We start from the raw sequence: 57,671 nt of genomic DNA, 5'->3' as shown, positions 1-57,671 counted from the left end.
CGGGTGCCGAAGGCGCTGTTGCGGCGGATGAAGAGTCCGTCGTGGGGGAGGGGCCGCCCGGTGCGGCGGAACAGGGGCGGGCGACGGCCGGCGGGCTGGGCGTCGTGGCTGATGGTGCGCCGTTGTGCGGCGGCACCGAGGTAGTCGACCCCCGCCGATTCGGGGACCCCGAAGGGGCCGGGACGGTGGACGCACGTGTGGTCCTCGTCGCCGGACGGCGGTGGCCCGGCGGGCCCGCGGGAGCCTGGGGGAGGTTGCGCGGCGCGCTGCCCGGGTGCCCGGATCTCCGCGTCGAGGGAGGCGGGGAAGAGCCAGTCGTCCGCGTCCGGAGGCGGAGCGCTCAGACGGCCGAGGTGGGTGCTGCCGGGTTCCCGGTCGGACGCCGCCCCCGACCGCCGCAGGGAGAACCGCCCGTCGAGCGGGGCGAACGCCGACCGGATCTCCCGACCCGCCCGCAGCCATCCCCACAGCAGGGCGTCCGGGCCGTCCGGGGCGGGCGGGGCGATCCCGGGGTGCACGACCGCCGTCAGGGTCAGGTTCCTGCGCACGGCCCGTCGTAGCTCCACCGCCCAGTCCTCGGCGCTCTCCCCGAGCACCGGCCCGGCCGGCAGTCCGACGCGGGCCGCGAAGTCCCGGCACAGCGGCGCGCGCTCGGCGCGTACCGCCCGCCCGGCCGCGGCCGGAGCACCCTCCCGGGGCAGCTCCACCACCAGCAGCGCCAGCCGGTCCTCGTCGTCGGGGCCCATGGGTCCCGGCGCGGCCGAGCCGCCCGGAAGCGGGGCATCCGGTGGGAGCGACGACTCCTCCGAGGACGACGCCCCCGCCGCCGACGAGGCACCCTCCACGCGAGAGGCCCCCTCCGGGCGCAACGAGCCTTCCGGTAATGAGGCCTCCGCCACCGTGGCCGGTTCGCACAGCCGAAGTCCTGCTCCGCAGCGCAGGAGTTGCCACAGCGCGCCGCCCGGCCGGGGGCGCGCGGCGCGCGGGATCCGACCGCCGGGGTGGATCAGGAGCACCGCGTCCGGGTGCCGGGCGAGGAGTGCGTCGGCCTCCTCCGCCGAGCGGGCCGGCGGAGCAACCGGGAGCAGGTCCGCCCCGGCCGCGGCGGTCAGGGCCTCCCTCAGCGCCTCCTCCGGTTCCTGGTACGACCCGTACGACCCACCGCCGGGGCCCCCGCCGGCGGCGGTGGCCGGCGGGAGGAAGAGGACCGCCTTCCGCCGCTCCCCGTGCCTGCTCCGCTCACTCCGCATGGGCATCCTCCGTGGTACGGGTGGGAAGCGGGCACCGCGCCTCGAGCTCCGTGCGGGTGCGCACCCCACCGCCGAACATTCCCTCGGCCCGCAACTGACGCAGCCACGCGTCGAGTTCGCGGCTCAATCCGGTGCTCTCCACCGACAGCCGCGCGGCCCGGTCACGCCGGTCGGGGTCGCCCGCCAGCAGAAGCAGCTCTATCTTCAGCGCGATGCAGTACGGGTCCCGCCCGTCCAGCTTCAGCGCCTCCTCGACATAGCCGTACGCCACGTCGAGGTTGGACCGGACCAGCGCGATCCTGGCCTTCCAGTACCAGAACACGGACGACTCGCGGTCCAGCCGGGACGCCTCCAGGGCGCGCTCCGCCTGGTCGGCCTCCCCGCTCTCGACGTGCCGGCGCACCGTGGTGAGCCTGCGCTCCGCACCGCTGCCGCCGCCGGCCTTCGCGCGGGCGGCGGGGCCGGTGACCAGGCGCACCGCGAGGAACAGCACCGCCAGCAGGAACAGCAGCAGCATGCCCACGAGGACCAGGAACTGCCGGACACCCGTGCTTTCGGCGAGGGTGGCGAAGATCCCCAGGATCGCCACGGCGAAGGCCAGCACGACCACGGCCCCGAACAGGGCGGTCGCCTGCGCCGACGTGAGCGTCCGGAACATCCGCCTGCGGATGATGTCGCGCACGAGGTCCCGGTAGAGCAGGTACAGGACACCGAGAGCGATCCCACCAAATCCCGCGATTCCCCCGAGGACTTGGAAGAGTTCGACCATGAAACGGACTGTAGGGCCTACCCCCGCCGTCCGGCAGGCGATTCACACACCTTCTCCGGCAGGTCGCGGCCCGCTCGGTGGTTGTGCGCGGCGCGGATGTGATCGGATGGCGGTTACGGAATCCCGGCAACGGGAACCCTGGCGAAAGGTATGGAACCAACCGTGGCAACCACGCGCACCGCTCACACCGTCTGGGAAGGCAACCTGCTCGAGGGCAACGGCGTCGTCACCTTCGACTCCTCCGGCATCGGCCAGCAGCCGGTGTCCTGGCCGTCGCGCGCCGAGCAGGCGAACGGGAAGACCAGTCCCGAGGAGCTGATCGCAGCCGCCCACTCCAGCTGCTTCTCCATGGCGCTGTCGCACGGCCTCGCCGGCGCCGGCACCCCGCCCACCACCCTGCGGACGAAGGCGGACGTCACCTTCCAGCCGGGCGAGGGCATCACGGGCATTCACCTCAGCGTCGAGGGCACGGTCCCCGGCATCGACAACGACGCGTTCGTCGCCGCGGCCGAGGAAGCCAAGAAGAACTGCCCGGTCAGCCAGGCCCTGACCGGTACGACGATCACCCTGGACGCGAAGCTCGCCTGAGGCGAGACCCACGTCCGACGGTGCCGCGCCCCTCGTCCCGGGCGCGGCACCGGCGTTCCCGGGTAGAGCGGCAGCCGGCGGGTACGCGGCATTGACAACGGCGCACTCAAGTTTTGTGCTGGAGAGCAGGAGGCGCCCGGAAGGGGACGAAGATGGCACGTGCGGTCGGGATCGATCTCGGGACGACGAACTCGGTGGTGGCCCTGCTGGAAGGCGGCGACCCCACCGTCGTCGCCAACGCCGAGGGCGCGCGCACCACGCCGTCGGTCGTGGCGTTCGCCAAGAACGGCGAGGTACTCGTCGGCGAGGTGGCCAAGCGGCAGGCGGTGACGAACGTGGAGCGCACCGCACGCTCGGTCAAGCGCCACATGGGGGACGCGAACTGGCGCTTCCCGGATCAGGGCTCCGTCGACGGCACCCGCTACCGGGCGCAGGAGCTGTCCGCGCGCGTCCTGCAGAAGCTGAAGCGGGACGCGGAGGCCTACCTCGGCGAGGACGTCACGGACGCGGTGATCACCGTGCCGGCGTACTTCGACGACGCCCAGCGGCAGGCGACGAAGGAGGCCGGGGAGATCGCGGGGCTGAAGGTCCTGAGGATCATCAACGAGCCGACGGCCGCCGCGCTCGCCTACGGCCTGGACCGGGGCGAGGAGCAGACCGTGCTCGTCTTCGACCTCGGCGGCGGCACCTTCGACGTCTCCCTGCTGGAGATCGGCGACGGCGTCATCGAGGTCAAGGCCACCAACGGCGACACCCACCTCGGCGGCGACGACTGGGACCAGCGGGTCGTCGAGCACCTGGTCAAGCGGTTCAAGGGCCAGTACGGCGTCGACCTCGGCAACGACAAGATGGCGGTGCAGCGGCTGCGTGAGGCCGCCGAGAAGGCCAAGATCGAGCTGTCGTCGTCCTCCGAGACGACGATCAACCTGCCCTACATCACGGCCTCCGCCGAGGGCCCGCTGCACCTGGACGAGAAGCTGACCCGGGCCCAGTTCCAGGAGCTCACCGCCGATCTGCTGGAGCGCTGCCGCAAGCCCTTCCACCAGGCCGTCAAGGACGCGGGCATCAAGCTCTCGGCCGTCGACCACGTGATCCTCGTCGGTGGCTCCACCCGGATGCCGGCCGTGACCGACCTGGTGCGGGAGCTGACCGGCAAGGACCCGCACAAGGGCGTCAACCCCGACGAGGTGGTGGCCGTGGGCGCCGCCCTCCAGGCGGGCGTGATCCGCGGCGACGTCAAGGACGTCCTCCTCCTCGACGTCACCCCGCTGTCCCTCGGCATCGAGACCAAGGGCGGCATCATGACCAAGCTCATCGAGCGCAACACCACGATCCCGACCCGGCGTTCGGAGATCTTCACCACCGCCACCGACAACCAGCCCTCGGTCGGCATCCAGGTCTACCAGGGCGAACGTGAGATCGCCGCGTACAACAAGAAGCTCGGCGTCTTCGACCTCACCGGTCTGCCGCCCGCTCCGCGCGGGGTGCCGCAGATCGAGGTCGCCTTCGACATCGACGCCAATGGGATCATGCACGTCTCGGCCAAGGACCTCGCCACCGGCCGCGAGCAGAAGATGACCGTGACCGGCGGATCGGCGCTGCCCAAGGACGACATCGACCGCATGATGCGGGAGGCCGAGCAGTACGCCGAGGAGGACCGCAAGCGCCGGGAGAGCGCCGAGACCCGCAACCAGGCCGAGCAGCTCGTCTACCAGACGGAGAACTTCCTCCGCGACAACGGCGACCGCGTGCCCGCCGACACCAAGTCGGAGGTCGAGGCCGCCGCCGCCGAGGTGAAGGCCCTCCTGGAGCAGCAGGCGGAGACCCCCGCGCTGCGCACGGCCATCGACAAACTGGCCTCCGTCAGCCAGCGGATGGGCCAGGCGATGTACGCCCAGGCCCAGCAGAGCGGCACGGAGAGCACCGGACAGCAGACGGCACCGCCCGACGAGGACACGGTGGTGGACGCGGAGATCGTCGACGACGAACGCGACACCAGGGGCGGAGCCGCCTAGCTGGTGCTGCGACCGGGAAGGTTCACCGGCTCGCCGCACCCTTCCGGTCGCAGCACCAGGAACACAGGTCGCCGGCGGCGCGGTTCACAGGTTCTCGCGGTACTTCCGCAGCAGCTCGCGGGTCTGCTCGGCGGTGGCGGCGGCGGCCGTCATGCGGTCCAGGACCTCCAGGTGCGCGGAGACCTCGGTGCGGGAGTCCAGGTACAGGGCACCGGTCAGGTACTCGGTGTAGACCAGGTCGGGCAGTTCCGGCTCGGCGAAGCGGAACAGCGAGAACGGCGCGTACGTCCCAGCGTGCGGTCCCCGCGCGAACTCGGCGACCTGCACCGTCACCCGGTCCCGCTCGGTGTAGTGGAGCAGCTTGTCGAGCTGCTCGCGCATCACCTCGGGGCGGTCGCTCACCGGCCGCCGCAGCACCGTCTCGTCGATGATCACCCACAGGTGCGGCGGATCGGCCCGCTCCAGCAGCTGCTGCCGGGCCATCCGCAGGGACACGTGCCGCTCGACCGCGTCCGGCCTGCGCTGCCCGACCGTCCCCGCCTCCAGCACCGCCCGCGCGTAGCCCTCCGTCTGGAGCAGCCCCGGCACGAAATGCGGCTCGTAGGAGCGGATCAGCCGGGCGGCGCCCTCCAGGCTCACGTACAGGCTGAACCACTCCGGCAGCACGTCGTGGAACCGCTGCCACCAGCCCGGTGCGTTGGCCTCCTCGGCCAGCGCGACGAACGCGGCGGCCGCCTCGTCGCCCACTCCGTAGGCGCTCAGCAGCATCTGCACGTACGGGATCTTCAGGGCGACCTCGGCCGTCTCCATCCGCCGTACCGTCGCGGGGGCCACCCGCAGGACGCGCGCGGCCGCCTCGCGTCCCAGCCCGGCCTTCTCCCGCAGTTCCTGAAGCCGTCTGCCGAGCACCACCTGGCCCACGGTGGGCGCCGCCCGCCGCTCACTCACGCCACGCCTCCCGGCTCTTTCCCGCCCACGACGAGTGAAGGTACTCGACGGTGTCCGGATCGGCGGGCAGGAACGTCTCGATCGCCAGTTCCGCCACCGTCACGTCCATGGGCGTGTTGAAGGTGGAGATGGAGGAGACGAACGACAGTACCCGCCCGTCGTGCTCGATCCGCATCGGCAGCGCGAAGTACGGCGCCTGCCCGGACGGCTCCGCCGTCTCCGGAGCGCTCCGCGGCACCGGGTAGGCCGCCACCTCGTCGTACAGTTCGCACAGCGCGGCCGAGCGGTGCAGCGCGACCTGCCGCTCCATCTGGGCGAGCAGATGCCCGCGCCACTCGCGCAGATTGCGGATGCGCGGCGCCAGACCGTCCGGGTGCAGGGTCAGCCGCATCGCGTTCAGCGGCGCGGCCAGCAGCCGCTCCGGGATGCCCTCCAGCAGCATCGTGATGCCCCGGTTCGCGCTCACCACGTCGTAGGCCGCGTCGACCACCAGCGCCGGATACGGCTCGTATCCCCGGATCAGCCGCTCCAGGCCCTCGCGCAGCGGGCCGAGCGCCGGGTCGTCCAGCGGGGTCTGCCGGTACCTCGGGGCGTAACCGGCGGCCAGCAGCAGGGCGTTGCGCTCCCGCACCGGCACCTCCAGGTGCTCCGCCAGCCGCAGCACCATCTCCTCGCTCGGCCGGGACCGTCCGGTCTCGACGAAGCTGATGTGCCGGGCCGAGGAGTCGGCGCGCAGCGCCAGTTCGAGCTGGCTGATCCGCCGCCGCTCCCGCCAGGACCGCAGCAACGGGCCCACGCCCTGGGCCGCGGGGGCGATGGGGGACACGGTGGTGCCGGACGCGACAATGGCCATACGCACGACCGTAGTCGAGGAGGGGGCGTATGACCGAGCCGTGGAAGCCGTCCTGGGAGGCGACGGCGGTGTACCGCGCCAGAGTGCGCGGCTGCCTGCTGGGCGGCGCCGTCGGGGACGCCCTCGGCTATCCGGTGGAGTTCGACTCCCTGGACCGGATCCGCGCCGTGCACGGCCCGCGCGGCGTGACCGGCCTGGTGCCCGACGGGGACGGCGTGGTGGGCCGTATCACCGACGACACCCAGATGACCCTGTTCACCGTGGAGGGCCTGCGCCAGGCCCACGAGCGCGAGCGGCTGCGGGGCATCGGCGGCGGCTGGCCCCGCCTGGTGCGCTGGGCCTACGAACGCTGGCTGGAGACCCAGCGCAGGCAGGGCCCCGAGGACAGTGAGATGGCCGGGCCCTCCGGGGGCTCCTACGAGGGTCCGCGCGGCGGACTGATCACCGAACGGTGGCTGTACGCCCGCCGCGCCCCCGGAAACGCCTGCCTGTCCGGGCTCGCCCAGGACTTCGTGCCCGATCCGGCGGCCGGACTCGGCCCGCCCGGCCCGGTCAACTCCGACTCCAAGGGCTGCGGCGCCGTGATGCGCTCGGCGCCCTTCGGGCTGACCCGCACCGACCCCGCCACCGCCTTCGGCATGGCCGCCCGCTGCGCCCAGACGACCCACGGCCACCCCACCGGTTACTACGCGGCCGGCGCGCTCGCCGCGATCGTCGCGTACCTCGTGTCCGGGGACTCCGTCGAGGGCGCGGTCCTGCGCGCGCTGCGGCTGCTCGCCCGCCCCGAAGCTCACGGCTCCGCTCGAACACGGGGGACCCCCTACCCCGGGCACGAGGAGACCAGTGCCGCCCTGGAGCAGGCCCTCGACCTGGCCGCACAGGGCACTGCGACGCCCGAGAGGCTTCAGCGGCTCGGCGCCGGATGGGTCGCCGAGGAGGCCCTCGCCATCGGCGTCTACAGCGCCCTGGCCGCCCCGACCGTCGAGGACGCCCTGCTGCTCGCCGTCAACCACTCGGGTGACAGCGACTCCACCGGCTCCATCTGCGGAAACATCCTCGGCGCCCGGCACGGCGACCACGGCCTGCCGCACACCTGGGTGGAACACGTCGAGGGCCGCGCCAGGATCGCCGCCCTGGCGGACGACCTCGCGGCCGAGTGCGTGGCCGGCTGAGCCCAGGGCCTCTCGTTCGGATCACGCCGGGCTCGCGGGGTCCGGCCTGATCCGAACGAAAGACCCTACGGCCCGTTCCGGCCCGGGACGCGGCGGCCCTCCTGTGGCAGTCTGAACGGGAAGGCGAGGTCCAGGAGAGGTCCAGGAAGGGAGCCGGTCCCATGCCCGTCGCACCGCTGTCGCCCAAGGAGATCGAGGACCGGCTGGCCGAACTGCCCGGCTGGTCCGTCGACGGGGACCGCCTCGCCCGTTCCTTCCGGCTCGGTTCGCACTTCGCGGCGACGGCGATGGTCGTGCACATCGCCCAGGTGCAGGAGGAGCTCAACCACCACTCCGACCTGACCCTGGGCTACAACACGGTCTCGCTCAGCGTGAACACCCACAGCGCGGGCGGCGTCGTCACCGAGAAGGACTTCGAACTCGCCCGCATGGTGCAGGACCTCGCACCGGGACACGGGGCGAGCTGAGCGGCCGCCGGGGCGGGGTGGGGGGATCCGCGTGCTGGACTACGACGAGGAAGCCGAGCGCTACGACGCCTCGCGCGGCGGCGAACCGAGAGCGGAGGCCGCGGCGGAGGCCGTCCTCGGCTTCGTGCCGCGGCAGACGCGCGAACTGCTCGACGCGGGCTGCGGCACCGGCATCGTGACGCGCCGCCTCGCCGCCGCCCGCGCCGGCCTTCGGGTGACCGGAGTCGACCGGGCGCCCGTGATGGCCCGGCACGCCGGGGCACGCCTGCCCGGTGCCGTCGTGCTCGCCGACAGCCGCAGCCTGCCCTTCCCCGACGGCCGGTTCGACGCCGTCACCAGCGTGTGGCTGCTGCATCTGGCGCCCGGCCCCGAGGACGCGCGGGCGATCGTCGCCGAGTGCGCCCGGGTGCTCCGGCCCGGCGGGGTGTACATCACCACCGTCGACAAGGCCGCCGCGCACAACGTCGGCAGCGACATCGACGCCGTGCTCGCCTCCCGGCCCCGCCGCCCGGCCCGCGACGACGCCGGCCTCGTCACCGAGTACGCCGCCGCGTACGGCCTGGTCCCGGCCGGACAGGCCCTCTTCCCGGGCCGCGACCAGGGCCGCAGCCCCCGCAGCACCATCGCCGACCTGCGCCGCGGCTGGTTCGTCACGCTGCCGCCGGGCGAACCCCTCGCCGACGCCTTCGCCGCGCGGCTGGCGGTCCTGCCCGACCAGGACCGCCGCCGCCCGGACCCGGTCTTCACCCTGCGGGCGTTCCGCAAGGAGGAACAGCAGGAGTGAAGGAGGAGCGAGGGCGAGTGCGGGGGAGCTTCCGCGAGGGAGAGCAGGAGGAGTGAAGGAGGAGCGAGGGCGAGTGCGGGGGAGTGCGGGGGAGCTTCCGCGAGGGGGAGCAAGGAGCAGGGAGCCGACGGGCCCGGACGAAGGGGCGCGTGCCGCGTCCGGCACGCGCCCCTCCCCCCGTCAGGAGACCGTGCAGGCCTGACCGCCGACCGTGAAGGCGGCCGGTCTGCCGTTGGTCCCCGACCAGCTCCCCGTGAAGCCGAAGCCCACCGAGGAACCGGCCGCCACGGTGCCGTTCCAGCTCACGTTCCGCGCCGTCACCGACGCGCCCGACTGGGAGTAGTCGGCGTTCCACAACTGGGTCACCTTCTGCCCGTTCGGGAAGGACCAGGTGAGCGACCAGCCGTTCCAGGCCGTGGAACCGGTGTTGGTCAGCTGGACGTCGGCCTGGAAGCCGTCGGTCCACTGGTTGGTGACCTTGTACGTCACCGCGCAGGGGCCGGCCGGCGGCGGTGTCGTGCCTCCACCCGAGTCCCCACCGCCCGTGTCTCCTCCGCCCGTGTCCCCGCCGCCGGTGCCGGAGGTGTCGCCGTAGATCACGCCGCGGCCGTTGGTGGAGACGTACACGCGGCCGTATACCCGGGGGTCGCCCGTGATCGCCGCGCCGGTCCAACCCCACTGGTGGGCGTCGTCGTTGATCCGGGTCCAGCTCGCGCCCTTGTCGGTGGAGCGGAAGATGCCCCGCACCCCGCCGATCTTCGCGCTGGTGTACAGCGTCTGGTACGAGGCGCCGCTCGCCGCCTTGCCGAAGCCGATGGTGTCGGCCTGCTCGACGCCCGCCAGCTTGGTGAAGGACGCGCCGCTGTTGGTCGAGTGCCACAGGCCGTACGCGCCGTCGCTCGCGCCGCCCGCCAGCCAGATGTCGCCCTTCGTGCCCGGCAGCGCCTTGAAGCGCACGCTGTCACCGCTGGGCAGACCCGTGGCCGACGAGGCGGTGAAGGTGGCGCCGCCGTCCGAACTCACGTAGAACTTGCCGGACTTGAAGCCGTAGAAGGTCTTCGGATCCACCCGGTCCGACTCCACGACGGCGCCCGCCGGGATCCCGGCCGACGCCGACCACGAGGACCCGAAGCCCGTCGTGTACCGCACGCCCGTGCCCGCCGGACTCCACACGAACCGGCTGCCGTCCGCGGCGGCCGCGACCGTCCCGCCGCCGCTCACGCCCGACGGATCGGTGCCGGCGAACCAGTTGGCGCCGTTGTCGGTCGAGAACCCGATGTGCGCGCCCGAGTCCGTGTCGCCCACCCGCACCACCGTGTTCGGGTTCGTCTCGGCGAAGTCCAGACCGGTGCTCGTGGTGAAGGTGGGGGAGGTGAACATCATCGACGGGACCTTCGCCAGATCCGTGTGCCGGAAGCCGCCGATGTCGCCCAGCGCGCTGAGCAGCGGCGCTCCGGAGGGCGGCGACGCCAGGTCGTTCACCGCGGTCTCCTCCAGGCCCTGCACCATCGGGCGCACGGTGAACTGGCCGCCGCCGTCCCATCCGGTGAGGTTCTCGGTGCCGTAGATCGTCGCGCCCGTGCCGTACATCATCCGGTCGGAGTCGAACGGGTCGATCTCCAGCGCCTCCGTCATCCAGCCCAGCTTCGGGGTCTGTTCGGGCGGTGAGGGGTTGGCGCCGAAGGTCAGCCAGGGTGCGGACGACACGTCCATCGTGTAGCGGTTCGAGCGGTTCGGGTACGACGTGTAGTCCCAGGCCTGCGTCCAGGTCGCGCCGTTGTTGGTGGAGCGGAAGATCTGCGTGTCCGGCCACCAGGAACTGTAGGCCGTCGCCATGACCGTGCCCGGGTGCTGGCGGTCGAGCGTCAGACCGCTGAAGCCGTAGTAGGTGTCGGCCACCGCGACCGGGCTGATGTTGGTCCAGGTGCCGGTCGCGGTCGCGTACCGCCACAACTGGCCCTTGCCGCCGTCGTACGGCCCGCCCGTGTCGCTGTAGGCGAGATACAGGTAGCCGTTCTTCGCGTCCAGCACGCCCTTGTGGGCCAGGTACCCGGTCGGCTGCCCCGGCAGCCGCTGCCAGGTCGCGCCCGCGTCCGTCGAGCGGTACACCGCGTTGTCCTTGTCGGCGACCCCTGCGTAGACGGTCTTCGTCGCGTTGCCCGAGGTGCCCGTGGACTCGTCGAAGGTGACCCAGACGACGCCCTGGTTGTCGCTGGCGTAGCCGGACGTGTCGCTCGGGTCCTGCGCGTAGTTGCCCGGGTTGGTGAAGCTCGTGACCCGCGACCAGGTCGCCCCCGAGTCCGTCGACCGCCACAGGCCCTTGCCGCTGGGCGCGCCCAGGTACAGCACGCTGTTCTTGTTCGGGTCGATCGCCAGCCGCTCGCCCATCCCGCGGCCCGGCATGTTGCCGCCGAGCTTGAACGGCAGGTCGGCCTTTTTCCAGCTCGCGCCCCGGTCGGTGGAGCGCAGCACGGCGCCGTTGCCCGGGTCCCAGCTGTTGGTGTACGTGCCGACGGCGGCGTACACCCGGTCGGGGGCGGCGGAGTCGGAGGCGAGGGAGACGACGCCGGTGTGGCCCCAGTCGTCCCAGCCGACCGAGTCCAGCAGCGGGGTCCAGGTCTTCGTCGACTGCTGCCAGCGGTAGGCGCCGCCGATGTCGGTGCGGGCGTAGACCAGGTTCTTCTCACTGCGGTTGAACACGATGCCGGGGACGAAGCCGCCCCCGTCGATGCGGGCGTTCTTCCAGGTGTACGTGTCCGCCGCGACCGCGGTCGGTGCGGCGGGCCGGGCCGCCGCGGACGGGGCGCCGGCGAGCAGTCCGGCGGCGAGTGCGAACACGGCCGTCAGGACACGGGCGGTGCGGGGGGTTCTTCGCACGGTGGGGCTCCTCTCGACGGAGGGCAGGAGGCAGGAGCGGGAAGGACGTGACGACCGGGCGGCTCCCCCCGTGAGGGAGCCGCCCGGTCGGGGTCCCGTCGGCGGATGACGGGCCCCGGTACACGGAGCGTTCAGCGGGGACTTATTCGAGGAGCTCCGCGTACGAACCCATGGCGAGGGCGATGTCCGCCTGCGCCCAGAACCGGTGGTAGGTGAAGACCGGGGCCGCGCCGCCCTTGAGGTAGGACTCGATCTTCGACCAGGCCGGGTCGTTCTTGTAGAAGGAACGGATCGAGGCGAACGTCGACGAGGAGTCGATCTTGTCGCCGTTCGGCATCGTGCCGGTCCAGCCGTTGGGCACGTACACCTTGTCGCCGAACCGGCTGTAGTCGGTGCGGGTCTCCGGGACGGCGATGCCCAGGCTGTCCTGGTTGTTGTTCCACATGCCGTCCAGCAGCGCCTTCGCCGTCGACTTGGCCTGCGCGTCCCCGGACCTGGCGGCGTAGTACGTCAGGGTCTTGGCGTACGCGGCGGCCACACCGACGTCGTTGGTGTAGTCGGCGACGGTGACGTGCAGCCCGCTGTTGGAGCCGGGGGAGGAGGCGTTCCAGGTGTCCGGCTGACCCGACCACTGGAGCGTGGAGGGGATCTGGAAGGTGCCGTTGGGGTTGACCGTGGTCTTGGACAGCGCCCACTTGACCCACTTGTCGAGCACCGTCTTCGCGGCGGCGTCACCCGTCTGCTGGTAGTACTCGGCGACCCGCTCCATCGACCAGGCCTGGAAGCCGAACCACTGGTTGGACGGCGGGTCGTGGTAGACCGGCTGCCAGTCGTAGTACATGCCGTAGAAGGTCGACGTGCCGGCCGGCGGGGTGGCGTAACGGCCCTGCCAGCTGTTGGTCGCGCCGCCCGCGATGGCGCCCTCGGAGGACTGGAGCCACCGGTAGAACTCCAGTTGCCGCTGGAGCGACTTGCTCCAGTCCGCCACGCCCGTCGCCGACTTGGGCTTCAGGTCGGCGTTGCTGCTCAGCGCGTACGCGGCGAGCGGGTTCTGGTAGCCGCCGTGTACGTGGCTGGAGCCGATGCGCCAGGCCCAGCCCGCCGAGGTGTCGGTAGCCCCGCCCCAGGCGTAGTACCAGGAGAGCAGGTAGTGCGAGGCGTCCTTGCCGGTGCCGGCGGGGCAGGAGGAGGGCCCGACACAGTTGCCGATCTTCTTGAAGTACTTGTCGTACATCGAGTACCGCAGGTAGTCGCCCATCTTCGCCGCCTTGGCGACGGTGGCCGACACATCGGCTCCCTTGCCCTGCGCCCTTGCCCACAGGTCGGCCCAGTACGCGGCCTGGACGGCGCGCGCGTCGGCGTCGGGGGCGTCGGTGTACTTCCACTGCTTGGCGTAGGAGTCGTCACCGGTGAACAGGTCCAGATAGCCGTTCTTGCCGCCGTACTTGAAGGCGTCGCAGGTGGTCTGCGGCACCGTCTCCCAGACCGACTCCTCGGCGCCGCGCTGGAAGGTGTTGATGTACGACGGTCCCTTGGCCGTGGGGCCGGCCTCGCACTGACCGCCCGGCGTGTTGCCGTAGCCGTAGACGTTGTCGACGTCCTCGATCCAGTGCATGCCGTAGATGTCGTCCGTGCCGTAGGCGGACTTCAGCTCGGACGCGATCGGGTCAGGACCCACCGACACCCCGGAGTCGAGCTTCGCCGGGTACTGGTTGGGCGTGTCCAGCTCGGGCGCGTACGTCGCCGGCTTGGAGGCGGTGTAGAAGGAGTTGGTCGGCTGGTCGGCGTGGGTGGGGATCATGTACTTCTCCATGATCGACCAGGCGCCGTTGAACTTGGACCAGTCGCCCGTCACCTTGCCGTACATGGCCTGGAGCCACAGGAGGTAGCTGTACGCCTCCGACGTGGTCTCGTGGCCGTGGTCGGGCGCCTCCACGATCAGCGTCTCCACCGAGTGGTAGGGGATGCCGTCGGGGGAGAAGTACCCGTTCGCCGGGTTGGTGATCTTCCCGTACAGGTCCAGGAAGCGGGCGTCGTACGTCTTGGAGGCGGCCAGCTCCGTCACGGTGACCGTGGCCTTGGTGTAGCCGGTCGCCGAGGCCGTGAAGACCGCCGAGCCGGTGCCCGAGGAGTCCGCGGTGACGGTCACCTTCTGCGCGGTGTTCCAGTTGGCCGGTGTGAAGGTGAGCGAGGAACCGCCGGTCACCGACAGGCCCGTGTTGCCGGACGTACGGGTGACCCCGACCGTCACATTGGAACTGGGCTGGCCCGACAGTTTGACGTCGAAGGTCCCCGACTTGCCCTGCTGCACGCCGAGTTGGGTGGGTGAGGCGACCACCGCGGGGCCCGAGGCGACCGTGATGCCGACCGGCGTGGACTCCGCGGAGGCGCCGAGGCTGTCGTACGCCTTCGCCACCAGCGAATGACTGCCCACGGTCAAATTGGAGACCGAGAGCGAGTAGGGCGCGCTCGTGTCCGTGCCCAGCAGGGTCGTGTCGTCGTAGAACTCGATCTTGGTGATGCTCGCGTTGTCGGCCGCCGCCGCGGTCGCCGCGAGCGGTACGGCGGCGCCCTGGCTGTAGACCGCGCCCGCGGACGGGCTGGTCAGCACCGTCACCGGGGGCTGATGCGCGCCGGCGCAGGTGGTGCCGTTGACCGCGAAGCTCGTCGGCGCGGTGTTGGTGCCGCTGTAGCTGAACTGGGCACCGGCGTTCACGGCGCTTCCGGCGGCGATCGTCCCGTTGTACGACTCGTTCTTCACGGTGATCGTCTGGCCGGACTGCGACCAGATGCCGTTCCAGCCGTTGCTGAGCTTCTGGTTGCCCGAGTAGCCGTAGGTCAGGGTCCAGCCGTTGATGACGTCCGTACCGCGGTTGGTGATGGTCAGATCCGCGGTGAAGCCGGAGCCCCAGTCGTTGGTCTTGTAGTCCACGCTGCACTGAAGGGCCGCCGCGTGCGCGGTGGTCGACCCTGTCGACAGCATGGTGAGCGGAAGCGCGAGGGCCGCCACGATGGCGGTCCACAGCCGCCGCACGCCGCGGCGTCTGCGTCGGGGATGCATGTGCTGGTTCCTCCTTGCGGCTCGGGGGAGGTGGGGGAGGAGCGTCAAGCCGTGAACCAGTGGGAGCGCTCCCATAGTGCGGACGGGTGTCCAGGGGGTCAAGGTCCTTGAAGAGTCGAAAAGATTCGACGCCGGTCAACCTCCTTTAAAGGGTGTTGAGTTGAGGAAGTTCGACAAAAGTTCGCACCCCCTCTGTCCTTCGCCGTCACTTGCCGCTACCTTCACTCGAACCAGTGGGAGCGATTCCATCAGTCGACGCGGCCGTCACGGCGCGCCAGAGCTGCAAGGAGTCGCTCATGCGACACCCCCCGCGTTCAGTCCTTTTAGCCATCGCCGGTGCGGTCGCGCTCCTCGGGAGCGTGGTCGTGCCGGCGGTCACGGCGCACGGAGCCGCACCCGCGTGCACGGTGGAGTACACCGTCACCAATCAGTGGGACGTCGGCTTCCAGGGCGACGTGAAGATAACCAACAACCAGGCTCCGATGAGCAGTTGGAGTATCACCTTCGACTTCGCGGGCGGTCAGAAGGTCACCCAGGGCTGGAATGCGAAGTGGTCCCAGTCCGGTACGACGGTGACCGCCGCCAACGAGAGCTACAACGGCTCGCTGGGCACCGGCGCGAGTGTCAGCGCGGGTTTCCTAGGCTCCAAGTCGGGGAGCAATCCCGTGCCGACGGCGTTCAAGCTCAACGGCACCACCTGCAACGTCGACTCGGAGCCGTCCACACCTCCGACGGATCCGCCGCCGACCGGTGACGGCAAGGCACCCGCCCTGCACGTCTCGGGCACCAAGCTGGTCGACGCCGCCGGGAAGAACCGCCGGCTGCTCGGGGTCAACCGCTCCGGCGGCGAGTTCATGTGCGTCCAGGGCTACGGCATCTGGGACGGCCCCGTGGACGACGCCGCGATCAAGGCGATCGCCGACTGGAAGGCGAACGCCGTCCGTATCCCCCTCAACGAGGAGTGCTGGCTGGGTCTTTCCAACATCAAACCGCAGTACGCGGGCGCCAACTACATCAGCGCGGTCAAGGAGCTGGTGGCCCGGGTCGAGGCGTACGGCATGACCCCGATCGTCGAACTGCACTGGACGTACGGCCAGTACACCGGCAACTCGGCGGGCTGCTCCGACGTCCACGCCACCTGCCAGAAGCCGATGCCCGACGCCCAGTACACCCCGTCGTTCTGGTCCTCGGTCGCCAGCACCTTCAAGGGTGACCAGGCCGTCGTCTTCGACCTGTTCAACGAGCCCTATCCGGACCGGGCGACCTCCAGTCTCACCGACGCCTGGCAGTGCTGGCGCGACGGCGGCACCTGTCCGGGCATCGGGTACCAGGTCGCCGGCATGCAGAGCCTCGTCGACTCGATCCGCGGTGCCGGGGCCAAGAACGTCATCCTCGCCGGTGGTCTCGCGTACTCCAACGACCTCGGCCAGTGGCTCACCTACCGGCCCAGCGACCCGACCGGCAATCTGGGCGCCTCCTACCACGTCTACAACTTCAACACCTGCTCCAGCGCGAGCTGCTGGAACTCCACCCTCGCCCCGGTCGCGGCCCAGGTGCCGCTGGTGGCCGGGGAGATCGGCGAGAACACCTGCTCGCACGGATTCATCGACCAGGTCATGAAGTGGTTCGACGACCGTGGCCTGTCCTACCTGGGCTGGACCTGGAACACCTGGGACTGCTCCTCCGGGCCGTCCCTGATCTCCGCCTACGACGGTACGCCCACGGCGTTCGGCGCCGGGCTGCGCGACCACCTGCGCGCCCTCAGCCCCTGAGTCCCTCCCCGCACGTCCGAGTCCGCGACTCCACGTCCACAACCACCGAGTCCGCACGTCTCTTTCCGAAAGGCCGCAAGTCCGAAAGTCCCCCATCCGCAAGTCACGTTGGAAAGAAGGAGCACTTCGCACTCATGAGCCGCACCAGAACATCGATACTCGCCGCCATGGCCCTGGTGGCCGGGGCCACGGGGACGGCGCTGACCGCCGCACCCGCCAGTGCCGCCGTCCCCTGTACCGTCGACTACAAGGTCAACCAGTGGGACAGCGGCTTCACCGCCGATGTCACCGTCAAGAACAACGGCGCCGCCAAGTCGAGTTGGTCGCTGAAGTGGACCTACGCCGGTAACCAGAAGGTCACCAGTGGCTGGAACGCGAAGATCAGCCAGAGCGGTGCCAACGTCACCGCGGCCAACGAGAGCTACAACGGCAGCCTTCCCACGGGCGGTTCCGTCAACTTCGGCTTCCAGGGCACCTACAGCGGCACCAACGCGATCCCGGCCGCCTTCACCCTCGACGGTGTCACCTGCAACGTCGACAGCGGTGGCGGCGACCCCGGCGGCGGTGACCCGGGCGGCGGCAACGGAAGCCGGGTCGACAACCCGTACGCCGGCGCCAAGGTGTACGTGAACCCGGAGTGGTCCGCGAAGGCCGCCGCGGAGCCGGGCGGCAGCCGCGTCTCCAGCCAGCCCACCGGCGTCTGGCTCGACCGCATCGCCGCGATCAACGGCGTGAACGGCGGCATGGGTCTGCGCGCCCACCTCGACGAGGCCCTGAAGCAGAAGGGCAGCGGCGAAGAGGTCATCCAGGTCGTCGTCTACGACCTGCCGGGACGCGACTGCGCGGCCCTCGCCTCCAACGGCGAGCTCGGCCCGACGGAGATCGACAAGTACAAGACCCAGTTCATCGACCCGATCGCGGCCATCCTCGGCGACTCCAAGTACTCCTCGCTGCGGATCGTCACCACCATCGAGATCGACTCGCTGCCGAACCTGGTCACCAACACCAGCGGCCGCGCCACCGCCACACCGCAGTGCGACACCATGAAGGCCAACGGCAACTACGTCAAGGGCGTCGGCTACGCACTGGCCAAGCTCGGCAAGATCCCGAACGTCTACAACTACATCGACGCCGGGCACCACGGCTGGATCGGCTGGGACGACAACTTCGGCCCGTCGGCCGACATCTTCAAGCAGGCGGCCACCAGCGAGGGCGCGTCCGTCAACGACGTGACCGGCTTCATCACCAACACGGCCAACTACAGCGCGCTGAAGGAGAACAACTTCACGATCAACGACCAGGTCAACGGGGTCTCGGTGCGCCAGTCCAAGTGGGTGGACTGGAACCAGTACGTCGACGAGCTGTCGTTCGCGCAGGCCTTCCGCAACAAGCTCGTCTCGGTCGGCTTCAACTCCAACATCGGCATGCTGATCGACACCTCCAGGAACGGCTGGGGCGGATCGGCGCGTCCGGCCGGTCCGGGTGCCAAGACCAGCGTGGACACCTATGTCGACGGCGGGCGCTACGACCGTCGCATCAACACGGGCAACTGGTGCAACCAGGCGGGTGCCGGTCTCGGTGAGCGCCCGCAGGCGGCGCCGGCCGCCGGTATCGACGCCTACGTGTGGATGAAGCCTCCGGGGGAGTCCGACGGTTCCAGCTCGGCCATCCCGAACGACGAGGGCAAGGGCTTCGACCGCATGTGCGACCCGACCTACGGGGGCAACGCCCGCAACGGCAACAGCGCGTCGGGCGCGCTGGCGAACGCTCCGGTCTCCGGGCACTGGTTCTCCGCCCAGTTCCAGGAGCTGATGAAGAACGCGTACCCGCCTCTGCCGTGATCTGAGGCGATCTGCCGGGGCCGGCCCTGCCGGGCGGCCCCGGTGGGCGGCGAACGGCTCCTCCCCGCGGCCGGGGGGCACACGCCCCCCGGCCGTTTTGCCGCCTCGGCAACAGGAGTGGCCCTCTCCCGGTGCGTCGGCGCAGGCTGGCCGCACCGGACAAGAGAGGCTGATCAGATGGCGCACCTACCCCACGGACACCACGACCACGAGGGGGCTCACCCCGGCCGGCACGACCACCACGGCCACGGCCACGGTCACACCGACATCGACTGGTCCGTCATGGCTCCGCTGCTCGAAGCCCAGGCGGAGCTGTTCGCGCCCCTGTACGGGAAGGTCATGGCGTGGCTGGGGGAGCAGGCGCCCGAGCCCGGCCTGGTCGTCGACGCCGGCAGCGGGCCGGGTGTGATCTCCGGCCTCTTCGCCGAGGCGTTCCCGAGCGCGCGGGTCGTCGCGGTGGACGGTTCCGAGCCGCTGCTGGAGCGGGCCCGGGCCCGGGCCGCCCGCCTCGGCCTGGCCGATCGCCTCGGCACACTCACCGGTGAACTCCCCAACGTGCTGGATGAGTTGGAATACCCGGCGGACCTGCTGTGGGCCGGCAACAGCCTGCACCACCTGGGCGACCAGCGGGCCGCCCTCGCCGCGTTCGCGGAACGGCTGGCGCCCGGCGGCACGCTCGCCCTGCTGGAGGGCGGTCTGCCCGCCCGGTTCCTGCCCCGCGACCTCGGCATCGGCCGGCCGGGCCTCCAGGCGCGTCTCGACGTGGTGCAGGAGGACTGGTTCGCGCGCATGCGGGCGGAGTTGCCGGGCTCGGTCGCCGAGACCGAGGACTGGCCGGCGCTGCTGGCGTCCGCGGGACTGAAGCCCAGCGGCACCCGCAGCTTCCTGCTCGACCTGCCCGCCCCGGTCTCCGATCCGGCCCGGGCCTACGTCGCCGCCGACCTGAACCGGCTCCGCGAGTCCCTGGAGAGCGGCGTCGACGACGAGGACCGTGCCACCCTCGACCGGCTCCTCGACCCCGAGGACGAGGCGAGCGTGCACCGCAGGAGCGACCTCTTCGTGCTCAAGGCGTACACGGTGTACACGGGGGTGCGGACCGGCTGAGCCGCAGGGGCACGGCGGGTGCCCGGCGCCGGGCACCGGGTGGCCGTCACCGGGCGCGGCGGGCGGCGGCTCCGTGACTTCGCCGGGGCGGATCGTGCTGGTCGGCAGGGGCGTGGGGGTGACCCTGACGCCGGCCCGACTGAGCCGACCCGCCCTCCTGGCTCAGTTGGCGGCGATGAACTCCCTCGCCAGCCGCTCGCCGAGCGCGACCGCCGCGCTGTGGCTCTCGATCGGCGAGGCCCGGGAGTTCCTGAACAGGATGTACGTCACGCCGGAGTCGACGCCGCCGGTGACCGGGTCCGGGTTGATGCCGAGGGCCTTGGCGGTGGCGTACGAGGCCTCACCGATGATCTTCGAGGGGCCGGTGTCGCCGACGACCGCGTACTCGACCCTGTTGTTGTGGATCACGGCCACCACGCTGCCGCCGCTGATGCCGGATCCGGCGTAGTTCCAGATGCCGCTCGGGCTCGGGACCACGACGTACGGCAGCGACTCGGACTTGAGCGGCCGGCCGTCGGACTGGTGGAAGGCCGTGTCGTTCTGGAACCAGGGGTCGATTCTCTCGTTGCAGTGGGTGGTGCGCTGGCCGTCGCAGTCGATGTCCATGTCGGCCTTCCAGAACACCGCACCGTTCTTGCCGCACACGGGGACCGTGGCCGAAGCGCCCGCATCCGTGCGGTACTTGCCGTTGGATATCTGCCGGCAGGTCTTCACCTTGGCGAGCAGGTCGGCGGCGCCGACCGAGCCCTCCCGTTCGGACCGGGGTCCGGCGGCGCCGGAGGCGTGCGCGGGGAGCATTCCCGTGGTGAGCAGGGCCGCGCCGAGGGCCGTGGCGAGGGGCGGTCTTCGTATGTGCACTGCGGGCTCCTTCTGTCAGGAAAGTTTCCTTACCGGGAGGTGCGTTTCAACAGCGACGAAGCGCGGCGCGCCCCGGAACCGCCGGGCAGTGGTCCGGGGCGCGCCGTGGGCCGGCCGGGTCAGGCCATGTCGAACTTCGCCGGGTCCGGGCCCAGGCGCCGGTCCTCGTTCAGGGCGCTGATCGCCGCGAGGTCCTCGTCGTCCAGGCTGAAGTCGAAGACCTCGATGTTCTCCCGGATCCGGGAGGGCGTCACGGACTTCGGGATCACGACGTTGCCGAGCTGGAGGTGCCAGCGCAGCACGATCTGGGCGGGCGTGCGGTTGTGCTTCTGTGCGATCGCCACGATCGCCGGGACCTCCAGGAGGCCCTTGCCCTGGCCGAGCGGCGACCAGGCCTCGGTGGCGATGCCCTGCTCCGCGTGGTACTCGCGGGCGGCGTGCTGCTGGAGGTGCGGGTGCAGCTCGATCTGGTTGACCGCCGGGATCACCGAGGTCTCGGCGATCAGGCGCTCCAGGTGCTCCGGAAGGAAGTTGGAGGTGCCGATTGCCCGGATGCGCCCGGCCGCGTGCAGCTTCTCGAACGCCTTGTAGGAGTCGACGAACTTCCCCCGGGCCGGCGTCGGCCAGTGGATCAGGTAGAGGTCCACGTACTCCAGTCCGAGCTTGGCCAGCGACGCGTCGAAGGCGCGCAGCGTGGAGTCGTACCCCTGGTCGCTGTTCCAGAGCTTGGTGGTGACGAAGACCTCCTCGCGCGGGATGCCGGACGCGGCGATGGCCTTGCCGGTGCCCTCTTCGTTGCCGTAGATCGCCGCTGTGTCGACGCTGCGGTACCCGGCCTCCAGCGCGGTGGCGACGGCCCGCTCCGCCTCGTCGTCCGGCACCTGCCAGACACCGAAGCCCAGCTGGGGCATCTCGACGCCGTTGTTGAGGATGATCGGGGGGACCTTGCTGCTCACGAGCTTCTCGATCCTTCGCTTGTCGTCGTGTGTCGGTCCCATCGTCAACGATCACGAGCCTGATCGCATTCCTGAGCGGCCGTTCCTGCCGGAACCGGCTGGAACCTGCTGGAACCGGCTGGAACCAGCTGGAACCGGGCCGGGTGGCTGGGGCGGCGCGGTCCCGCTCAGATCCGGTACAGCGCCTCCACCTCGTCGGCGTACGCGTTCTCGATGGCCTTGCGCTTCAGCTTCAGGGACGGGGTCAGCAGACCGTGCTCCTCGGTGAACGGCTGGGCGAGGATACGGAAGGTGCGGATCGACTCGGCCTGGGAGACCAGCGTGTTGGCGGCGACCACCGCTCGGCGGACCTCCGTCTCCAGGTCGGGGTCGTGCACCAGCCGGGCCGCCGGCATCCGCGGCTTGCCGCGCATCTGGAGCCAGTGCTCGACGGCCTCCGTGTCGAGGGTGACCAGCGCGGCGACATAGGGACGGTCGTTGCCGACGACGATGCACTGGGAGACCAGCGGGTGGTCGCGCACCCGCTCCTCCAGCACGCCCGGCGCCACGCTCTTGCCGCCGGAGGTCACCAGGATCTCCTTCTTGCGGCCGGTGATCGTCAGATAGCCGTCCTCGTCGAGGGAGCCGAGGTCGCCGGTGGCCAGCCAGCCGTCGTGCAGGGTCTCGTCGGTGGCCTTCTTGTTGTGGAGGTAGCCCTGGAAGACGTTGTCGCCGTGCAGCCAGATCTCGCCGTCGTCGGCGATGTGCACGGTGCTGCCCGGGATGGGCTGCCCGACCGTGCCGTAGCGGGTGCGTTCGGGCGGGTTGGCGGTGGCCGCCGCGGTGGACTCGGTCAGCCCGTAGCCCTCGTAGATCTGCACCCCGGCGCCCGCGAAGAACAGGCCGAGCCGGCGGTCCATCGCCGAGCCGCCGGACATCGCGTTGCGGATCCTGCCGCCCATGGCGGCGCGCACCTTGGAGTACACGAACTTGTCGAAGAACTGGTGCTGCATCCGCAGTCCGGCCGAGGGGCCGGGGCCGATGCCCCACGCCTTGGCCTCGACGGCGTCCGCGTACTTCACGGCGACCTCGACGGCCTTCTCGAACGGCCCGTCCTTGCCCTCCTTCTCCGCCTTGCGGCGGGCGGCGCCGAACACCTTCTCGAAGATGTACGGCACCGCCAGGATGAACGTCGGCCGGAACGCCTGGAGGTCGGGCAGCAGAGCGGAGGCGCTCAGCTGCGGCTGATGGCCGAAACGGACCTTGCCGCGGATCGCGGCGACCTCCACCATCCGGCCGAAGACGTGGGCGAGCGGCAGGAACAGCAGCGTCGCCGCCTCGTCGCCCTTCCTGCTGTGGAACACCGGCTCCCAGCGCTCGATCACCGTGTCCGACTCGTGCATGAAGTTGCCGTGCGACAGCACGCAGCCCTTGGGCCGGCCGGTGGTTCCGGAGGTGTAGATGACGGTCGCGACCGAGTCCGGGGTGACCGCCTCCCGGTGCCGGTGCACCACGTCGTCGTCGATGTGCCCGCCCGCGTCGTACAGCTGCTGCACGACGCCGGTGTCCAGCTGCCACAGCAGGCGCAGCCGCGGGAGCCGGTCGATGACGGTGGCGATCGTCATCGCGTGCTCCTCGTGCTCCACGACCGCCGCCGTGACCTCCGCGTCGTACAGCATCCAGAAGCACTGCTCGGCCGAGGAGGTGGGGTAGAGCGGCACCACCTGGGCGCCGATCGTCCACAGCGCGAAGTCGAACAGCGTCCACTCGTAGCGGGTACGGGACATGATCGCGACGCGGTCGCCGAAGCGGATGCCCTGGGCGAGCAGGCCCTTGGCGAGGGCCAGCACCTCGTCGCGGAACTCGGCGCAGGTTACGTCCCGCCACCTGCCGAACTCGTCCTTGCGGCCGAGCGCGATGTGGAGCGGGTCGTCCAGCGCATGCTGGAAGACGACGTCGGCCAGTCCGCCCACCGGCGGTGGCAACGTCGACGGAGGGCTGGTGAACTCGCGCAAACCCCGCTCCCGTTCCTTGTGACGCTCCGCACAGCGCCGTGAAAGCTACCCCAGCGCGGCGGGGGGCGGGAGGGCCCGCGCGGGCGGGCGGCGCCTCGGGGGACGCCGGAAAATGCGCTCACAAGGGGAAGGGTCGGACAGGATTTCCTACGGATCAGTAAGTTTCGGTGCCGTTATCTGCACCGAATCTGTACGGCCCGATTACGGCCCCCGGAACCGGCCGGCCCGACGGTCGCGGCGACCGCAGTGAACAAGCCGGACGCCGGCCGCGGCGACGGTCGTCGGCGATCCGGGCCGGCCGCGGCGACGGTCGTCGGCGATCCGGGCCGGTCGCGGCGACGGCCGTGGGCGATCCGGGCCGGTCGCGGTCTAGCCGACTCCGCGCTGGTGGAGGCGGTCGCCGCTGGTCAGGATGGCCGTGGCCAGGGCGTCGGCCGCGTGGTGGGGTGTGTCGTGACGGCGGCCGTGGACGAGGACGAAGTCGACTCCGCCCAGTTCCGGCAGGCCCGCGCGGTCCGGGACGCGCGCCAGGCCCGGCGGGATCAGGCCACGGGAGTGGGCCATCACGCCGAGGCCCGCGCGGGCGGCGGCGATCAGCCCGTTGAGGCTGCCGCTGGTGCAGGCGACGCGCCACGGCCGGCCCTGGCGCTCCAGGGCCTCCAGGGCGAGGGCCCGGGAGATGCCCGGCGGCGGGTAGACGATGAGCGGCACCGGGCGGTCGGGGTCCAGGCGCAGCCGCTCGGCGCCGATCCAGACCAGTCGGTCGCGCCAGACCGGCTCGCCGTGCGGGTCCTCGGGGCGCCGCTTGGCCAGCACCAGGTCGAGCTTTCCGGCGGCGAGCTGCTCGTGCAGGGTGCCCGACAGCTCCACCGTCAACTCCAGGTCGACCTCGGGGTGCTCGTAGCGGAAGCCCTCCAGGATCTCCGGCAGCCGGGTCAGCACGAAGTCCTCCGACGCGCCGAACCGCAGCCGGCCGCGCACCCGGGCACCGGTGAAGAACGCCGTCGCCTGCTCGTGCACCTGGAGGATCCGGCGCGCGAAGCCCAGCATGGCCTCGCCGTCCTCGGTCAGCTCCACCGAGTGGGTGTCGCGGGTGAACAGCAGCCGGCCGGTCGCGTCCTCGAGACGGCGCACGTGCTGGCTGACGGTCGACTGGCGCAGCCCGAGCCGCCGGGCCGCCCCCGTGAAGCTGAGGGTCTGGGCCACGGTCAGGAAGGTGCGCAGCTGGGCGGGGTCGTACACGAGGCACAGGCTACGCGGTTATCGCAGAACCCGATGACAGTCAGAGCGGTATGACGGATTCCCGATCGATCTCGGAGGGAGCACGATGGAGAGGGGATCCGTCGGCCTGTGGAACGGGGCGCACGGGCCGTACGGGCGTGACGGCGCCCGTACCGAACCGAACAGCACGAGCAAGTGGAGCACCGTGAAACGCCTGCGCAGGACGAACCGGCTGCCGATCGACCCGTACATCGTCCTGTTGCTGGGGACGGTGGGCGTCGCGGCACTCCTCCCGGCCCGCGGCACGGCCGCCCATGCGGCCTCGGGCGCCTCGACCGCCGCGATCGCCCTGCTGTTCTTCCTCTACGGCGTCCGGCTGTCCACCCGTGAGGCGCTGGACGGCCTGAAGCACTGGCGGCTGCATGTCACGGTCCTGGCCTGCACCTTCCTGATCTTCCCGCTGCTCGGCCTCGCCGCCGGCGGCCTCGTCCCGGTGCTGCTGAACCAGCCGCTCTACCAGGGCCTGCTCTTCCTCACCCTGGTCCCGTCGACCATCCAGTCGTCGATCGCGTTCACCTCCATCGCCCGCGGCAACGTGCCCGCCGCGATCTGCGCCGGATCCTTCTCCTCCCTGGTCGGCATCATCCTGACCCCGCTGCTCGCGGCCGCGCTGCTCGGCAACAGCGGCGGCGGCTTCTCCGGCCACTCGCTGGTCACGATCGTGATGCAGCTGCTCGTGCCGTTCGTCGCCGGGCAGGTCCTCAGGCCGTGGATCGGAGGCTTCGTCGCCCGGCACAAGAAGGTCCTCGGGCTGGTCGACCGCGGCTCGATCCTGCTCGTCGTCTACACCGCGTTCAGCGAGGGCATGGTGCGCGGCATCTGGCACCAGGTCAGTCCCGTACGGCTCGGCGGGCTGCTCGTCGTCGAGGCCCTGCTGCTCGCCGTGATGCTCGCCCTGACCTGGTACGGCACACGGGCGCTGGGCTTCTCCCGCGAGGACCGCATCGCGGTGCAGTTCGCCGGCTCGAAGAAGTCGCTGGCCTCCGGGCTGCCCATGGCGAGCGTCCTGTTCGGCGCCCATGCCTCGCTCGCCGTGCTGCCGCTGATGCTCTTCCACCAGATGCAGCTCATGGTGTGCGCGGTGATCGCCAAGCGCCGGGCGCGGGACCCCGAGGCGCGGCAGGAGGGCGCCGAGCCGGCGCCGCCGGCGGCGTCACGCACCGCGGTCGGCACGGCGACCCCTCCCCGTTGACAGGTCCTCGTTGACCGTGGGGCGGCTCAGCCGTGGGCGGCCGCCTCCCGCAGGGCTATCCGCTCCGCGCCCGCGTACACGTTCATGGAGCTGCCCCGCAGGAAGCCCACCAGCGTCAGTCCCGTCTCCGCGGCCAGGTCCACCGCCAGGGACGACGGCGCCGAGACGGCCGCCAGCACCGGGATGCCCGCCATGACGGCCTTCTGGGCCAGCTCGAAGGAGGCGCGGCCGGAGACCAGCAGGATCCTGCGGGACAGGGGCAGGTCGCCGTTCTGCAGGGCGCGGCCGATCAGCTTGTCGACCGCGTTGTGCCGGCCCACGTCCTCCCGTATGTCCACCAGTTCGCCGTCCTCGGTGAACAGGGCCGCCGCGTGCAGCCCGCCGGTGCGGTCGAAGACGCGCTGGGCGGCCCGCAGCCGGTCGGGCAGGCTCGCCAGCAGCTCGGGCCCGACCCGCAGCGGAGGCGTGTCGGAGATCGGCCAGCGGGCCGTCGTACGGACCGCGTCCAGGCTCGCCTTGCCGCACAGGCCGCACGACGAGGTCGTGTACACGTTGCGTTCGAGGGTGATGTCGGGCAGGACGACGTCCGGCGCGGTCTTCACGTCCACCACGTTGTACGTGTTCGAGCCGTCCGCCGTCGCGCCCGCGCAGTACACGATGTTCACCAGGTCGGACGTGGCGGCCAGCACGCCCTCGCTCACCAGGAAACCGGCCGCCAGCGCGAAGTCGTCGCCCGGTGTGCGCATGGTGATCGCGAGCGGCTTGCCGTTCAGCCGGATCTCCAGCGGCTCCTCGGCGACCAGCGTGTCGGGACGGGACGAGACGGCTCCGTCCCGGATGCGGATCACCTTGCGTCGTTCCGTGACTCGTCCCATGTCCTGATCAGCCCCGGTTCTGTGCGCTCTCCGGCCGAAGCGGCCCCGACGATCTCATTGTCCTGCACGCGCGGCAGGGGATCGCGGCGGGAGAACCCCGCCCCTGCCCACGGCGGCCGTGACCTCTCCCGAGGACAGGTGCCTGAATACTGTCGACGATGTATTGTCTGCTGCCTGCCGCCGCGAGGGCAAGGGTCCCCAGCCGTGAGGGCGGGCCTCCTCTGACAGAAGCCGACAAGCGGGGACCGCCAATCCTGTGACTTCACCTGCCGCGTTACCCGTGAGTCACTGATCAGACTGGTGAATCCCGCTACCCACGGCCACGAGGGGGATCACCCATGAACGGCTCGCGCATCACCGCCGTCGGTCACTACCAGCCCGCCAAGGTGCTCACCAACGAGGACCTGGAGGGCATCGTGGCGACCAGCGACGAGTGGATCAGGAGCCGGGTGGGCATCCGTACCCGGCACATCGCCGCGCCCGACGAGCCGGTCGACGAGCTCGCCGCGCACGCCGCCGCGAAGGCGCTCGCGGCGGCCGGCCTCGCGCCCGCCGACATCGACCTGGTGCTGGTCGCCACCTCCACGGCCACGGACCGCTCCCCGAACACCGCCGCCCGCGTCGCCGCCCGGCTCGGCGTGCCGCGGCCGGCCGCGATGGACCTCAACGTCGTGTGCGCGGGCTTCACCCACGCCCTGGCCACCGCCGACCACACGGTGCGCGCCGGTGCCGCGACCCGCGCCCTGGTCATCGGCGCCGACAAGATGACCGCCGTGACCGACTGGACCGACCGCACGACCTGCGTGCTCGTCGGCGACGGGGCCGGGGCCGTCGTGGTCGAGGCCTGCCGGCCGGGCGAGGAGCCCGGGATCGGGCCGGTGCTGTGGGGCTCGGTGCCCGAGATGGGGCACGCGGTGCGGATCGAGGGCACGCCCCCGCGGTTCGCGCAGGAGGGGCAGAGCGTCTACCGGTGGGCCACCACGCAGTTGCCGCCGCTGGCCCGGCAGGCCTGCGAGCGGGCCGGATTCGCGCCCGAGGAACTCGCCGCGGTCGTCCTGCACCAGGCCAACCTGCGCATCATCGAGCCGCTCGCCGCGAAGCTGGGAGCCGTCAACGCCGTCGTCGCCCGCGACGTCAGCGAGTCCGGCAACACCTCGGCCGCGAGCATCCCGCTGGCCCTGTCCAAGCTCGTCGAACGGGGCGAGGTGACCACCGGCGACCCGGTGCTGCTGTTCGGCTTCGGCGGCAATCTGTCCTACGCCGGGCAGGTCGTGCGCTGCCCGTGAACGGCGGCCCCGTCCTCACCCGGTGGGTGGGAGGGGTTCACGCGTGCGGGCCTCACGCGCGCGTGTGCGTCGCGCGCGGACATGCGTCGCGCGCGGGGGTGACGCGCGCGACATCCGCCGATCGTGGCGACTGTGCATCGTAGACTGTAGACGAACGGCGATCGATGAACCGCCCGAGTGTCAAAGCCCCGGGTGTCCGCCTGCTGCGCGCGCCCGGCCGAGGAGGGGACCGCGATGTTGTCGACAGGACTGCCGCAGGGGGCGGTGCCCAGGCTCGAGCGCCCCGGCCCGCTGCGTGAGCGCGTCTACGAAGCCCTGCTGGAGCTCATCACCACTCGTGCCCTCCAGCCGGGCCAGCACCTCGTCGAGAGCGAACTCGCCGGGCACCTCGGTGTCTCCCGGCAGCCGGTGCGCGAGGCGCTCCAGCGGCTGAACACCGAGGGCTGGGTCGATCTGCGGCCCGCTCAGGGCGCCTTCGTGCACGAGCCGACGGAGCAGGAGGCCGACCAGCTCCTCAGCGTGCGCATGCTCCTGGAGGCCGAGGCGGCCCGCCTCGCCGCCGCGAACGCGGACCGCGACGGCGTCACCGCCCTGGAGGAGCTGGTGGCGCAGGGGTTCGAGGCCGTCGCCGCCGACGACGTGGACACGGCCGTCGCCCTGAACGCCCGCTTCCACGCCAGGATCGTGGAGCTGGCCGGCAACGCGGTGCTCGCCGAGCTGGCCGCCCAGGTCGACCGCCGGGTGCGCTGGTACTACACGCCGGTGGCCCGGCAGCGCGGCCGCCAGTCCTGGATCGAGCACCGCGAGCTCATCGAGGCGATCGCCGACCGCGACGAGCAGCGCGCGACCCGTCTGATGCGCGAGCACACGGAGCACACCCGCAGGTCGTACCACGGCCAGGCGAAGCCCTGACCCCACCCGCCGAGCCCTGATCCCACGGGCCGTGCCCCGACCCGACGAGCCCCGCCCCGACCTCATGAGGGCCGGCCCGGGGTCCCGCTCGGCGCCGCCAACTTTGTCCTGTCGGTGGGGAAAGTTGGCGGCAATCCATGCGCAACTTCTTCCCAGTTCCGGCAGTCGCTGCTACGTTCCTCTCTCAAGCAAGCGGCCAAGTGGCCGGAATCCCTTGCGCACAGGCCGAATTGAGGCGGGGAGGGGCACGTGAGACGTATGACGGCACGACCCGCCAACACACACCAGGCCCGGCTGCTGAAGCTGCTGCGCGACGGGGGACCCAGCTCCCGGGCACAGCTCGGCGACCGCGTCGAGCTGTCCCGGTCGAAACTGGCCGTGGAGGTGGACCGGCTCCTGGAGACGGGACTGGTCGTCGCCGACGGACTCGCCGCCTCGCGCGGCGGCCGCCGCTCCCACAACGTCCGGCTCGCCCCCGAACTGCGTTTCCTGGGCGTCGACATCGGCGCGACCTCGGTCGACGTCGCGGTCACCAACGCCGAACTGGAAGTGCTCGGACACCTCAACCAGCCGCTGGACGTACGCGAGGGGCCCGTCGCCGTCTTCGAGCAAGTCCTCGCCATGGCCGCGAAGTTGCGGATGTCGGGGCTCGCGGAGGGCTACGACGGCGCCGGCATCGGCGTCCCCGGCCCCGTCCGCTTCCCCCAGGGCGTCCCCGTGGCACCCCCGATCATGCCGGGCTGGGACGGCTTCCCCGTGCGGGAGGCGCTCAGCCAGGAGCTCGGCTGCCCGGTCATGGTCGACAACGACGTGAACCTCATGGCGATGGGGGAGCAGCACGCGGGCGTCGCCCGCTCCGTGGGCGACTTCCTCTGCGTCAAGATCGGCACCGGCATCGGCTGCGGCATCGTCGTCGGCGGCGAGGTCCACCGAGGAACGACCGGCAGCGCGGGCGACATCGGGCACATCCAGGCCGTGCCCGACGGGCGCCCCTGTGTCTGCGGCAACCGGGGCTGCCTGGAGGCCCACTTCAGCGGGGCGGCCCTGGCCCGTGACGCGCTGGAGGCGGCCCAGCAGGGCCTGTCGGTCGAGCTGGCGACCCGGCTGGAGACGAACGGCAGCCTCAGCGCCGCCGACGTGGCCGCCGCGGCCGCCGCGGGCGACGCCACCTCGCTCGGCCTGATCCGGGAGGGCGGCACCCGCACCGGCCAGGTCATCGCCGGACTGGTCTCCTTCTTCAACCCCGGCCTGGTGGTGATCGGCGGTGGGGTCACCGGCCTCGGCCACACCCTGCTCGCCGCGATCCGCACCCAGGTCTACCGCCAGTCGCTGCCCCTGGCGACCGGCAACCTGCCCATCGTCCTGGGCGAGTTGGGGCCCGCCGCCGGAGTCATCGGCGCGGCCCGGCTCATCAGCGACCACCTGTTCTCGCCGGCCTGACCGGCGCGCACCACCCCGCACCACCGGCACGTCCCGCACCACCGGCACACAGCACGGCACCACCGGCACGTCCCGCACCACCAGAGCACGTACCTCGGCACCACCGGCACGTCCCGCACCACCAGAGCACGTACCTCGGCACCACCGGCACGTCCCGCGGACAGTACGTCCGCGCACCCGTACGTCCGCGCACCACCAGCACGTTCCGAGCACCGGCACGCACCACGTCGACCCGCGCGCCCGCACCCCGCGTACCCCAGCCCCGCACACCCCCGAGTACCGCACATCCCCGTACCCCGACACCCCAGCTCACGCCGCCTACCGCGCACCGGCACCGGTACGCCCCGCGTACGTCAGCCCTGCCCTGAGACCGGCCGTATCCGCCGAGGGGAACCACCATGGCTCCAGAACCACCCCTGCTCAGCATGTCCGGCATCACCAAGTCGTTCCCCGGAGTCCGTGCCCTGGACGGAGTCGACCTGGAGGTACTGGCCGGAGAGGTCCACTGCCTGCTCGGCCAGAACGGCGCCGGGAAGTCCACCCTCATCAAGGTCCTCGCCGGGGCCCACCAGCCCGACGACGGGAAGATCACCTGGCGGGGCGAGCCCATCACCCTGAAGTCCCCGATCGCCGCCATGAGCCTGGGCATCGCCACCATCTACCAGGAACTCGACCTGGTGGGACACCTGTCCGTGGCCGAGAACGTCTTCCTGGGCCACGAACCCGTCACCGCCGGCTTCGTCGTCCGCGGACGCGAGGCCCGCTCCGCCACCGCCGGCCTCCTCAAGCGGCTCGGACATCCCGAGATCGACCCGGCCCGGCTCGTCGGCGACCTCTCCGCGGCCCAGCAGCAGGTCGTCTCCATGGCCCGCGCCCTCTCCCACGACGTCCGGCTCATCGTGATGGACGAACCGTCCGCCGCCCTCGACCCGGACGAGGTCGACAACCTCTTCCGCATCGTCGGCGACCTCACCGCCGACGGTGTCGCCGTCGTCTACATCTCCCACCGCCTGGAGGAGATCCGCCGCATCGGTGACCGGGTCACCGTCCTCAAGGACGGCCGCGCCGTCGCCGGCGGCCTGCCCGCCGAGTCCACCCCGACCCGCGAGATCGTCTCCCTGATGACGGGCCGCAACGTCGAGTACGTCTTCCCGCCGCGCCCCGCGTTCTCCACCGAGCTCCCCGCGCCCGTCCTCACCGTCGAAGGCCTCGCCCGCGACGGCGAGTTCGCACCCCTCGACCTCGAACTGCGGCCCGGCGAGATCGTCGGCCTCGCCGGACTCGTCGGCTCCGGCCGCTCCGAGATCCTGGAGACCATCTACGGCGCCCGCAAGCCCAGCGCGGGCCGCGTCCTCGTCGACGGCACACCGCTGCGTCCCGGCAGCGTGCGCTCCGCCGTCCGCGCCGGACTCGGGCTCGCCCCCGAGGAACGCAAGGCCCAGGCCCTGCTGATGCTGGAGTCCGTCACCCGCAACGTCAGCGTCTCCACGCTGTCGCGCTTCGCCCGCGGCGGCTGGCTCGACCGGCGCGCCGAACGGAACGCGGCCCGGCAGGCCACCCGCGAACTCTCCCTGCGCCCCGACAACCCCGACGCCCCGGTGCGCACCCTCTCCGGCGGCAACCAGCAGAAAGCGGTCCTCGCCCGCTGGCTGCTGCGCGGCTGCCGCGTCCTGCTCCTCGACGAACCCACCCGCGGCGTCGACGTCGGCGCCCGCGCCGAGCTGTACGCGGTGGTGCGCCGCCTCGCCGACGAGGGCCTGGCCGTCCTCCTGGTCTCCAGCGAGGTGCCCGAGGTGCTCGGCCTCGCCGATCGCGTCCTGGTGCTCCGCGAAGGGCTCGTCGTCCACACGGCACCCGCCCGGGAACTGGACGAACACCGCGTACTCGACCTGGTCATGGAAGGAAGCCCCGTGTCCACGCAGTCCGTAACCGAGGAAGGGAGCGCGACGTCATGACGCAGCCCGCCACCCCGGCCCAGCAGGGCGGACCCGACGCCGGGCCGCCCCCCACCGCCCGCGCGGACGCCCCGGCCGGCGGCGCCGGCCCGCTGCGCGTCCTGTGGGCGCGCGCCGACGTGCGCACCCTGTCGCTGCTCGGCGTGCTCGCCGCCCTCGTCCTCATCGGCGGCATCACCAAACCCGACCAGTTCCTGGACACCCGCAACCTGCAACTGGTGCTCACCCAGGCGTCCATCATCGGCGTCGTCACCGTCGGGATGACCTTCGTCATCATGAGCGGCGGCATCGACCTGTCCGTCGGCGCGATCGTCGGCCTCGCCTCCGTGTGGGCCACCACCGTCGCCACCCAGGAGTACGGCTTCGTGGGCGTGCTGTTCACGGCGGTGCTCGTCGGCGTCGGCTGCGGACTCGTCAACGGCGTCCTCATCGCGTACGGCGGCATGGTCCCGTTCATCGCCACCCTCGCCATGCTCGCCTCCGCGCGCGGACTCGCCCTGCAGATCACCGGCGGCAAGACCCAGATCGTCACCATCGACGGCATCCTGAGCCTCGGCGAACGCGACTCCTACGTGCTCGGCGTGCCGCCGCTGGTCCTCGTCTTCGCCGCCGTCACCGTCATCGGCTGGCTCGTGCTGAACCGCACCACGTTCGGGCGGCGCACCGTAGCCGTCGGCGGCAACGCGGAGGCGGCCCGCCTGGCGGGCATCGACGTCCGCCGCCAGCGCCTCTACCTCTACCTGCTGTCCGGACTGTGCTGCGGCATCGCGGCCTTCCTGCTGATCGTCCTGGCCGGCTCCGGCCAGAACACCAACGGCAACCTGTACGAACTCGACGCCATCGCCGCCGCGATCATCGGCGGGACCCTGCTGAGCGGCGGCCGGGGCACCATCGTCGGCTCCGTCCTCGGCGTCCTCATCTTCATCACGATCAGCAACATCTTCGCCCTGAACAACCTCCAGAGCGACGTCCAGCAGATCGCCAAGGGCGCCATCATCGTCGCCGCCGTCCTCGTCCAGCGGCGCACCGCCTCCACCACGTAGCCCAGCCGAGCCGCCCGCTCCGTACGGCCCTCAACGGAAAGGCCATCGCCATGCCTCAGACACCGAGCCGCAGAGGTCTGCTCTTCGGCGGCGCCGCAGTCGGCGCCACCGCCTTCCTCGCCGCCTGCACCAGCAACGAGCCCAAGAACGACAAGCCCGCGGCGAACGACAAGCCCGCCGCCGACAACACGCCCGGCAAGGCCGTCACCATCGGCTTCGCCGGCCCGCAGGCCGACCACGGCTGGCTCAACGCGATCAACGAGAACGCCAAGAGCCGCGCCAAGACGTACTCCGACGTCACCCTGGAGATCACCGAGGGCTCCAACGACACCGCCGCGCAGATCGGGCAGATCGAGACCCTCATCAACAAGAAGGTCGACGTCCTGGTGATCCTGCCCGCCGACGGCAAGGCACTCACCCAGGTCGGCCTGAAGGCCATGCGGGCGGGCATCCCCGTCGTCAACCTCGACCGGGTCTTCAACTCCCCGCAGGCGTACCGCTGCTGGATCGGCGGCGACAACTACGGGATGGGCTTCAACGCCGGGCAGTACATCGGCGAGAAGCTCAAGGGCAAGTCGAACGCGAAGGTCGTCGAACTCGCCGGCCTGGACAACCTGGAGCTGACCAAGCAGCGCACCCAGGGCTTCGACGACGCGCTGAAGAACTACTCCAACATCACCAAGGTGGCCCGCCAGGCCGCCGAGTTCACCGTCGAGTCCGGTCAGTCGAAGATGGCCCAGCTCCTCCAGGCGCAGAAGCAGATCGACGCGCTGTGGAACCACGACGACGACCAGGGCGTCGGCGCGCTGCGCGCCATCGAGCAGGCCGGGCGCGACGAGTTCCTCATGGTCGGCGGCGCCGGCGCGCTCTCCGCGTTCGAACAGATCAAGCAGGACAAGGGCGTTCTGAAGGCCACCGTGCTGTACCCGCCCACCATGGCCGCGTCCGCGATCGACCTGGCCCGGGCGCTGGGCCAGGGCAAGGGCGTGTCCGGCATGGCGGAGTTCGAGATCCCGGCGTCCATCACGTTGTACTCGGCCGTGGTCGACAAGACCAACGTCGACCAGTACATGCCCACCGGCTTCAAGTGATGGGCGCTGCCAACCCCCCACATCGCAATCACGGCGTCGGGAACGCCGCTGCGAACGTTCACGAGAAGGAGTTATCGGTATGGGCCTGAAGGGACAGTCGGAGCAGGCCGAGAGCGAGCCCGCGGCCGGGAAGCCTCCGCTGCGTGTCGGCATGGTCGGCTACGCCTTCATGGGCGCCGCCCACTCCCAGGGATGGCGCACCGTGGGCCGCGTCTTCGACCTGCCGCACCGGCCCGTACTGGCCGTCGTCGCCGGACGTGACGGGGCGGCCGTGCGGGGCGCGGCCGCCCGGCTCGGCTGGGCCGACGCCGAGACCGACTGGCGCGCTCTGATCGCCCGCGACGACGTCGACATCGTCGACATCTGCACCCCGGGTGACAGCCACGCGGAGATCGCCGTGGCCGCCCTGGAGGCGGGCAAGCACGTGCTCTGCGAGAAACCCCTCGCCAACTCGGTCGAGGAGGCGCGGGAGATGACCGAGGCGGCCGAGCGGGCGCGGGCCCGCGGCCAGGTCGCCATGGTCGGCTTCAACTACCGGCGGCTGCCCGCGACCGCCCTGGCCCGCCGCATGGTCGCCGAGGGCCGCCTCGGCACCCTGCGGCACGTACGGGTCAGTTACCTCCAGGACTGGCTCGTCGACCCGGAGTTCCCGCTGACCTGGCGGCTGCGCAAGGACTCGGCGGGCTCCGGCGCCCTCGGCGACCTGGGCGCCCACATCGTCGACCTCGCCCAGTACCTGGCGGGCGAGCCGATCACCGGGGTGTCCGCGGTCACCGAGACCTTCGTCCGGGAGCGTCCGCTGCCGGCCGGGGCGGCGGCCGGGCTCAGCGGCATCGGCGGCAGCGGCCGGGGGGAGGTCACCGTCGACGACGCGGCCCTGTTCACCGCCCGGTTCGGCTCGGGCGCGCTCGCCTCCTTCGAGGCGACCCGGTTCGCCTCCGGCCGCAAGAACGCGCTGCGCATCGAACTCAACGGGTCACTCGGCTCGCTAGCGTTCGACCTGGAACGGCTCAACGAGCTCTCGTACCACGACCACACCGAACCCGGGGTCAGCGCCGGCTTCCGGCGGATCCTCGTCACCGAACCCGACCACCCCTACCTCGAGGCCTGGTGGCCGCCGGGCCACGGACTCGGCTACGAGCACAGCTTCGTCCACCAGGCCCGCGACCTGGTGCTCGCGATCGCCGCGGGCACGGCGCCCGAACCGTCCTTCGCCGACGGGCTCCAGGTCCAGCGCGTCCTGGCCGCCGTCGAGGAGAGCGCGGCGAAGAATTCCCTCTACACGCCCGTCCCGGTCTAGGGAGGCCCGGTCATGTCACGCTCGTTCACCCTGTTCACCGGCCAGTGGGCCGACCTCCCGCTGGAGGAGGTCTGCCGGCTGGCCCGCGACTTCGGCTACGACGGACTCGAACTGGCCTGCTGGGGAGACCACTTCGAAGTCGACAAGGCGCTGGCCGACCCGGCCTACCTCGACGGGCGGCGTGCGCTGCTCGACAAGTACGGCCTCAAGTGCTGGGCCATCTCCAACCACTTGGTCGGCCAGGGGGTCTGCGACCACCCGATCGACGAGCGCCACCGGGGCATCCTGCCGGCCCGGATCTGGGGCGACGGGGAGCCCGAGGGCGTACGGCAGCGCGCCGCCGCCGAGCTCAAGGACACGGCGAGGGCGGCGGCCGCGTTCGGCGTCGACACCGTCATCGGGTTCACCGGCTCCTCGATCTGGCACCTGGTCGCGATGTTCCCGCCGGTGCCGCCGGGCATGATCGAACGCGGCTACCAGGACTTCGCCGACCGGTGGAACCCGATCCTCGACGTGTTCGACGCCGAGGGCGTCCGCTTCGCGCACGAGGTGCACCCCGGCGAGATCGCGTACGACTACTGGACCACGCGGCAGGCCCTGGAGGCGGTGGACAACCGGCCCGCGTTCGGGTTGAACTTCGACCCGAGCCACTTCGTCTGGCAGGACCTCGACCCGGTCGGCTTCCTGTACGACTTCCGGGACCGGATCTACCACGTGGACTGCAAGGAGGCCCGCAAACGCCTCGACGGGCGCAACGGCCGCCTCGGCTCGCACCTGCCGTGGGGTGACCCCCGGCGCGGCTGGGACTTCGTCTCCGCCGGGCACGGTGACGTCCCGTGGGAGGACGTCTTCCGCATGCTCCGGTCCATCGACTACACCGGCCCCGTCTCAGTGGAGTGGGAGGACGCCGGCATGGACCGGCTCCAGGGCGCCCCCGAGGCGCTGCGGAGGCTCAGGGAGTTCGACTTCGACCCGCCGAGCGCGTCGTTCGACGCGGCTTTCGGGAGCGACTAGCTCCGCCGTTCGGCGGGGGGCGGAGCGCCGTTCCGGACGTTGTCCGTCGGCGGCTGCGGGTCCGTTGTGGTCGGTCGCGCAGTTCCCCGCGCCCCTTCGGGGACGCGGGGCGCCACCCGTCGGTTCGGCATGCCCGGAAACCGCTTTGTCCTCGCGCTGGAAAAAGTTCAACTTCTCTGTTGTGCAAGGGCTATCCGACTCCGACAAAGCCAGCTACGGTCCCGGAGTTGTACAGGTCACGCACATCTCCGGGGTGACGGCGCACCCCGGCACATCGCAACCGCCCCGTACGACCCCCACCCTCCCGGAGGGATTTTCGTGCACAGGAAACGTCCCAGATTCCACAAGGCACTCGCGCTTCTTACCGGTTCACTCCTCGCGGGCAGCTCGCTCGCGCTCGCCGCGCCGCCGGCGAGCGCCGCCGACCCCGGCGCCGCCAAGCCGGCCGCCGCGGCCGCCGAGGACTTCCAGCAGATCACTCTCGCCAAGGGCGCCCCCGAGGTCGGCGAGCCGATGTCGCTGGCCGTCCTCCCGGACCGCAGCGTGCTGCACACCTCCCGCGACGGCACCCTGCGCCTGACCGACGCGCAGGGCACCACGTCCGTCGCGGGCAAGCTGGCCGTCTACGACCACGACGAGGAAGGGCTCCAGGGCATCGGGATCGACCCCGACTTCGCCGAGAACCGGTTCGTCTACCTCTACTACTCGCCGCCGCTGAACACCCCGCCCGGCGACGCCCCCGAGAACGGGACGGCCGCCGACTTCGCCCCCTTCGACGGCGTCAACCGGCTCTCCCGCTTCGTCCTGAAGCAGGACGGCACCCTCGACACGGCCAGCGAGAAGAACGTCCTCGAGGTCAAGACGTCCCGCGGCATCTGCTGCCACGTCGGCGGTGACATCGACTTCGACAAGGACGGCAACCTCTACCTGTCGACCGGCGACGACTCCAACCCGTTCGCCTCCGACGGCTACACCCCGATCGACGAGCGGTCGACCCGGAACCCGGCGTTCGACGCCCAGCGAACCTCGGGCAACACCAACGACCTGCGGGGCAAGATCCTGCGGATCAAGGTCAAGCCGGACGGCTCCTACGACATACCCGAGGGCAACCTCTTCGCCCCGGGCACCCCGAAGACCCGCCCCGAGATCTACGCGATGGGCTTCCGCAACCCGTTCCGGTTCAGCATCGACAAGCCCACCGGCAACATCTACATCGGTGAGTACGGTCCGGACGCCGGCGCCGCCAACGCAAGCCGCGGCCCCTCCGGCATGGTCGAGTTCAACCGCGTGACCAAGCCCGGCAACTACGGCTGGCCGTACTGCGTGGGCAAGAACGAGGCGTACATCAAGTACGACTTCGCCACCAAGCAGTCCGGCGCGGCCTTCGACTGCTCGGCGCCGAAGAACACCTCGCCGAACAACACCGGCCTGGTCGACCTCCCGCCGGCCGAGCCGGCCTGGATCGACTACGACGGCGGTTCGATCCCCGAGTTCGGCAACGGCTCCGAGTCCCCGATGGGCGGCCCGGTCTACCGCTACGACCCCGACCTGAAGTCCGCCGCCAAGTTCCCCGAGGCCTACGACGGGAACTTCTTCGCCGGTGAGTTCGGCCGCCGGTGGATCAAGCGGATCGAGCAGGACGACGACGGCACCGTCAAGTCCATCAACCCCTTCCCCTGGTCCGGCACCCAGGTGATGGACATGGCGTTCGGCCCGGACGGTGCCCTCTACGTCCTGGACTACGGCCTGTCCTGGTTCGGCGGCGACGAGAACTCCGCGCTCTACCGCATCGAGAACGTCACCAACGGCCACGCGCCGACCGTGAGCGCCAAGTCGGACAAGACCTCTGGCAAGGCGCCCCTGAAGGTGGCCTTCTCCGCGACCGGCAAGGACGCCGACGGCGACGCGCTCACCTACAGCTGGGACTTCGGTGACGGCTCCACCGGCACCGGCGAGTCGCCCCAGCACACCTACCGCACCAACGGCACGTACACCGCCACCGTCACCGTGACGGACCCGACGGGTTACACCGCCACCGCCAACGTCCACGTGGTCGTCGGCAACACCGCGCCCACCGTCACCTTCGAGACCCCGGCGGACGGCGCCCTGTTCAACTTCGGCGACACCATCCCGTTCAAGGTGAAGGTCACCGATCCCGAGGACAAGAAGATCGACTGCTCCAAGGTCACCGTCCGCTATGTCCTCGGACACGACAGCCACGGCCACCCGATCACCTCGGCCACCGGCTGCGAGGGCACCATCGCCGTGCCGGCCGACGGTGAGCACGACCCCAACGCCAACATCTTCGGCGTCCTCGACGCCGAGTACACCGACAACGGCGGCGGCGGTCAGGCCGCTCTGACCACCCACGCGCAGATCGTGCTTCAGCCCCGCCACCGGCAGGCCGAGCACTTCAGCGCCCAGAGCGGCATCCGCACCTACGACAAGACCGAGGCGCACGGCGGCAAGACCGTCGGCGACATCGACAACGGTGACTGGATCTCGTTCAAGCCGTACAACCTCAACGGCGCCCAGACGCTCACCGCCCGGGTCTCCTCCGGCGGCGCCGGCGGGTACCTGGAGGTCCGCACCGGAGGCCCGAACGGCACCCTGCATGGCTCCGGGGTCGTCCCGGTGACCGGCGGCTGGGAGACCTTCCAGAACATCGACATCCCGCTCAGCAAGCTGCCGAAGAAGACCACCGAGCTGTACCTGGTCTTCAAGGGCGGTGACGGAGCGCTCTACGACGTCGACGACTTCATGATCTCGGACAAGAAGCCGGCGAAGAACGCCAAGCGGGTCCTCGTCTTCTCCAAGACGGCCGGCTTCCGCCACGACTCCATCGAGACCGGCGTGCAGGCCCTGAAGGACCTCGGCGGCCCGAGCGGCATCACCGTCGACTCCACCGAGGAGGCCAAGCAGTTCACCACCGCCAACCTCGCCCGCTACGACGCCGTCGTCTTCCTCTCCACCACCGGCACCGTCCTGAACGCCGACCAGAAGCAGGCGTTCGAGAAGTACATCGCCGGCGGCGGCGGTTACATGGGCATCCACGCGGCCGCCGACACCGAGTACGAGTGGCCGTTCTACGGCGGCCTGGTCGGCGCGTACTTCGACTCGCACCCGCAGATCCAGAAGGCCACCGTCCGGGTCCCCGAGCACGACCACCCGGCCACCAAGGGCCTCGACGACGCGTGGGACCGCACGGACGAATGGTACAACTACCGCTCCAACCCGCGTGACCACGCCCGCGTCCTGGCCACCCTGGACGAGAGCACCTACCAGGGCGGCACCATGAACGGCGACCACCCGATCGCCTGGTGCCAGGCCTACCAGGGCGGGCGCTCCTTCTACACCGGCCTCGGCCACACGAAGGAGTCCTACGCCGAGGACGGCTTCCGCAGTCACCTGCTCGGTGGGCTGAAGTACGTCACCGGCCAGGAGAAGGCCGACTGCAAGCCGCGCACCGCCTGATCCAGGGGAAAGCCGCCCGCCGAGGGCGCCTGAGACGGCGGCGGGCGGGAGACGCCGGACTCCCGCTCGCCGTCCCCAACCCGACCGGGCCGGCCCGCGCCCCCCGACGGGGGCGCAACGGCCCCGGCCCACCCGCGCCGGCACCCCGCACCCGGCCCAGGCCGGAACCCGACCTGGGGTGGGAGGCGGCGCCGGCGGCGCCGGAACCCTGTTCCAACTCCGGTTTCGGATCCCGGTTCCGGTCTCGGATCCCGGTCTCGGATCCCGGTCTCGGATCCCGGTCCCGGATCCCGGTCCCGGATCCCGGTTCCGGTCTCGGTCTCGGATCCCGGTCCCGGTTCCGGTCTCGAGTCCGCTCCGGGCTCCGGGTCCGGTCCGGGCTCCGAGTCCGCTCCGGGCTCCGGGTCCGGTCCCCGGGCTCCGGTCCCGGCTCCGGCCCAGGGGCCCGGTCCGGGATCCGGTCCCGGGCTTGGTTCCGGTTCAGGTCGGGACCTTGCCCGGCCGGAGACCCGGTGCAGGTACCCGCGGCGGTCTCCCGGAGGCCGCCCGGCGCCCGACCACCCGTCCGGCTTCCGGTTCGCGTACGACAAGGAGGCTGCCCATGTCCGCCGAACCTTCCGCTTCCCCCTCCCGCACCGGCGTCTGGCTGATCGGCGCGAGAGGCTCCGTCGCCACCACCGCCATCACCGGATGCGCCGCCGTCGCCGCCGGACTGCATCCCGCCGCCGGCCTCGTCACCGAGACGGAGCCCTTCGCCGCGAGCGGCCTGCCCGCCCTGTCCTCCCTCGTCTTCGGCGGGCACGACACCGTCGACTGCCCGCTGCCCAAACGCGCCGAGAGCCTCGCCGCCGGCGGTGTCCTGCCGCACGGCCTGCCGTCCGCCGTCCGCAGTGAACTGACCACCGCCGACGGGGAGATCAGGCCGGGCGGTCCGCTGCCCGGAGACACCCGGAGCGAGGACGCCCTCATCGACGCCCTCGCCGACGACATCCGGGACTTCACCCGCGGCCACAACCTCGCCCGCACCGTCGTCGTCAACGTCGCCTCCACCGAACCGGCCCCCGAGGGCACCGCCCTGCCCGCCAGCTCGCTCTACGCGGCGGCGGCCCTGCGCGCGGGCTGCCCGTACGTCAACTTCACCCCGTCGACCGGGCTGCACCACCCCGCGCTCGCCGCCGAGGCCGAGACAGCCGCCCTGCCGTACGCGGGCCGCGACGGCAAGACCGGGCAGACCCTGCTGCGGTCCGTGCTCGGCCCGATGTTCACGCAGCGGGCGCTGCGGGTGCTGGCCTGGTCCGGAACGAACCTCCTCGGCGGCGGTGACGGCGCCGCCCTCGCCGACCCCGCCGCCGCCGCGGCGAAGAACTCCGGCAAGGAGCGGGTCCTCGCGGACACCCTGGGCACTGTTCCCCAGGGAGAGGTGCACATCGACGACGTCCCCGCGCTCGGCGACTGGAAGACCGCCTGGGACCACATCGCCTTCGACGGTTTCCTCGGCTCCCGGATGACCCTCCAGACCACCTGGCAGGGCTGCGACTCGGCGCTCGCCGCGCCCCTGGTCCTCGACCTGGCCCGGCTGCTGGCCCGCGCCCACGAACGCGGACTGACCGGGCCGCGCCCCGAACTCGGCTTCTACTTCAAGGATCCCGACCCGGGCGCCCCCGCCGCGCTGGGGGAGCAGTACACGGCGCTCCTGGACTTCGGCCGACGACTGGGGGACCAGTGATGACCCGCCACGGTCTGGTGGCCATCGCCCTGGCGGTGACCGTCGCCGCCGTCGTCGGAGCGCGCGGATCCGCGTCCCGCGGCCGCCCGCGCCAGGAGGAGGACCACGCGTCACCACCGCCACGGACGGAGCAGGGGACGCGGTCGGACGCAAGACCCGCCGGATCCGCGGATCCGGCGGGTCCGGCGGGGGAGCCCGCCACGGCAACCCCCGCCGCGCCCGTGGCTTTCGCCGGACAGCCGGCGGGGGCCGGCCCGTCGGAGGAGGGTCCCCGGCCCGCGCGGGCGGATGGCGATCCCGTCGCCTCCACCGCCGCGGGCCCGGCCCCCGCGCCCGCCTCCGCCCCGCGCTCACCCCGCCGCCCAGCCCTCGGCACCCCCGCCGACTGGGTCGAACTGCTGCGGCTGCCCGCCCTGTTCACCGTTCCCGGCGACGCCCTCGCCGGGGCCGCGGTGGCCGGGCGAACCCCCGGGACCCGTACCCTCCTCGCCATCGGCTCGTCCCTGTGCCTCTACCAGGCGGGCATGGCGCTCAACGACTGGGCGGACCGCGCCGAGGACGCCGTGGAGCGCCCGCACCGGCCGCTCCCGTCCGGGCGGATCGCCCCCGGCGCCGCGCTCGCCGCGGCCGGCGCGCTCACCGCTCTGGGCCTCGCGCTCGCCGCCCGTGCCGGGCGGCCCGCGCTCACCGTCGCCGTACCGCTCGCCGCCACGGTCTGGGCGTACGACCTCGGTCTGAAGCGGAACTGGGCGGGCCCGCCGGTGATGGCGGCGGCCCGGAGCCTCGACCTCGTGCTCGGCGCCGCCGCGAGCGGCGGCCGGGTCCGCGACGCCGTACCGTCCGCCGCCGCCCTCGGCGCCCACACCCTGGCCGTCACCGCCGTATCCCGCCGCGAGACCCAGGGCGGCTCCACCGCCGTCCCGCTCGCGGCCCTCGCGGTCACCTCCGGCGTCGCGTACGCACTGACCCCGCCCGCCGTGGCCCTCAGACTCCCGGCGGACCGAGGCGGAGCAGCCCCCCTCGGTCCGCCGGGCCTCACCCCCGCACCGGTCGGTGTGCTCCGTGCGGCCCTCGCGCTCGGCTACGCCGCCACCGTCGCCCGCCCCCTCACCCATGCCGCCCTCAACTCCTCGCCCCCGCTCACCCAGAAGGCCGTCGGCGGCGGCATCCGCGCCATGATCCCGCTCCAGGCCGCGCTGTCCGCCCGCGCGGGCGCACCGCTCACCGCCCTGTGCACGGCCGCCCTGGCCCCCCTGGCCCGAAGGTTCGCGAGGAAGGTGAGCGTGACATGAGCCCCGACCCCGCCGCGGCCCCGCGCTTCGGCTACGGCACCAACGGCCTCGCGGACCTGCGCCTCGACGACGCCCTCGGCCTGCTCGCCGACCTCGGCTACGACGGCGTGGGACTGACCCTCGACCACATGCACCTCGACCCGCTCGCCCCCGACCTGGCCGACCGCACCCGCCGGGTCGCGCACCGGCTGGACGCGCTGGGCCTCGGGGTGACGGTGGAGACCGGCGCCCGTTATGTGCTCGACCCGCGCCGCAAGCACGGCCCCTCACTCCTGGACGCGGACCCCGCGGACCGCGCCCGGCGCGCCGACCTGCTGCTGCGGGCCGTACGGGTGGCCGCCGACCTCGGCGCCCACGCCGTGCACTGCTTCAGCGGCATCACCCCGCCCGGCACCGACCGGGACACGGCGTGGAAGCGGCTCGCCGAGTCCCTGGGCCCCGTCCTGGAGGCCGCCACCGCCGCCGGCGTCCCGCTCGCCGTGGAGCCCGAACCCGGCCACCTCCTCGCCACCCTCGCCGACTTCCACCACCTGCGCCGCACCCTCGGCGACCCGGAGAACCTGGGCCTCACCCTCGACATCGGCCACTGCCAGTGCCTCGAACCCCTCCCTCCGGCCGAGTGCGTCCGCGCCGCCGCGCCCTGGCTGCGGCACGTCCAGATCGAGGACATGCGCCGCGGCGTGCACGAACACCTCCCGTTCGGGGACGGCGAGATCGACTTCCCGCCCGTCCTCGCGGCCCTGGCCGCCACCGGCTATCAGGGCCTGACCGTCGTGGAACTGCCCCGGCACTCCCACGCCGGCCCGCACCACGCCGAGCTCTCCCTGCCCTTCCTCCGCCGAGCGGCCACCGCCGCCGCGTCCACGGGCGAGCCCCCGGCTCCCGCGGCCTCCGAGCCCCCCGCCCCCGCGCGTCCAGCCCCCGAGCATCCGGTCACCCCAGAAGGGAGCACCCGATGACCCACCCGCACGGCACCAGCACCGGCACCGCGGGCACCCCCGCGGCCGGCACCGCCCCCGCACCGACCCCGACGGACGAGCTGCGCGCCCGGACGGACACCGGCCTCGCGCCGGCCGCACGAGCCTGGCTCGACCAGGCGCTCGACGAGGCCGCCGCCCACCCCGGAACCCACGGGCCGATCTCCGTGTGGGAGCTGCGCCTGGCCGAGGCGGGCCGCCGCTGCGGCCCCGCCCACGCCGACGCCGCCCGCGTCCTCATCCTGCACGCGGCCCGCGCCGGCCTCGACGCCCTCACCCGGGTCTACCGCCAGGGCACCGCCGACGAACGCCGCGCGGTCCTGCACGCCCTGCCCCACCTCGTGACCGGCCCCGACGCCCTCCCGCTCGTCGAGGACGCGCTGCGCACCAACGACACCCGGCTGCTCGCCGCCGCCGTGGGCCCGTACGCCGCCGGGCACCTGGCTGCTCACGCATGGCGGCACGCCGTACTGAAGTGCCTGTTCACCGGCGTGCCCGTGGACAACGTCGCGGACCTGGGCCGCCGCGCCCGCGGCGACGCCGAACTCGCCCGCATGCTCGGCGACTACGCCGCCGAACGCACCGCCGCGGGCCGCCAGGTCCCCGAGGACCTGCACCGCGTCCTGGCCCTGTCCGAGCCCGACACCGCGCCGCACGGCCCGGTCGACCCCCACGGCAAGGAGTCCTGATGCGCATCTTCGATCCCCACATCCACATGACGTCCAGGACCACCGACGACTACGAGGCCATGTACGCCGCCGGCGTCCGCGCCGTCGTGGAACCGGCCTTCTGGCTCGGCCAGCCCCGCACCTCGGCCGCCTCCTTCCTCGACTACTTCGACTCCCTGATCGGCTGGGAACCCTTCCGCGCCGCCCAGTACGGCATCGCCCACCACTGCACCATCGCCCTGAACCCCAAGGAGGCCAACGACCCGCGCTGCCTGCCCGTCCTCGACGAACTGCCCCGCTACCTCGTCAAGGACCAGGTCGTGGCCGTGGGCGAGATCGGCTACGACTCGATGACCCCGGAAGAGGACACGGCCCTCTCCGCCCAGTTGCAGCTCGCCGCCGATCACGGGCTGCCCGCCCTCGTCCACACCCCGCACCGCGACAAGCTCGCCGGCCTGCGCCGCACCCTCGACGTCGTACGGGAGTCGGCGCTGCCCATGGACCGCGTCCTGGTCGACCACCTCAACGAGACCACCGTCAAGGAGGCCAAGGACAGCGGCTGCTGGCTCGGCTTCTCCGTCTACCCCGACACCAAGATGGACGAGGAGCGGATGGTCGCGATCCTGCGTGCCCACGGTCCCGAACGGGTCCTGGTCAACTCCGCCGCCGACTGGGGCAGAAGCGACCCCCTCAAGACCCGCAAGGTGGCCGACCTCATGCTCGCCGAGGGCTTCACCGAGGACGAGGTGGACCGCGTGCTGTGGCGCAACCCCGTCGAGTTCTACGGTCTCAGCGGCCGGCTGAGCCTCGACGTCGCCGCGACCGGCGCCACCCACGAGGGCAACAGCATCCTGCGCGGCGGGGAGTGATCGATGCGCTTCCGGCACCCCGACGGCTCCACCGTCCACCTCGCCTACTGCACCAACGTCCACCCCGCCGAGACCCTCGACGGCGTCGTGGCCCAACTGCGCGACCACTGCGAGCCCGTCCGCCGCCGCCTGGGCCGCGACCGCCTCGGCATCGGCCTGTGGCTCGCCCGGGACGCCGCCCGCACCCTCGACACCGACCCGTCGGCGCTGCGCGCCCTGCGCGCCGAACTCGACCGGCACGGGCTGGAGGTGGTCACCCTCAACGGCTTTCCCTACCAGGGCTTCGGCGCCGAAGAGGTCAAGTACCGCGTCTACAAGCCGGACTGGGCCGACGCCGAACGCCTCGACCACACCACCGCGCTCGCCCGCATCCTCGCCGGCCTCCTCCCGGACGACGTCGGCGAGGGCAGCGTCTCCACCCTGCCCCTGGCCTGGCGCACCGCGTACGACGACTCCCGCGCCGAGCGGGCCCGTACCGCCCTGCGCACCCTCGCCGAACGCCTCGACGCCCTCCAGGAGTTGACGGGCCGCTCCATCCGGGTGGGCCTGGAACCCGAACCCGGCTGTGTCGTCGAGACCACGCACGACGCCATCGCCCCGCTGACCGCGATCGCCCACGACCGCATCGGCATCTGCGTCGACACGTGCCACCTCGCCACCTCCTTCGAGGACCCGAACACCGCACTGGACGCCCTCACCGAGGCCGGCGTCCCCATCGTCAAGTCCCAGCTGTCGGCCGCCCTGCACGCCGAGCACCCCCACCTGCCCGACGTCCGCGACGCCCTCGCCGCCTTCGACGAACCCCGCTTCCTGCACCAGACCCGTACCGTCACCGCCGCCGGCCTGCGCGGCACCGACGACCTCGGGGAAGCACTGGGCGGAGACGTCCTGCCCGACGCCGCGCCCTGGCGCGCCCACTTCCACGTCCCGCTGCACGCGGCCCCCGCCGAGCCCCTCACCTCCACCCTTCCGGTCCTCAAGGCCGCCCTGACCCGGCTCGTCGGCGGCCCGCGGCCGCTCACCCGCCACCTGGAGGTCGAGACCTACACCTGGCAGGCGCTCCCGTCCCAGCTGCGCCCCCGCGACCGCGGCCGGCTCGCCGACGGCATCGCCGCCGAACTCGCCCTCACCCGCGACCTGCTGACCGACCTCGGCCTGAAGGAACTGCCATGACCCGGCCCCAGGGACCGACACCCCTGCTCGTCCTGGACGTCGTCGGTCTCACCCCGCGCATCCTCGACCACATGCCCCGCCTCAAGGCCCTCGGCCAGTCGGGCTCGCGCGCCGCGCTCGGCACCGTCCTGCCCGCCGTCACCTGCGCCGCCCAGTCCACCTTCCTCACCGGCACCATGCCCTCCGAGCACGGAATCGTCGGCAACGGCTGGTACTTCCGCGAACTCGGCGACGTCCTGCTGTGGCGGCAGCACAACGGCCTCGTCGCCGGCGACAAGCTGTGGGACGCCGCCCGCCGCGCCCACCCCGGCTACTCGGTCGCCAACATCTGCTGGTGGTACGCCATGGGCGCCGACACCGACATCACCGTGACCCCACGGCCCGTCTACTACGCGGACGGCCGCAAGGAACCCGACTGCTACACCCGCCCCCCGGCCCTGCACGACGAACTCACCGAGAAACTCGGCACGTTCCCCCTGTTCCGCTTCTGGGGACCCGGCGCCGACCTCGTCTCGAGCCAGTGGATCATCGACGCCACCCGCCACATCCAGCGCACTCGCCGACCCGACCTGACGCTCTGCTACCTGCCGCACCTCGACTACGACCTGCAACGCTACGGCCCCGACGACCCGCGCTCCCTGCAAGCGGCGGCCGACCTCGACGCCGCCGTGGCCCCGCTCCTGGACGACGCCCGCGCAGAGGGCCGTACCGTCGTCGCGCTGTCCGAGTACGGCATCACCCGCGCCGACCGGCCCGTCGACATCAACCGCGCCCTGCGCCGGGCCGGCCTGCTCGAAGTGCACACCCAGGACGGCATGGAGTACCTCGACCCGATGGCCTCGCGTGCCTTCGCCGTCGCCGACCACCAGATCGCCCACGTCTACGTTCGCCGCCCCGAGGACATGGACGCGACCAGGGCCGCCCTCGACGGACTGCCCGGCATCGAGCAACTCCTCGACGACGAGGGCAAGAAGGCCCACCACCTCGATCACCCGCGCTCCGGCGAACTCGTCGCCGTCGCCGAACCGGACGCCTGGTTCACGTACTACTACTGGCTCGACGACGAGCGCGCGCCCGACTTCGCGCAACTGGTCGAGATCCACCGCAAACCCGGTTACGACCCGGTCGAGCTCTTCATGGACCCGCACGACCCCTATGTGAAGGTCAAGGCGGCGACCGCGGTGGCCCGCAAGAAACTCGGGATGCGCTACCGCATGGCGGTCGTACCCCTCGACGCCTCACCCATCCGCGGCAGCCACGGCCGCCTGCCCGCGAGCGACGACGACGGTCCGCTCCTTTTGTGCTCCACCCCCCGCGCCGTCGGCGACCGCATCGCGGCCACCGACGTCAAGTCCCTCCTGCTCCACCTCGCCGGTCTCGGCCAAGCAGACCACAAGCCCGAAGAGAGGCACCCGTGAACGACATCCAAGCAACGGACCACGGCACCGACGAACTGCTGCGCCGCAGCCTGGGCATCGGCCGCCGCGGCTTCCTCAGCACCTGCACCGCCGTCGCGGCCGGGGCGATCGCCGCTCCCGTCCTCGGCGCGGCCCCCGTGCAGGCGGCCCCCGCCGAGTCCAACGGCAAGGCCAAGGGCCACCTGCTCGTCCCCGAGGACAAGCGCGGCATCATCCTCTACACGGTGCGCGACGCCACCGGCCGCGACCCGTTCTCCACCAGCCTGCCCTCCGGCTTCCGTGCCGTGTTCGAGCAACTGGCCCGATTCGGCTACCGGCAGGTCGAGTTCGCGGGCTACGGCCAGCACGCCAACGCCCCCGGCGGCGCCAACCTGGAGTCCGTCGAGGGCGCCCGGCTGCTGCGCGGCTGGCTGGACGAGTACGGGCTGCGGGCGCAGGGCAACCACGGCTTCATCCCGGGCTCGTGGCCGCTGACCACCGCGGACCTGGACACCTTCAAGAAGCACCTGGAGATCGCCAACATCCTCGGCATGCAGCACATGGGGACCGGCAACGACCCCACGGGCAGCAACTACAAGGCCGACTGGGACGTCGCCGCCGAGAAGTGGCACGTCCTCGGCGAGATCGCCCGCAGAGCCGGGATCAAGCTCTACACCCACAACCACGACGCGGCCTACGGCTTCCTGCTCGACGGCGGCCCGCTCGACGCCCAGGGCCGCCCGACCCGCAGCTCCGGCATCCGCAAGCTGGAGTACTTCCTGTCCATCACCGACCCCAAGCTGATCTGGCTGGAGATGGACATCTTCTGGGCGCACGTGGCCCAGTACAAGTTCCGGACCTACACCGACCACGACGGCGCCACCCGGCAGAACATCTTCGACCCGGCCGGCCTGGTCACCCGCCACGACAAGCGCTACCCGCTGTTCCACGCCAAGGACGGCGTCATCAACAACACCAACGGACAGGGCTACGACATGGTCCCGTTCGGCACCGGCGTCATCGACTACACCACCTTCTTCTCCCGGGTCGGCAGTCCGAACTACCACAACCCGATGGTCGAGCAGGACAACGCCCCGAGCTCCACCGACCCGGGCCAGTCGCTGGAGCACGCGCGGATCGGCTGCCGGAACATGGCCGCGCTGCGCCGCAAGTAACGCACACCCGCCGAGGGCCTCCCCGGAGATCCACGGGGAGGCCCTCGGCACGCGGTTCACGCGCTCACGCCATGTCCTCGCCCAGGGGACGGGGGTTGGCGGCGATGCCGCGCCGGGGCTGCGGCCTGCCCGGAGCCTTCAGGAACAGCGCCAGCACCGCGGAGGCCAGCCCGATCGAACCCGCCAGGACGAACGCGCCCTTGTAGTCCCACGCAGCGACGACGACCGCCCCGAGACCCGAACCGACGAGCCCGGAGATCAGCTTCGAGCTGTAGACGATGCCGTAGTTGGCGGCGTTGTGGTTCTCCCCGAAGTAGTCGGCCGTCATGGCCGCGAACAGCGGGAAGATCGCTCCGCCGCCGAACCCGGACACCATGGAGCAGAACAGGAAGAACGGCATGCTGCCCATCTGCCCGGACACCAGCACACCGAACTGCGCCGTGCCGAGCACCAGACACACGATGATCAGGGTGCTGCGCCGCCCGCACTGGTCGGAGATCCAGCCGATGACACCGCGCCCGGTGCCGTTGACGATCGCCTTCAGGGACATCGCGGTCGCCACGATCCCGCCCGCGAACCCCATGTCCTTGCCGAACGGCACCTGGAAGGCGATGCCGAAGATGTTGATGCCGGCCGTGCACAGCAGACAGAACCACATCATCCACATGACGGGCGTACGGGCGGCCTCGCCCGGGGTGTACTGCTTGACCGCCGGCGGGTTCTTCGCCAGCGCCCGGCGGATCTTCGGGTCGTCGGTCTGCTTCAGCGGGTCGACGTGAGCGGGCCACCAGTTCTTCGGGGGGTCCCGGAAGAACCAGCCGGCCGTCGCCACCATGAGACACAGTCCGGCACCGACGCAGGCGAGCACCGTCCGGTAGTTGCTCAGGTCCATGAACGAGGTGAACAGGAACACGAACGGCACGGAGCCGTAGGCGAATCCGCCGTTGACGAAGCCCGTCTTGCCGCCCTTGCGCTCCGGATACCACTTGCCGACCATGTTCACGCAGGTCGCGTACACCAGACCGGCGCCGATGCCGCTGCACATGCCGAAGCCGAAGTACGCCACGATCACGTGCGGCGCGTACGCCAGCGACAGATAGCCCAGCAGTGTGCCGACCGCGCCGAGCAGCATGGCCGAACGGGCGGGCAGCCTGCCGCTCTCCCGCAGTTGTCCGGCCGGGAAGGCCACGGCCGCCTGGAAGAACACCCAGACGCCCATCAGCCAGAAGATGTGCCCACTGCTCCACAGGTGGGCCTTGTGGAGCGTCTCCTCCGCCGAGGTGAACGCGTACTCGGCGGAGCTGATGCCCATCATGCCCACCCAGGGGAGGATGACCATCCACCTGCGGCGACGCCCCATGATGTCGACGTCGGTCTCACCGATGCGGTAGACCCGCCCCCGGGAGTCGGTCACTTCGCGATACGAGCCGTGCGCTGTGCGGGCGTCGCCCGGCGTACTTCTGGTCGATAGGGGATCCGCGGTCATGTCTGGCCATCTCCTCGCCGTGTCGGTGGGGATCGGGGACGATGCGCCGGGCGTTCGATCGGCCCGGAGTCTTGCGGAACAGCGCCGGTACGGCGCGGGGCGGGTCCGGTGCGGCCTGTGCGGTGGCGCGTACGGTCCAGGGACGGCCCGCGCCCACCACCGGCCGCTCCCGGACTCGATCTGCTCGCCGACCTGCTCATTGCATACAGTCGACGAATACTGTATGAAGTTTGTTATCCCGCATCCCGTCCAAGGTGTCCAGGGGTTGCGCAGCACTTTCCAGCCAGGAGCCGTCCCGCGGGGGAGCCGGAATGGACCTCTACGAACACCAGGCAAGGCAACTCTTCGAGGAGTACGGCATCTTGGTGCCACGGGCCGAGGTCACCGACTCCCCCAAGAGGGCCCGGGAGGTCGCCCGCAGGCTCGGCGGCCGGGTCGTCGTCAAGGCCCAGGTGAAGACGGGCGGGCGGGGCAGGGCGGGCGGAGTGAAACTCGCCGCCGACCCCGCGGCCACCGAACTGACGGCCCGCCAGATCCTCGGTATGGACATCAAGGGCCACCGGGTCCGCACGGTGATGGTGGCCGAACCGGTCGACGCCGCCGAGGAGTTCCGCTTCTCCTACGTCCTCGACCGTTCGACGGGCGGCTTCCTCGCCATCGCCTCGGCTCGGGGCGGCGCGGAGGCCGAGGAAGCGGGCGCCAGCCGTCCCGAGGCGGTGGCGCGCGTCCCCGTCGACCCGGCCGAGGGCGTCACCTCGTCGAAGGCGGCCGGGATCGCCGCGGCGGCGGGCCTGCCGCCGCAGGCCGTGGACACCCTGGTCCGGCTCTGGCGGGTCCTGGTCCGCGAGGACGCCCTGCTGGTGGAGGTCGACCCGCTGGTACGCACGAGGCAGGGCTGGATCGTCGCACTCGACGGCAGGATCACCCTCGACGGCAACGCCCGGTTCCGCCAGGCCCGCTGGGGGGTGGAGCACGCCGAGCACGACGACCCGCTGGAGGCGGCGGCCGCGGCCCGCGGCCTCACCTACGTCAGGCTGGACGGCGAGGTCGGCGTCATCGGCAACGGCGCCGGCCTGGTCATGTCCACACTGGACATGATCGCCGACCGCGGCGCCCGCCCCGCCAACTTCCTGGACATCGGAGACGGGGCTTCCCCACGGCTCACGGCCGACGCGCTGTCCGTCGTCCTCTCCGACCCGTCCGTGCGGTCGGTCCTCGTCAACGTCTTCGGCGGGATCACCGCGTGCGACACCGTCGCCGAGGGCATCGTCCAGGCCCTGGACACCGTCCGGCTCACCCGACCGCTGGTCGTGCGCCTCGACGGCCACAACGCGGCCCGCGGCCGCACGATCCTCGACGAGCGCGCCCACCCCCTGCTCGAACAGGCCGCCACCATGGACACCGCCGCGAGCCGCGCCGCGGAACTGGCCCGAGGGGGATGATCCCGTCGCGCCCCACGGGGCCGCTCCCGGGGCGGATACGCAGGTGAAACGCACCCCGAAACCTTGGTATTGTTGTCCATGTCGCCACGGGGAACACCCCCGGTCAGGCGGCAGACACCTAGTCCGGGTGGCGGAATGGCAGACGCGCTAGCTTGAGGTGCTAGTGCCCTTTATCGGGCGTGGGGGTTCAAGTCCCCCCTCGGACACCATCGCGGGACGTTCACGAGATCGTCCCGAAGCGTTCACGAATTACCGGTCGAGTCATGTGACTCACCGGTATTTCGTCGTTTCTGGGGCCTTCAGGCCTCGTGGTCGGCTCGGTGAGGGGGTGAGGCGGTGGCGGTCCAGGTACTGCGCCTCTCACCTGCGGGAACAGGACATGCCTGCGCGACGGCTGGTAGCCGTGGCGCAGGCATGTGCGGTTTTCAGGGGGCGGAGCGCGGCGGAGGTGCGTCACTCGCGTGGCGGAGGCTCGACCTCCTCGGTCGGAAGCGGTCGCGCCAGGGGCGGGTCGGAGGGCTCACCGGGTTGGGTTGCGGCGCTCTGCGTGCTGGCCTTGCGGGGCTGGATGCCCTGGTCGCGGAGGAACCGTCGGATGGCTCTGAGGTTCGCCACGAAGATGATGACGGCATTGAGCAGGGTCTGTGCGACGCGTCCGTGCGGCAGGCGGAGCTGGGGATTGTCGATGCTGTCGAGGGCGGACTTCTTGAGGTTGCCGTTGCCGCCCTCATTTTGACTGCGCAGTCCGGACCAGGCTTCCTGCCACAGAGGGGTGAACAGGGGGTATTTCTGCCGCCACTTCGCCAACACGGTGCCCGGGACGGTGATGCTCTTCCCCCTGCAGATGTCAGGGTAGACGGGGGTGTCCCGCTTGGGCCTGGGGATGGTGGGCAGGGCTGCGGGGGTACGGACAGTGGGGGCGTCGAGGTCGACGACGGTGGACGGGCGTGGCTGGGGCCGGCGGTAGCAGGTGACCGTGGCGTGGGACCCGAGGGCGGGGCGCTGTCGACGCTGGTCCCCGGCGGGCCCGTACTCCTTGATCTTGGTCTGGTAGTCCTTCCGGGACCGGATCAGGTTGAGTGCGTGGGCGCGGTCCTCGTCCGTGCGGCTGTCGATGTATGTGGCGCCCGCGGTGATCAACGGGGTGGGCATCAGCGGGCAGTAGAACTCGCCGCCGACCAGCTGCATGCCGCGGAACTCTCCCTGCCGGTCGACCTTGTCGTCGTTGTAGTGCTTCACCGCGTTGAGGCCGAGTTTGAGCAGCTGCAGATGCAGGTTGTGAGGCTTGGCCTGGGTGATGCCTCGGTCGGCGCAGAACAGGTCTTTGACCAGGCCTCGTTCGAATGCCGGCTGGATGGCGCGCAGGGCGGCCGGTCCGGGTTCGGTGCCCGGGGTGTGCAGGATCATGCCGAGGCAGACCGCGGGGTAGGCGCCGGCGAGGTCGCCATGGCCATGGCCTGGGAACGCGGCCATCATGGCGTAGCGGAACTCTCTCTTCTCCAGCGTCTTGGCCTTCTTCTCCCGAGCCGACTTGGTCTTGCGAGTCGCCGGCTTGTTCGCCGTGCCGCGCCGGGTGCCAGTGTTCGTGGAGGCCGCAGCTTTGTCGCTGGGCCCCGACTTCTTCTGCGTTCCTCCCTTCACGTACATCCCGGCGGTGATCTCAAGCGAGGCCCGGTCCTGGTGGTAGTCCGGCTCTTTGCCCCAGACCGGAACCGGAGTGTCGTCGACCGCGACGTGGCCAGGCCACTGAGCGAAGTCGCCGCGCCGGTAGGAAGCCATGACCGGAGCGAGGATCAGATCCTGGGCGATGGCCTCCAGATTGCGCACGGTGTCCTGGTTGGCGCGGGCATTCCACTTCCGTCGGATCTTCTTGGCCTCGCTGAGCGACAGCCGCTTGCGGCGGTCGTGTGGTGCCGGGTCGAGGCGCCGGGTCATCGAGGCCCAGGACCGGTAGACGCGCTTCGACGTCGCGTACTGGTGGTGTGCGACGCGGTCGATCTCTTCTCGGGTTGCGCCCTCGGGGATGTGCAGGTTGACGTCGGGGACGTCAAGGAGGGCTTTGGACCCTGGAGACAAGGCGAAGAAGAGCGTCTCCCATGCGTCGTTGATGTTCGCGCTCTTTCCCATGTACTGCGACAGGATCAGGCCGATCAGCACTGTGCGGAACGGGAAGCCCTTCGGGCCTGGCCGGTGCTCGTTGGAGGGAAGGCGTTCCAGTGCTCCGCTGTGGCGCACGAGGTCGAAGACCTGGCTCACAACGCGGTCGCTGAGGGTACGGCCGGGGGCCTGCGGTGCAGGGCGTAAAGCGAGGCCGGTACGCCGGCAAGGTTTGTCCTCCGGCTTCTTCCTGCTCATGCCGCCCCCCGCAACAGATCGGATGCCTCCGCTTCGGGCACGTCGTGGAGGAAGACGAGGTAGCGCGAGAGGCTGTGCAGGGTCCCGAGTCCCGACGCTTTGAGGATCACCTTCAGCGGAATACCTGCATTCAGCAGTTCGACGAGCCAGGTCGTACGCAGCCGCTGGGTCTGCAGCACTGCACCGTCAGAACGGCCGATGATCCGCGGGTACCTGGCCAGCCAGTCCGATGCGATGTGCTTGCTGGTGCGGTCCTGCCAGTCCGGCCGAAAGGCGTACGCGTCTGCCGGGATGTGGGCGGCTTCCGCCAGCAGCAGTTCCTCGTAGGCGTACCGGCATACGACAGTGCGCGGACGGCGCCCGTGCACCTTGACCAGTGCCCGGCCGGTGGGGCCCGCGAGGATGTCCCGCCCCTGAACGTACACAAGATCCTCAACGGCGAGCCCGCAACCGACGCCGAGACAGAACAGAAGACAGGCGTTGCGCCGCTGGGCGGGGGTGGGCAGGCTCTGCGCCCAGATCAGCCAGTAGGCGATTTCCGCCGGCGGGTAGGGGGCCACTGGGGCGGCGGTGGCCTTCAGCCGGATCGGCGGATGCTGTCCGAGCTGGTCCAACAGGAGCGCTTCGGAGGCCCGGGGCAGCTGGCTGCTGCAGGTTCGGCGACTGTTGGCGGCCATGTCCCGGCAGCCGACGAGGATGAACCGTTCGACGGTGCTCTGGTCAAGGATCACCGAGGGTTCGAGCGGGAGGCCCTGGGCCTCGACCCAGGCGACCAGCCGTGCGAGCGGCGTCATGACCACGTCTGGGCCGTAGGGTCCCGCTGCGACGGCCATGAATCCCAGCGAGCGGACGACCGGAGCGATGCGGCGCCACTGGGCGGGCGGCACCGTCTCCACCTTCGGTGCGTAGGCCAGCAGGCGATTCGACACAGCGACCTCCAGGCGCAAGGCCCATGACAGGTGGCCGGTTAACCGGCCACTGGTGTCAATGTCGATCACGATCTGAAGGAACGCATCTTTATGACCGGAGGCCGAGCGCGCACGGCGCCGCCATGGAGCTACGCCGTCGATCCGGAGAAGTGGCCGGATGCCCGGATCACCGGGGAGCCCGCCGCGGCGGTGGTCCAGACGATTGCCCGCCGCCTCGCCGCCGCCCTGCGTGAGAGGCCGGAGCTCTCGCTGCGTGCCCTGGCCGCCCAGAGCCACGTCGGCAGACAGACCATCGGGGATCTGCTGGCGGGCGCCACCTGGCCGGATGTGCTGACGGTCTGCCGACTGGAGCGTGCCCTGGACCTGGCGCTCTGGCCCGGATCGAATACGACCCAATGTGCTCATGACTGATCCCCAATTGCCTCTTTGAGGTCGGTCGTGCACGCTCAAGTGCGGAATGGCGTAGACGCCCTATAGCGCCACCCGTGGGGGCGCTAGAGTGAACGTGCGCGACGGACCGGAACCCTGCTAGGAGAAGCGTCCGTTCGCGTGTTTGGCGGCCTCCCTCGACCGCTAATCGAGGGAGGCCTGCTTGTTGGGTTAGGGTCGTTCTCGGGTGGATCAAGCAGCCTGGGATGACAGCACGGCCCGGAACATTCCCGGTGCTACGTTTTCCACCTCGCCAAGTTGCTTCATGCGGTTGAGGGTTTTTCCTACGGATGAGCGGACCGTCGCGTCCGCTCCCGGGCGCACCGCCGCCGCGATATCGGTGATGGACATTGCCTCTTGAGCAGCGCACAGGAGTGTGAGGATCGCATCGCGCATGCTTCCATTACGCGGTGGCCCCAGGGTCCGAGTGCCAATCCCCGGGCGCGCATCTTCGGACGAAGGATCCTCGTCGGCGACAGAAACTTCAGACGGACCCTCCCGGGAAGGCTGGGCGGTTTCCGTGTCCTCGCCAGTGTCCGGCGGCTCTTCGCGGCCATCGGTGGATTCGGCGCCCTGGCACATCATCGCGTACACAGCTTCCAGTGTCGCCAACTCGCCGCGCAGTGAAGTGATCAGCTCCTTCACGGCATGCCGGGCCTGGCCGATGTAGACACCCTTGTCTGACGCAGGTGCGCTGGTCCGGTATCCCGCCATAGCGAACTCCTAAGGAAGGTCGCTGCCAGTGTAGGGACGGCACACTGTGGCACGCACGCAGTTCCTGTGAGGCGCTATCAAACGGTCAACAGTGCGCTCAAGCACGGCAAGTCCGGTCGGGGTTATCGCAGGACTCGACCTGTCTTGGCGCAGAGTTGGCTCGCCGGGTTCGTGCGATGCCGCACCGGAACTGTGAGACGTGCCATCACAGAATCCTGACGTGTGGATTCTGTCGCAGCTCCCGGTGTCCGGGAACGTTTGAGCGTTAAGGTTCCTTCATGGTGGATGGCAAGCAGCTGTCGGCGACAGAGGCCTTGGCGTCGGTGACGAAGGCCCTGGATGTTCTCGTCCTGGCGTATGACCGGGGGGAAATCGGTGTTACAGAAACCGCCCGGGAGCTCGGAATCTCACGTTCCACTGCACACCGCATCCTGGTCACCCTGCAGCGCACGGGTTTCCTGCGTCACGATCCTGGCCAGCACGGATACTCAGCGGGTCCGCAGCTCGTACGCATGGGACTGGCCGCGATCGCCCAGCTGGACGTCCGACGACAGGCGCGCAGACCCCTGGAGGAGCTCTCCGAGAAGCTGCAGGAAACGGTGTGCCTGTACTCCCTGGATGCGGCCGTCGTCCGACTACTCGACGGAGTCGAGTGCCGGCATGTCCTGCGCGTCAGCGTTCCGCTCGGACAGGAGCTCCCCGCCCACGTAACAGCGGCGGGCAAGGCTTTGCTCGCACTGCGCGACCCGGCAGATGTACGCGCGACACTCCCGGCCGCGCTTCCTGCCACGGCGGCAGGAAGCATCACTGAGTGGCCACTGCTTGAGGTGGAGTTGGAGGAAGTTAGAGCCCGGGGATGGGCGGCAG

Annotated in this window: 44 protein-coding genes and 1 tRNA gene (2 of these 45 cut by a window edge); 30 read left to right on the top strand and 15 right to left on the bottom strand. The window is 71.2% G+C overall.

Going from position 1 to position 57,671, the window contains the following annotated elements; translation table 11 throughout:
• Both ACWC91_RS21800 and ACWC91_RS21795 read right to left on the bottom strand, forming a co-directional pair.
• Positions 1 to 746 carry the start of a VWA domain-containing protein gene (locus ACWC91_RS21800; RefSeq protein WP_281156346.1) on the bottom strand. 1,507 nt of this gene lie to the left of the window's left edge, so 746 of the gene's 2,253 nt are visible here — the first part of the coding sequence; the start codon lies at positions 744 to 746; the stop codon falls past the left edge of the window.
• A 493-nt stretch (positions 747 to 1,239) separates the two neighbouring features.
• Positions 1,240 to 2,019 carry a tetratricopeptide repeat protein gene (locus ACWC91_RS21795; protein ID WP_225079643.1) on the bottom strand — a complete coding sequence of 260 codons (780 nt, stop codon included), beginning with the start codon at positions 2,017 to 2,019 and terminating at the stop codon, positions 1,240 to 1,242.
• A gap of 162 nt (positions 2,020 to 2,181) precedes the next feature.
• On the opposite strand from ACWC91_RS21795, the gene ACWC91_RS21790 reads away from it, so the two are divergent.
• Positions 2,182 to 2,607, top strand: coding sequence for an OsmC family protein (locus ACWC91_RS21790; protein WP_141356703.1), 426 nt, complete (start codon positions 2,182 to 2,184; stop codon positions 2,605 to 2,607).
• A 152-nt stretch (positions 2,608 to 2,759) separates the two neighbouring features.
• The gene (gene dnaK / locus ACWC91_RS21785; RefSeq protein ID WP_225079644.1) at positions 2,760 to 4,622 is read left to right on the top strand and encodes a molecular chaperone DnaK; all 1,863 of its coding nucleotides are present in this window, start codon (positions 2,760 to 2,762) and stop codon (positions 4,620 to 4,622) included.
• 84 nt (positions 4,623 to 4,706) lie between these two features.
• On the opposite strand, the gene ACWC91_RS21780 is transcribed toward dnaK, so the two are convergent.
• Together ACWC91_RS21780 and ACWC91_RS21775 are read right to left on the bottom strand one after the other, a co-directional pair.
• Positions 4,707 to 5,570 carry a helix-turn-helix domain-containing protein gene (locus ACWC91_RS21780; protein ID WP_225079645.1) on the bottom strand — a complete coding sequence of 288 codons (864 nt, stop codon included), beginning with the start codon at positions 5,568 to 5,570 and terminating at the stop codon, positions 4,707 to 4,709.
• On the bottom strand, positions 5,563 to 6,423 hold the full coding sequence (locus ACWC91_RS21775; RefSeq protein ID WP_450643661.1) for a helix-turn-helix domain-containing protein: 861 nt from the start codon (positions 6,421 to 6,423) through the stop codon (positions 5,563 to 5,565). Before ACWC91_RS21775 ends, ACWC91_RS21780 begins: the two co-directional genes overlap by 8 nt.
• 29 nt (positions 6,424 to 6,452) lie before the next feature.
• Here ACWC91_RS21775 and ACWC91_RS21770 point away from each other — a divergent pair, with 29 nt between their 5' ends.
• From ACWC91_RS21770 to ACWC91_RS21760, 3 genes are all read left to right on the top strand, one after another.
• On the top strand, positions 6,453 to 7,595 hold the full coding sequence (locus ACWC91_RS21770) for an ADP-ribosylglycohydrolase family protein (protein WP_225079647.1): 1,143 nt from the start codon (positions 6,453 to 6,455) through the stop codon (positions 7,593 to 7,595).
• Between the two features lie 161 nt (positions 7,596 to 7,756).
• A complete protein-coding gene (locus ACWC91_RS21765; protein ID WP_225079648.1) occupies positions 7,757 to 8,062 on the top strand; it encodes a 4a-hydroxytetrahydrobiopterin dehydratase in 306 nt (101 codons plus the stop codon).
• Positions 8,063 to 8,093: 31 nt separating this feature from the next.
• Positions 8,094 to 8,846: a class I SAM-dependent methyltransferase gene (locus tag ACWC91_RS21760; RefSeq protein ID WP_450643662.1), complete on the top strand. Its 753-nt coding sequence runs from the start codon at positions 8,094 to 8,096 to the stop codon at positions 8,844 to 8,846.
• Between the two features lie 180 nt (positions 8,847 to 9,026).
• On the opposite strand, the gene ACWC91_RS21755 is transcribed toward ACWC91_RS21760, so the two are convergent.
• Both ACWC91_RS21755 and ACWC91_RS21750 read right to left on the bottom strand, forming a co-directional pair.
• Positions 9,027 to 11,723 (bottom strand): cellulose binding domain-containing protein, encoded by a 2,697-nt coding sequence (locus tag ACWC91_RS21755; RefSeq protein ID WP_450643663.1) that lies wholly within the window; start codon positions 11,721 to 11,723, stop codon positions 9,027 to 9,029.
• A gap of 142 nt (positions 11,724 to 11,865) precedes the next feature.
• Positions 11,866 to 14,784: a glycoside hydrolase family 48 protein gene (locus ACWC91_RS21750; protein ID WP_225079651.1), complete on the bottom strand. Its 2,919-nt coding sequence runs from the start codon at positions 14,782 to 14,784 to the stop codon at positions 11,866 to 11,868.
• Positions 14,785 to 15,080: 296 nt separating this feature from the next.
• On the opposite strand from ACWC91_RS21750, the gene ACWC91_RS21745 reads away from it, so the two are divergent.
• The 3 genes from ACWC91_RS21745 to ACWC91_RS21735 all read left to right on the top strand — a co-directional run bounded on the left by ACWC91_RS21745 (position 15,081) and on the right by ACWC91_RS21735 (position 19,501).
• Positions 15,081 to 16,556 carry a cellulose binding domain-containing protein gene (locus ACWC91_RS21745; RefSeq protein ID WP_450643215.1) on the top strand — a complete coding sequence of 492 codons (1,476 nt, stop codon included), beginning with the start codon at positions 15,081 to 15,083 and terminating at the stop codon, positions 16,554 to 16,556.
• A 134-nt stretch (positions 16,557 to 16,690) separates the two neighbouring features.
• Positions 16,691 to 18,397 (top strand): glycoside hydrolase family 6 protein, encoded by a 1,707-nt coding sequence (locus ACWC91_RS21740; RefSeq protein ID WP_450643214.1) that lies wholly within the window; start codon positions 16,691 to 16,693, stop codon positions 18,395 to 18,397.
• A 177-nt stretch (positions 18,398 to 18,574) separates the two neighbouring features.
• Entirely contained in the window at positions 18,575 to 19,501 is a 927-nt protein-coding gene (locus tag ACWC91_RS21735) for a class I SAM-dependent methyltransferase (protein WP_450643213.1), read from the top strand.
• A gap of 162 nt (positions 19,502 to 19,663) precedes the next feature.
• Here the strand turns inward: ACWC91_RS21735 and ACWC91_RS21730 are convergent, their stop codons facing one another.
• The 4 genes from ACWC91_RS21730 to ACWC91_RS21715 all read right to left on the bottom strand — a co-directional run bounded on the left by ACWC91_RS21730 (position 19,664) and on the right by ACWC91_RS21715 (position 24,551).
• Positions 19,664 to 20,299 (bottom strand): glycoside hydrolase family 75 protein, encoded by a 636-nt coding sequence (locus tag ACWC91_RS21730; protein WP_450643218.1) that lies wholly within the window; start codon positions 20,297 to 20,299, stop codon positions 19,664 to 19,666.
• A gap of 179 nt (positions 20,300 to 20,478) precedes the next feature.
• On the bottom strand, positions 20,479 to 21,315 hold the full coding sequence (locus tag ACWC91_RS21725; RefSeq protein ID WP_388476285.1) for an aldo/keto reductase: 837 nt from the start codon (positions 21,313 to 21,315) through the stop codon (positions 20,479 to 20,481).
• A 167-nt stretch (positions 21,316 to 21,482) separates the two neighbouring features.
• Complete coding sequence (locus tag ACWC91_RS21720; protein WP_225079655.1) at positions 21,483 to 23,309, bottom strand: AMP-dependent synthetase/ligase; 1,827 nt, start codon at positions 23,307 to 23,309, stop codon at positions 21,483 to 21,485.
• A 369-nt stretch (positions 23,310 to 23,678) separates the two neighbouring features.
• Positions 23,679 to 24,551 (bottom strand): LysR substrate-binding domain-containing protein, encoded by an 873-nt coding sequence (locus ACWC91_RS21715; RefSeq protein ID WP_225079656.1) that lies wholly within the window; start codon positions 24,549 to 24,551, stop codon positions 23,679 to 23,681.
• A 211-nt stretch (positions 24,552 to 24,762) separates the two neighbouring features.
• Here ACWC91_RS21715 and ACWC91_RS21710 point away from each other — a divergent pair, with 211 nt between their 5' ends.
• Positions 24,763 to 25,782 (top strand): bile acid:sodium symporter family protein, encoded by a 1,020-nt coding sequence (locus tag ACWC91_RS21710; protein WP_263638609.1) that lies wholly within the window; start codon positions 24,763 to 24,765, stop codon positions 25,780 to 25,782.
• A gap of 26 nt (positions 25,783 to 25,808) precedes the next feature.
• Here ACWC91_RS21710 and fdhD read toward each other — a convergent pair whose 3' ends face one another.
• Positions 25,809 to 26,657, bottom strand: coding sequence for a formate dehydrogenase accessory sulfurtransferase FdhD (gene fdhD / locus ACWC91_RS21705; RefSeq protein ID WP_281156355.1), 849 nt, complete (start codon positions 26,655 to 26,657; stop codon positions 25,809 to 25,811).
• 338 nt (positions 26,658 to 26,995) lie between these two features.
• On the opposite strand from fdhD, the gene ACWC91_RS21700 reads away from it, so the two are divergent.
• From ACWC91_RS21700 to ACWC91_RS21620, 17 genes are all read left to right on the top strand, one after another.
• Complete coding sequence (locus ACWC91_RS21700; protein WP_450643210.1) at positions 26,996 to 27,943, top strand: beta-ketoacyl-ACP synthase III; 948 nt, start codon at positions 26,996 to 26,998, stop codon at positions 27,941 to 27,943.
• Between the two features lie 234 nt (positions 27,944 to 28,177).
• Positions 28,178 to 28,855 (top strand): GntR family transcriptional regulator, encoded by a 678-nt coding sequence (locus tag ACWC91_RS21695; protein ID WP_225079660.1) that lies wholly within the window; start codon positions 28,178 to 28,180, stop codon positions 28,853 to 28,855.
• Positions 28,856 to 29,113: 258 nt separating this feature from the next.
• Positions 29,114 to 30,295 (top strand): ROK family transcriptional regulator, encoded by a 1,182-nt coding sequence (locus ACWC91_RS21690; protein ID WP_376505239.1) that lies wholly within the window; start codon positions 29,114 to 29,116, stop codon positions 30,293 to 30,295.
• A gap of 398 nt (positions 30,296 to 30,693) precedes the next feature.
• Positions 30,694 to 32,250 carry a sugar ABC transporter ATP-binding protein gene (locus ACWC91_RS21685; RefSeq protein WP_225079662.1) on the top strand — a complete coding sequence of 519 codons (1,557 nt, stop codon included), beginning with the start codon at positions 30,694 to 30,696 and terminating at the stop codon, positions 32,248 to 32,250.
• Entirely contained in the window at positions 32,247 to 33,293 is a 1,047-nt protein-coding gene (locus ACWC91_RS21680; RefSeq protein WP_225079663.1) for an ABC transporter permease, read from the top strand. Before ACWC91_RS21685 ends, ACWC91_RS21680 begins: the two co-directional genes overlap by 4 nt.
• A gap of 50 nt (positions 33,294 to 33,343) precedes the next feature.
• Complete coding sequence (locus ACWC91_RS21675; protein WP_225079664.1) at positions 33,344 to 34,384, top strand: substrate-binding domain-containing protein; 1,041 nt, start codon at positions 33,344 to 33,346, stop codon at positions 34,382 to 34,384.
• A 79-nt stretch (positions 34,385 to 34,463) separates the two neighbouring features.
• The gene (locus tag ACWC91_RS21670) at positions 34,464 to 35,684 is read left to right on the top strand and encodes a Gfo/Idh/MocA family protein (protein WP_225079665.1); all 1,221 of its coding nucleotides are present in this window, start codon (positions 34,464 to 34,466) and stop codon (positions 35,682 to 35,684) included.
• Positions 35,685 to 35,696: 12 nt separating this feature from the next.
• Positions 35,697 to 36,698: a sugar phosphate isomerase/epimerase family protein gene (locus tag ACWC91_RS21665; protein WP_225079666.1), complete on the top strand. Its 1,002-nt coding sequence runs from the start codon at positions 35,697 to 35,699 to the stop codon at positions 36,696 to 36,698.
• A gap of 318 nt (positions 36,699 to 37,016) precedes the next feature.
• Positions 37,017 to 40,172 (top strand): ThuA domain-containing protein, encoded by a 3,156-nt coding sequence (locus tag ACWC91_RS21660; RefSeq protein ID WP_450643206.1) that lies wholly within the window; start codon positions 37,017 to 37,019, stop codon positions 40,170 to 40,172.
• Positions 40,173 to 40,773: 601 nt separating this feature from the next.
• Positions 40,774 to 41,898: an inositol-3-phosphate synthase gene (locus tag ACWC91_RS21655; protein WP_281157431.1), complete on the top strand. Its 1,125-nt coding sequence runs from the start codon at positions 40,774 to 40,776 to the stop codon at positions 41,896 to 41,898.
• Between the two features lie 221 nt (positions 41,899 to 42,119).
• On the top strand, positions 42,120 to 43,190 hold the full coding sequence (locus ACWC91_RS21650; RefSeq protein ID WP_450726005.1) for an SCO3242 family prenyltransferase: 1,071 nt from the start codon (positions 42,120 to 42,122) through the stop codon (positions 43,188 to 43,190).
• Entirely contained in the window at positions 43,187 to 44,149 is a 963-nt protein-coding gene (locus tag ACWC91_RS21645; protein WP_281156195.1) for a sugar phosphate isomerase/epimerase family protein, read from the top strand. Before ACWC91_RS21650 ends, ACWC91_RS21645 begins: the two co-directional genes overlap by 4 nt.
• Positions 44,146 to 44,856, top strand: a complete 711-nt coding sequence (locus ACWC91_RS21640; RefSeq protein WP_450639951.1) for an EboA domain-containing protein — start codon at positions 44,146 to 44,148, stop codon at positions 44,854 to 44,856. The genes ACWC91_RS21645 and ACWC91_RS21640 overlap by 4 nt, the downstream gene beginning before the upstream one ends.
• Positions 44,856 to 45,704 carry a TatD family hydrolase gene (locus ACWC91_RS21635; protein ID WP_225079671.1) on the top strand — a complete coding sequence of 283 codons (849 nt, stop codon included), beginning with the start codon at positions 44,856 to 44,858 and terminating at the stop codon, positions 45,702 to 45,704. The genes ACWC91_RS21640 and ACWC91_RS21635 overlap by 1 nt, the downstream gene beginning before the upstream one ends.
• Before the next feature lie 3 nt (positions 45,705 to 45,707).
• The gene (eboE, locus tag ACWC91_RS21630) at positions 45,708 to 46,877 is read left to right on the top strand and encodes a metabolite traffic protein EboE (protein ID WP_225079672.1); all 1,170 of its coding nucleotides are present in this window, start codon (positions 45,708 to 45,710) and stop codon (positions 46,875 to 46,877) included.
• A complete protein-coding gene (locus ACWC91_RS21625; RefSeq protein ID WP_450639949.1) occupies positions 46,874 to 48,295 on the top strand; it encodes an alkaline phosphatase family protein in 1,422 nt (473 codons plus the stop codon). The genes eboE and ACWC91_RS21625 overlap by 4 nt, the downstream gene beginning before the upstream one ends.
• Positions 48,292 to 49,449, top strand: a complete 1,158-nt coding sequence (locus ACWC91_RS21620; RefSeq protein WP_374114069.1) for a sugar phosphate isomerase/epimerase family protein — start codon at positions 48,292 to 48,294, stop codon at positions 49,447 to 49,449. Before ACWC91_RS21625 ends, ACWC91_RS21620 begins: the two co-directional genes overlap by 4 nt.
• Positions 49,450 to 49,513: 64 nt before the next feature.
• On the opposite strand, the gene ACWC91_RS21615 is transcribed toward ACWC91_RS21620, so the two are convergent.
• Positions 49,514 to 50,935, bottom strand: a complete 1,422-nt coding sequence (locus tag ACWC91_RS21615) for an OFA family MFS transporter (RefSeq protein ID WP_225079674.1) — start codon at positions 50,933 to 50,935, stop codon at positions 49,514 to 49,516.
• Between the two features lie 311 nt (positions 50,936 to 51,246).
• Here ACWC91_RS21615 and sucC point away from each other — a divergent pair, with 311 nt between their 5' ends.
• Positions 51,247 to 52,377, top strand: coding sequence for an ADP-forming succinate--CoA ligase subunit beta (gene sucC / locus ACWC91_RS21610; RefSeq protein ID WP_450639947.1), 1,131 nt, complete (start codon positions 51,247 to 51,249; stop codon positions 52,375 to 52,377).
• 121 nt (positions 52,378 to 52,498) lie between these two features.
• Positions 52,499 to 52,586, top strand: a tRNA-Leu gene (locus tag ACWC91_RS21605).
• A gap of 244 nt (positions 52,587 to 52,830) precedes the next feature.
• On the opposite strand, the gene ACWC91_RS21600 is transcribed toward ACWC91_RS21605, so the two are convergent.
• Positions 52,831 to 54,633 carry a hypothetical protein gene (locus ACWC91_RS21600; protein ID WP_450639946.1) on the bottom strand — a complete coding sequence of 601 codons (1,803 nt, stop codon included), beginning with the start codon at positions 54,631 to 54,633 and terminating at the stop codon, positions 52,831 to 52,833.
• 95 nt (positions 54,634 to 54,728) lie between these two features.
• On the bottom strand, positions 54,729 to 55,730 hold the full coding sequence (locus ACWC91_RS21595; protein ID WP_450639944.1) for a hypothetical protein: 1,002 nt from the start codon (positions 55,728 to 55,730) through the stop codon (positions 54,729 to 54,731).
• A gap of 21 nt (positions 55,731 to 55,751) precedes the next feature.
• Here ACWC91_RS21595 and ACWC91_RS21590 point away from each other — a divergent pair, with 21 nt between their 5' ends.
• Positions 55,752 to 56,072, top strand: a complete 321-nt coding sequence (locus tag ACWC91_RS21590; protein WP_351575380.1) for a helix-turn-helix domain-containing protein — start codon at positions 55,752 to 55,754, stop codon at positions 56,070 to 56,072.
• Between the two features lie 210 nt (positions 56,073 to 56,282).
• On the opposite strand, the gene ACWC91_RS21585 is transcribed toward ACWC91_RS21590, so the two are convergent.
• Positions 56,283 to 56,804, bottom strand: coding sequence for a hypothetical protein (locus tag ACWC91_RS21585; RefSeq protein ID WP_351575383.1), 522 nt, complete (start codon positions 56,802 to 56,804; stop codon positions 56,283 to 56,285).
• 278 nt (positions 56,805 to 57,082) lie between these two features.
• Between ACWC91_RS21585 and ACWC91_RS21580 the strand changes: the two genes are divergently transcribed.
• Positions 57,083 to 57,671, top strand: the 5' portion of a protein-coding gene (locus ACWC91_RS21580) for an IclR family transcriptional regulator (RefSeq protein WP_450639943.1). It continues 179 nt past the right edge of the window; only the first 589 of its 768 coding nucleotides appear in the window; its start codon is at positions 57,083 to 57,085; the stop codon falls past the right edge of the window.

The sequence above is a fragment of the Streptomyces sp. NPDC001204 genome, from assembly GCF_053598035.1.
The sequence above is the reverse complement of the archived record's forward strand: the minus strand, read 5'-3'. Positions and strand labels throughout refer to the sequence as shown.

What these genes read in the sequence shown, in the direction of transcription:
- ACWC91_RS21590 (WP_351575380.1), top strand. Translation starts at nt 55,752, where the DNA reads ATGACCGGAGGCCGAGCGCGCACGGCGCCGCCATGGAGCTACGCCGTC.
- ACWC91_RS21585 (WP_351575383.1), bottom strand. Translation starts at nt 56,804, where the DNA reads ATGGCGGGATACCGGACCAGCGCACCTGCGTCAGACAAGGGTGTCTAC.
- ACWC91_RS21635 (WP_225079671.1), top strand. Translation starts at nt 44,856, where the DNA reads ATGCGCATCTTCGATCCCCACATCCACATGACGTCCAGGACCACCGAC.
- ACWC91_RS21745 (WP_450643215.1), top strand. Translation starts at nt 15,081, where the DNA reads ATGCGACACCCCCCGCGTTCAGTCCTTTTAGCCATCGCCGGTGCGGTC.
- dnaK (WP_225079644.1), top strand. Translation starts at nt 2,760, where the DNA reads ATGGCACGTGCGGTCGGGATCGATCTCGGGACGACGAACTCGGTGGTG.
- ACWC91_RS21645 (WP_281156195.1), top strand. Translation starts at nt 43,187, where the DNA reads ATGAGCCCCGACCCCGCCGCGGCCCCGCGCTTCGGCTACGGCACCAAC.
- ACWC91_RS21750 (WP_225079651.1), bottom strand. Translation starts at nt 14,784, where the DNA reads ATGCATCCCCGACGCAGACGCCGCGGCGTGCGGCGGCTGTGGACCGCC.
- sucC (WP_450639947.1), top strand. Translation starts at nt 51,247, where the DNA reads ATGGACCTCTACGAACACCAGGCAAGGCAACTCTTCGAGGAGTACGGC.
- ACWC91_RS21695 (WP_225079660.1), top strand. Translation starts at nt 28,178, where the DNA reads ATGTTGTCGACAGGACTGCCGCAGGGGGCGGTGCCCAGGCTCGAGCGC.
- ACWC91_RS21740 (WP_450643214.1), top strand. Translation starts at nt 16,691, where the DNA reads ATGAGCCGCACCAGAACATCGATACTCGCCGCCATGGCCCTGGTGGCC.
- ACWC91_RS21615 (WP_225079674.1), bottom strand. Translation starts at nt 50,935, where the DNA reads ATGACCGCGGATCCCCTATCGACCAGAAGTACGCCGGGCGACGCCCGC.
- ACWC91_RS21735 (WP_450643213.1), top strand. Translation starts at nt 18,575, where the DNA reads ATGGCGCACCTACCCCACGGACACCACGACCACGAGGGGGCTCACCCC.
- ACWC91_RS21670 (WP_225079665.1), top strand. Translation starts at nt 34,464, where the DNA reads ATGGGCCTGAAGGGACAGTCGGAGCAGGCCGAGAGCGAGCCCGCGGCC.
- eboE (WP_225079672.1), top strand. Translation starts at nt 45,708, where the DNA reads ATGCGCTTCCGGCACCCCGACGGCTCCACCGTCCACCTCGCCTACTGC.
- ACWC91_RS21675 (WP_225079664.1), top strand. Translation starts at nt 33,344, where the DNA reads ATGCCTCAGACACCGAGCCGCAGAGGTCTGCTCTTCGGCGGCGCCGCA.
- ACWC91_RS21625 (WP_450639949.1), top strand. Translation starts at nt 46,874, where the DNA reads ATGACCCGGCCCCAGGGACCGACACCCCTGCTCGTCCTGGACGTCGTC.
- ACWC91_RS21775 (WP_450643661.1), bottom strand. Translation starts at nt 6,423, where the DNA reads ATGGCCATTGTCGCGTCCGGCACCACCGTGTCCCCCATCGCCCCCGCG.
- ACWC91_RS21730 (WP_450643218.1), bottom strand. Translation starts at nt 20,299, where the DNA reads ATGCTCCCCGCGCACGCCTCCGGCGCCGCCGGACCCCGGTCCGAACGG.
- ACWC91_RS21680 (WP_225079663.1), top strand. Translation starts at nt 32,247, where the DNA reads ATGACGCAGCCCGCCACCCCGGCCCAGCAGGGCGGACCCGACGCCGGG.
- ACWC91_RS21690 (WP_376505239.1), top strand. Translation starts at nt 29,114, where the DNA reads ATGACGGCACGACCCGCCAACACACACCAGGCCCGGCTGCTGAAGCTG.
- fdhD (WP_281156355.1), bottom strand. Translation starts at nt 26,657, where the DNA reads ATGGGACGAGTCACGGAACGACGCAAGGTGATCCGCATCCGGGACGGA.
- ACWC91_RS21765 (WP_225079648.1), top strand. Translation starts at nt 7,757, where the DNA reads ATGCCCGTCGCACCGCTGTCGCCCAAGGAGATCGAGGACCGGCTGGCC.
- ACWC91_RS21700 (WP_450643210.1), top strand. Translation starts at nt 26,996, where the DNA reads ATGAACGGCTCGCGCATCACCGCCGTCGGTCACTACCAGCCCGCCAAG.
- ACWC91_RS21665 (WP_225079666.1), top strand. Translation starts at nt 35,697, where the DNA reads ATGTCACGCTCGTTCACCCTGTTCACCGGCCAGTGGGCCGACCTCCCG.
- ACWC91_RS21770 (WP_225079647.1), top strand. Translation starts at nt 6,453, where the DNA reads ATGACCGAGCCGTGGAAGCCGTCCTGGGAGGCGACGGCGGTGTACCGC.
- ACWC91_RS21655 (WP_281157431.1), top strand. Translation starts at nt 40,774, where the DNA reads ATGTCCGCCGAACCTTCCGCTTCCCCCTCCCGCACCGGCGTCTGGCTG.
- ACWC91_RS21685 (WP_225079662.1), top strand. Translation starts at nt 30,694, where the DNA reads ATGGCTCCAGAACCACCCCTGCTCAGCATGTCCGGCATCACCAAGTCG.
- ACWC91_RS21640 (WP_450639951.1), top strand. Translation starts at nt 44,146, where the DNA reads ATGACCCACCCGCACGGCACCAGCACCGGCACCGCGGGCACCCCCGCG.
- ACWC91_RS21795 (WP_225079643.1), bottom strand. Translation starts at nt 2,019, where the DNA reads ATGGTCGAACTCTTCCAAGTCCTCGGGGGAATCGCGGGATTTGGTGGG.